Origin of the sequence: Streptomyces sp. ISL-98, assembly GCF_018614055.1 — a bacterium.
GTDB classification, from domain to species: Bacteria; Actinomycetota; Actinomycetes; order Streptomycetales; family Streptomycetaceae; genus Streptomyces; species Streptomyces spiramyceticus.
The window spans coordinates 1-55,257 of the sequence record NZ_JAGGPB010000014.1; the positions used below are offsets into that span (position 1 = coordinate 1).

The 55,257-nt window shown below is 67.3% G+C and carries 60 protein-coding genes and 1 tRNA gene (1 of these 61 only partly in view); 7 read left to right on the plus strand and 54 right to left on the minus strand.

Annotation, left to right across the window (positions count from 1 at the left end):
• From J7I98_RS10570 to glmS, 3 genes are all read right to left on the minus strand, one after another.
• On the minus strand, positions 1-1,469 hold a 1,469-nt coding region (locus J7I98_RS10570), incomplete at its 3' end, for an NAD(P)H-hydrate dehydratase (protein ID WP_214920389.1).
• Between the two features lie 7 nt (positions 1,470-1,476).
• Positions 1,477-1,845: a holo-ACP synthase gene (locus tag J7I98_RS10575; RefSeq protein ID WP_214920390.1), complete on the minus strand. Its 369-nt coding sequence runs from the start codon at positions 1,843-1,845 to the stop codon at positions 1,477-1,479.
• Positions 1,842-3,689 (minus strand): glutamine--fructose-6-phosphate transaminase (isomerizing), encoded by a 1,848-nt coding sequence (gene glmS, locus J7I98_RS10580; protein ID WP_214920391.1) that lies wholly within the window; start codon positions 3,687-3,689, stop codon positions 1,842-1,844. The genes J7I98_RS10575 and glmS overlap by 4 nt, the downstream gene beginning before the upstream one ends.
• Before the next feature lie 78 nt (positions 3,690-3,767).
• Here glmS and coaA point away from each other — a divergent pair, with 78 nt between their 5' ends.
• Positions 3,768-4,757 (plus strand): type I pantothenate kinase, encoded by a 990-nt coding sequence (gene coaA, locus J7I98_RS10585; protein ID WP_214920392.1) that lies wholly within the window; start codon positions 3,768-3,770, stop codon positions 4,755-4,757.
• A gap of 11 nt (positions 4,758-4,768) precedes the next feature.
• Positions 4,769-5,713 (plus strand): DUF389 domain-containing protein, encoded by a 945-nt coding sequence (locus J7I98_RS10590; protein ID WP_214920393.1) that lies wholly within the window; start codon positions 4,769-4,771, stop codon positions 5,711-5,713.
• A 6-nt stretch (positions 5,714-5,719) separates the two neighbouring features.
• On the opposite strand, the gene glmM is transcribed toward J7I98_RS10590, so the two are convergent.
• The 4 genes from glmM to J7I98_RS10610 all read right to left on the minus strand — a co-directional run bounded on the left by glmM (position 5,720) and on the right by J7I98_RS10610 (position 10,342).
• Complete coding sequence (gene glmM / locus J7I98_RS10595) at positions 5,720-7,078, minus strand: phosphoglucosamine mutase (protein WP_214920394.1); 1,359 nt, start codon at positions 7,076-7,078, stop codon at positions 5,720-5,722.
• A gap of 142 nt (positions 7,079-7,220) precedes the next feature.
• Positions 7,221-7,748, minus strand: coding sequence for a 30S ribosomal protein S9 (gene rpsI / locus J7I98_RS10600; RefSeq protein ID WP_214920395.1), 528 nt, complete (start codon positions 7,746-7,748; stop codon positions 7,221-7,223).
• A 42-nt stretch (positions 7,749-7,790) separates the two neighbouring features.
• On the minus strand, positions 7,791-8,234 hold the full coding sequence (gene rplM / locus J7I98_RS10605; RefSeq protein WP_214920396.1) for a 50S ribosomal protein L13: 444 nt from the start codon (positions 8,232-8,234) through the stop codon (positions 7,791-7,793).
• Between the two features lie 479 nt (positions 8,235-8,713).
• Positions 8,714-10,342: an ABC-F family ATP-binding cassette domain-containing protein gene (locus tag J7I98_RS10610; RefSeq protein WP_214920397.1), complete on the minus strand. Its 1,629-nt coding sequence runs from the start codon at positions 10,340-10,342 to the stop codon at positions 8,714-8,716.
• A gap of 47 nt (positions 10,343-10,389) precedes the next feature.
• Here J7I98_RS10610 and J7I98_RS10615 point away from each other — a divergent pair, with 47 nt between their 5' ends.
• Complete coding sequence (locus tag J7I98_RS10615) at positions 10,390-11,292, plus strand: hypothetical protein (protein ID WP_214920398.1); 903 nt, start codon at positions 10,390-10,392, stop codon at positions 11,290-11,292.
• Here the strand turns inward: J7I98_RS10615 and truA are convergent.
• From truA to rpsJ, 31 genes are all read right to left on the minus strand, one after another.
• Positions 11,266-12,153 carry a tRNA pseudouridine(38-40) synthase TruA gene (gene truA, locus J7I98_RS10620; protein WP_214920399.1) on the minus strand — a complete coding sequence of 296 codons (888 nt, stop codon included), beginning with the start codon at positions 12,151-12,153 and terminating at the stop codon, positions 11,266-11,268. The genes J7I98_RS10615 and truA overlap by 27 nt on opposite strands.
• A 93-nt stretch (positions 12,154-12,246) precedes the next feature.
• Entirely contained in the window at positions 12,247-12,750 is a 504-nt protein-coding gene (rplQ, locus tag J7I98_RS10625) for a 50S ribosomal protein L17 (RefSeq protein WP_214920400.1), read from the minus strand.
• 78 nt (positions 12,751-12,828) lie between these two features.
• Complete coding sequence (locus J7I98_RS10630) at positions 12,829-13,851, minus strand: DNA-directed RNA polymerase subunit alpha (protein ID WP_003956430.1); 1,023 nt, start codon at positions 13,849-13,851, stop codon at positions 12,829-12,831.
• A 163-nt stretch (positions 13,852-14,014) separates the two neighbouring features.
• On the minus strand, positions 14,015-14,419 hold the full coding sequence (rpsK, locus tag J7I98_RS10635) for a 30S ribosomal protein S11 (protein ID WP_003948617.1): 405 nt from the start codon (positions 14,417-14,419) through the stop codon (positions 14,015-14,017).
• Between the two features lie 66 nt (positions 14,420-14,485).
• Positions 14,486-14,866 carry a 30S ribosomal protein S13 gene (gene rpsM, locus J7I98_RS10640; protein ID WP_214920401.1) on the minus strand — a complete coding sequence of 127 codons (381 nt, stop codon included), beginning with the start codon at positions 14,864-14,866 and terminating at the stop codon, positions 14,486-14,488.
• A gap of 192 nt (positions 14,867-15,058) precedes the next feature.
• Positions 15,059-15,172 carry a 50S ribosomal protein L36 gene (gene rpmJ, locus J7I98_RS10645; RefSeq protein ID WP_009740505.1) on the minus strand — a complete coding sequence of 38 codons (114 nt, stop codon included), beginning with the start codon at positions 15,170-15,172 and terminating at the stop codon, positions 15,059-15,061.
• Positions 15,173-15,233: 61 nt separating this feature from the next.
• The gene (infA, locus tag J7I98_RS10650; RefSeq protein WP_003956442.1) at positions 15,234-15,455 is read right to left on the minus strand and encodes a translation initiation factor IF-1; all 222 of its coding nucleotides are present in this window, start codon (positions 15,453-15,455) and stop codon (positions 15,234-15,236) included.
• Between the two features lie 253 nt (positions 15,456-15,708).
• Entirely contained in the window at positions 15,709-16,545 is an 837-nt protein-coding gene (map, locus tag J7I98_RS10655) for a type I methionyl aminopeptidase (RefSeq protein ID WP_214920402.1), read from the minus strand.
• 97 nt (positions 16,546-16,642) lie between these two features.
• Positions 16,643-17,305 carry an adenylate kinase gene (locus J7I98_RS10660; protein WP_214920403.1) on the minus strand — a complete coding sequence of 221 codons (663 nt, stop codon included), beginning with the start codon at positions 17,303-17,305 and terminating at the stop codon, positions 16,643-16,645.
• Complete coding sequence (gene secY, locus J7I98_RS10665) at positions 17,305-18,621, minus strand: preprotein translocase subunit SecY (protein ID WP_214920404.1); 1,317 nt, start codon at positions 18,619-18,621, stop codon at positions 17,305-17,307. The genes J7I98_RS10660 and secY overlap by 1 nt, the downstream gene beginning before the upstream one ends.
• A gap of 213 nt (positions 18,622-18,834) precedes the next feature.
• Entirely contained in the window at positions 18,835-19,290 is a 456-nt protein-coding gene (gene rplO, locus J7I98_RS10670) for a 50S ribosomal protein L15 (RefSeq protein WP_069927442.1), read from the minus strand.
• A 1-nt stretch (position 19,291) separates the two neighbouring features.
• Entirely contained in the window at positions 19,292-19,474 is a 183-nt protein-coding gene (gene rpmD / locus J7I98_RS10675) for a 50S ribosomal protein L30 (RefSeq protein ID WP_214920405.1), read from the minus strand.
• The gene (rpsE, locus tag J7I98_RS10680; protein ID WP_014047793.1) at positions 19,474-20,076 is read right to left on the minus strand and encodes a 30S ribosomal protein S5; all 603 of its coding nucleotides are present in this window, start codon (positions 20,074-20,076) and stop codon (positions 19,474-19,476) included. Before rpsE ends, rpmD begins: the two co-directional genes overlap by 1 nt.
• 46 nt (positions 20,077-20,122) lie before the next feature.
• Entirely contained in the window at positions 20,123-20,506 is a 384-nt protein-coding gene (rplR, locus tag J7I98_RS10685) for a 50S ribosomal protein L18 (RefSeq protein ID WP_028812363.1), read from the minus strand.
• Positions 20,507-20,509: 3 nt separating this feature from the next.
• Positions 20,510-21,049 carry a 50S ribosomal protein L6 gene (gene rplF / locus J7I98_RS10690; protein ID WP_214920406.1) on the minus strand — a complete coding sequence of 180 codons (540 nt, stop codon included), beginning with the start codon at positions 21,047-21,049 and terminating at the stop codon, positions 20,510-20,512.
• 21 nt (positions 21,050-21,070) lie between these two features.
• Positions 21,071-21,469 carry a 30S ribosomal protein S8 gene (gene rpsH, locus J7I98_RS10695; RefSeq protein ID WP_028812365.1) on the minus strand — a complete coding sequence of 133 codons (399 nt, stop codon included), beginning with the start codon at positions 21,467-21,469 and terminating at the stop codon, positions 21,071-21,073.
• Between the two features lie 222 nt (positions 21,470-21,691).
• Positions 21,692-21,877 (minus strand): type Z 30S ribosomal protein S14, encoded by a 186-nt coding sequence (locus tag J7I98_RS10700; protein ID WP_004571834.1) that lies wholly within the window; start codon positions 21,875-21,877, stop codon positions 21,692-21,694.
• A gap of 2 nt (positions 21,878-21,879) precedes the next feature.
• Positions 21,880-22,437 (minus strand): 50S ribosomal protein L5, encoded by a 558-nt coding sequence (gene rplE, locus J7I98_RS10705; protein WP_214920407.1) that lies wholly within the window; start codon positions 22,435-22,437, stop codon positions 21,880-21,882.
• The gene (gene rplX / locus J7I98_RS10710) at positions 22,437-22,760 is read right to left on the minus strand and encodes a 50S ribosomal protein L24 (protein ID WP_214920408.1); all 324 of its coding nucleotides are present in this window, start codon (positions 22,758-22,760) and stop codon (positions 22,437-22,439) included. Before rplX ends, rplE begins: the two co-directional genes overlap by 1 nt.
• A 2-nt stretch (positions 22,761-22,762) precedes the next feature.
• Positions 22,763-23,131 carry a 50S ribosomal protein L14 gene (gene rplN / locus J7I98_RS10715; RefSeq protein ID WP_003966950.1) on the minus strand — a complete coding sequence of 123 codons (369 nt, stop codon included), beginning with the start codon at positions 23,129-23,131 and terminating at the stop codon, positions 22,763-22,765.
• Positions 23,132-23,225: 94 nt separating this feature from the next.
• Positions 23,226-23,510 (minus strand): 30S ribosomal protein S17, encoded by a 285-nt coding sequence (gene rpsQ / locus J7I98_RS10720; protein WP_214920409.1) that lies wholly within the window; start codon positions 23,508-23,510, stop codon positions 23,226-23,228.
• Complete coding sequence (gene rpmC / locus J7I98_RS10725; RefSeq protein ID WP_028812369.1) at positions 23,510-23,734, minus strand: 50S ribosomal protein L29; 225 nt, start codon at positions 23,732-23,734, stop codon at positions 23,510-23,512. The genes rpsQ and rpmC overlap by 1 nt, the downstream gene beginning before the upstream one ends.
• Positions 23,734-24,153 carry a 50S ribosomal protein L16 gene (rplP, locus tag J7I98_RS10730; RefSeq protein ID WP_119286204.1) on the minus strand — a complete coding sequence of 140 codons (420 nt, stop codon included), beginning with the start codon at positions 24,151-24,153 and terminating at the stop codon, positions 23,734-23,736. The genes rpmC and rplP overlap by 1 nt, the downstream gene beginning before the upstream one ends.
• A 5-nt stretch (positions 24,154-24,158) precedes the next feature.
• Positions 24,159-25,004: a 30S ribosomal protein S3 gene (rpsC, locus tag J7I98_RS10735; protein WP_214920410.1), complete on the minus strand. Its 846-nt coding sequence runs from the start codon at positions 25,002-25,004 to the stop codon at positions 24,159-24,161.
• Positions 25,004-25,351: a 50S ribosomal protein L22 gene (gene rplV, locus J7I98_RS10740; protein WP_069927445.1), complete on the minus strand. Its 348-nt coding sequence runs from the start codon at positions 25,349-25,351 to the stop codon at positions 25,004-25,006. The genes rpsC and rplV overlap by 1 nt, the downstream gene beginning before the upstream one ends.
• A 41-nt stretch (positions 25,352-25,392) precedes the next feature.
• Complete coding sequence (gene rpsS / locus J7I98_RS10745) at positions 25,393-25,674, minus strand: 30S ribosomal protein S19 (RefSeq protein ID WP_138894198.1); 282 nt, start codon at positions 25,672-25,674, stop codon at positions 25,393-25,395.
• Between the two features lie 12 nt (positions 25,675-25,686).
• Positions 25,687-26,523: a 50S ribosomal protein L2 gene (gene rplB / locus J7I98_RS10750; protein ID WP_214920411.1), complete on the minus strand. Its 837-nt coding sequence runs from the start codon at positions 26,521-26,523 to the stop codon at positions 25,687-25,689.
• 40 nt (positions 26,524-26,563) lie between these two features.
• Positions 26,564-26,887 (minus strand): 50S ribosomal protein L23, encoded by a 324-nt coding sequence (gene rplW / locus J7I98_RS10755; protein WP_214920412.1) that lies wholly within the window; start codon positions 26,885-26,887, stop codon positions 26,564-26,566.
• Positions 26,887-27,540 carry a 50S ribosomal protein L4 gene (gene rplD / locus J7I98_RS10760; RefSeq protein ID WP_214920413.1) on the minus strand — a complete coding sequence of 218 codons (654 nt, stop codon included), beginning with the start codon at positions 27,538-27,540 and terminating at the stop codon, positions 26,887-26,889. The genes rplW and rplD overlap by 1 nt, the downstream gene beginning before the upstream one ends.
• Before the next feature lie 7 nt (positions 27,541-27,547).
• Positions 27,548-28,192 (minus strand): 50S ribosomal protein L3, encoded by a 645-nt coding sequence (rplC, locus tag J7I98_RS10765; protein ID WP_028812377.1) that lies wholly within the window; start codon positions 28,190-28,192, stop codon positions 27,548-27,550.
• Between the two features lie 11 nt (positions 28,193-28,203).
• Positions 28,204-28,512: a 30S ribosomal protein S10 gene (gene rpsJ, locus J7I98_RS10770; protein WP_003948644.1), complete on the minus strand. Its 309-nt coding sequence runs from the start codon at positions 28,510-28,512 to the stop codon at positions 28,204-28,206.
• Between the two features lie 697 nt (positions 28,513-29,209).
• Between rpsJ and J7I98_RS10775 the strand changes: the two genes are divergently transcribed.
• Positions 29,210-31,198: a PIG-L family deacetylase gene (locus J7I98_RS10775; RefSeq protein ID WP_308377727.1), complete on the plus strand. Its 1,989-nt coding sequence runs from the start codon at positions 29,210-29,212 to the stop codon at positions 31,196-31,198.
• A 114-nt stretch (positions 31,199-31,312) separates the two neighbouring features.
• On the opposite strand, the gene tuf is transcribed toward J7I98_RS10775, so the two are convergent.
• From tuf to J7I98_RS10840, 13 genes are all read right to left on the minus strand, one after another.
• A complete protein-coding gene (tuf, locus tag J7I98_RS10780) occupies positions 31,313-32,506 on the minus strand; it encodes an elongation factor Tu (RefSeq protein ID WP_069927451.1) in 1,194 nt (397 codons plus the stop codon).
• Positions 32,507-32,651: 145 nt separating this feature from the next.
• The gene (fusA, locus tag J7I98_RS10785) at positions 32,652-34,781 is read right to left on the minus strand and encodes an elongation factor G (protein WP_214920415.1); all 2,130 of its coding nucleotides are present in this window, start codon (positions 34,779-34,781) and stop codon (positions 32,652-32,654) included.
• Between the two features lie 38 nt (positions 34,782-34,819).
• A complete protein-coding gene (rpsG, locus tag J7I98_RS10790; RefSeq protein WP_028812383.1) occupies positions 34,820-35,290 on the minus strand; it encodes a 30S ribosomal protein S7 in 471 nt (156 codons plus the stop codon).
• A gap of 2 nt (positions 35,291-35,292) precedes the next feature.
• Positions 35,293-35,664, minus strand: a complete 372-nt coding sequence (rpsL, locus tag J7I98_RS10795; protein ID WP_003948652.1) for a 30S ribosomal protein S12 — start codon at positions 35,662-35,664, stop codon at positions 35,293-35,295.
• A 413-nt stretch (positions 35,665-36,077) separates the two neighbouring features.
• Entirely contained in the window at positions 36,078-39,977 is a 3,900-nt protein-coding gene (locus J7I98_RS10800; RefSeq protein WP_214920416.1) for a DNA-directed RNA polymerase subunit beta', read from the minus strand.
• Between the two features lie 97 nt (positions 39,978-40,074).
• Complete coding sequence (gene rpoB, locus J7I98_RS10805) at positions 40,075-43,557, minus strand: DNA-directed RNA polymerase subunit beta (RefSeq protein WP_214920417.1); 3,483 nt, start codon at positions 43,555-43,557, stop codon at positions 40,075-40,077.
• 552 nt (positions 43,558-44,109) lie between these two features.
• Positions 44,110-44,493 (minus strand): 50S ribosomal protein L7/L12, encoded by a 384-nt coding sequence (rplL, locus tag J7I98_RS10810; RefSeq protein WP_214920418.1) that lies wholly within the window; start codon positions 44,491-44,493, stop codon positions 44,110-44,112.
• Between the two features lie 83 nt (positions 44,494-44,576).
• Positions 44,577-45,137, minus strand: a complete 561-nt coding sequence (rplJ, locus tag J7I98_RS10815; RefSeq protein WP_214920419.1) for a 50S ribosomal protein L10 — start codon at positions 45,135-45,137, stop codon at positions 44,577-44,579.
• Between the two features lie 324 nt (positions 45,138-45,461).
• The gene (gene rplA / locus J7I98_RS10820) at positions 45,462-46,184 is read right to left on the minus strand and encodes a 50S ribosomal protein L1 (RefSeq protein WP_214920420.1); all 723 of its coding nucleotides are present in this window, start codon (positions 46,182-46,184) and stop codon (positions 45,462-45,464) included.
• 78 nt (positions 46,185-46,262) lie between these two features.
• Positions 46,263-46,697 carry a 50S ribosomal protein L11 gene (gene rplK, locus J7I98_RS10825; RefSeq protein ID WP_214920421.1) on the minus strand — a complete coding sequence of 145 codons (435 nt, stop codon included), beginning with the start codon at positions 46,695-46,697 and terminating at the stop codon, positions 46,263-46,265.
• Positions 46,698-46,864: 167 nt separating this feature from the next.
• Entirely contained in the window at positions 46,865-47,788 is a 924-nt protein-coding gene (gene nusG / locus J7I98_RS10830) for a transcription termination/antitermination protein NusG (protein ID WP_214920422.1), read from the minus strand.
• Positions 47,789-47,861: 73 nt separating this feature from the next.
• Entirely contained in the window at positions 47,862-48,149 is a 288-nt protein-coding gene (secE, locus tag J7I98_RS10835; protein WP_214920423.1) for a preprotein translocase subunit SecE, read from the minus strand.
• Positions 48,150-48,255: 106 nt separating this feature from the next.
• Positions 48,256-48,328, minus strand: a tRNA-Trp gene (locus J7I98_RS10840).
• A gap of 204 nt (positions 48,329-48,532) precedes the next feature.
• Between J7I98_RS10840 and J7I98_RS10845 the strand changes: the two genes are divergently transcribed.
• The 3 genes from J7I98_RS10845 (at position 48,533) to J7I98_RS10855 (ending at position 52,067) form a co-directional block, all read left to right on the plus strand.
• Positions 48,533-49,759, plus strand: coding sequence for a pyridoxal phosphate-dependent aminotransferase (locus tag J7I98_RS10845; protein WP_214920424.1), 1,227 nt, complete (start codon positions 48,533-48,535; stop codon positions 49,757-49,759).
• Positions 49,760-49,877: 118 nt separating this feature from the next.
• Positions 49,878-50,897, plus strand: coding sequence for an adenosine deaminase (locus tag J7I98_RS10850; RefSeq protein ID WP_214920425.1), 1,020 nt, complete (start codon positions 49,878-49,880; stop codon positions 50,895-50,897).
• 537 nt (positions 50,898-51,434) lie between these two features.
• A complete protein-coding gene (locus tag J7I98_RS10855) occupies positions 51,435-52,067 on the plus strand; it encodes an NAD(P)-dependent oxidoreductase (RefSeq protein WP_214920426.1) in 633 nt (210 codons plus the stop codon).
• Positions 52,068-52,089: 22 nt separating this feature from the next.
• Here J7I98_RS10855 and J7I98_RS10860 read toward each other — a convergent pair whose 3' ends face one another.
• From J7I98_RS10860 to J7I98_RS10870, 3 genes are all read right to left on the minus strand, one after another.
• The gene (locus J7I98_RS10860) at positions 52,090-53,145 is read right to left on the minus strand and encodes a UDP-N-acetylmuramate dehydrogenase (RefSeq protein WP_214920427.1); all 1,056 of its coding nucleotides are present in this window, start codon (positions 53,143-53,145) and stop codon (positions 52,090-52,092) included.
• A gap of 123 nt (positions 53,146-53,268) precedes the next feature.
• Positions 53,269-54,705 (minus strand): MFS transporter, encoded by a 1,437-nt coding sequence (locus tag J7I98_RS10865; protein WP_214920428.1) that lies wholly within the window; start codon positions 54,703-54,705, stop codon positions 53,269-53,271.
• A gap of 87 nt (positions 54,706-54,792) precedes the next feature.
• Positions 54,793-55,257 carry the 3' portion of a TetR/AcrR family transcriptional regulator gene (locus J7I98_RS10870; RefSeq protein ID WP_214920429.1) on the minus strand. Its footprint extends 96 nt past the window's final position, so only the last 465 of its 561 coding nucleotides appear in the window; its start codon lies off the right edge, out of view; it ends in the stop codon at positions 54,793-54,795.

The following is a 55,257-nucleotide window of genomic DNA, read 5'->3' on the forward strand; positions in this document are numbered from 1 at the left end:
CCCCGCACGGACCCCCCCGGCAAGCCCCCCGTAACCCCCCGCCAAGCCTCCCGCACCCCCTCCGCCACATCCTGCGCACCGATCGGCCCGCCCCCCGAAGCGCCCCGCCCAGCCAGCCCATGCAGATACGCCGCCACCGACCCCGCGTCCACTGCCCCCAGCCCCGCCGCCAGCAACGCCCCCGCCAGCCCCGACAGCACGTCGCCACTCCCCGCCGTCGCCAGCCAAGGCGTCCCCGTCGGATTCACCCGCACCGGACGCCCCGCCGACGCCGGCGCCACCAGCGTCGTAGACCCCTTCAGCAGCACAGCCGCCCCGTACAGCGCCGCCAGCTCCCGCACCGCCACCAGCCGCCCCGCCTCCACCTCCTCGCGCCCCACCCCCAGCAGCGCCGCAGCCTCCCCCGCATGCGGCGTCAGCAGCGTCGGCGCGCTGCGCGCCCGCACCAGCGCCGGGTCCAGCGGCCGGAGCGCGTCCGCGTCCACCAGCACCGGAACGTCGGACGCCAGCACGTCCCCCAGTGCCTCTTCCGCACCGTCCCCCAGCCCGGGCCCGACGACCCACGCCTGAACCCGCCCGGCCTTGGAAGGCGGCCACGCGTGCACCAACGCCTCCGGGAATCGCGCGATGACCGCATCCGCAGTGGCCCCCGGCCCGACGTACCGCACGGCCCCCGCCCCACCCCGCAGCGCCCCCGCCACCGCGAGCACCGCCGCCCCGGGATACCGCATCGACCCCGCCACGACCCCGACGACACCGCGCCGGTACTTGTCGCTCTCCGCAACCGGCGCCGGCAGCAGCGCCGCCACGTCCGCGTGCTGCAACGCCTCCAGATCAGCCTCCACCGGCAGGTCGAGCCCAAGGTCGACGAGCCGCACCACACCCGCGTACTCCCGCGCGGGGTCGACCAGCAGCCCCGGCTTGTACGTCCCGAAGGTGACCGTCACATCGGCCCGCACGCACTCCCCCCGCACCTCCCCACTGTCCGCCTCGACCCCGCTGGGCAGATCCACAGCAACAACAACCGCCCCGGAGTCCCGCGCAGCCCGCACAGCCCGAGCCACCCGCACCGCTTCCCCCCGCAGCCCGCCCCGCCCGCCGATCCCGGTAATGCCGTCGACGACCAGATCGGCGCCCGCGACGGCGGCGTACGGATCCCCCGGCACCCGCCCCCCGGCAGCCCGCAGCGCCGCGAGCCCGCCCGCGTGGGCCCGGTCGGGGCTGAGCAGCACCGCCGCCACCCCCGCACCGCGCCGCGCGAGCCGCGCACCCGCGTACAGCGCGTCGCCCCCGTTGTCCCCGATCCCCACGAGCAGGACAACCCGGGAGCCGTACACCCGCCTCAGCAGCCCCGCGCACACCGAGGCAAGCCCGGCCGCAGCCCGCTGCATGAGCGCACCTTCGGGAAGCCGCGCCATGAGCTCGCGCTCGGCGTTCCGCACGGTCTCCACGCCGTAAGCACTACGCATCAGAAACTCACCCTTCGGCAATGACCACAGCGGAAGCGATCCCCGCGTCGTGACTGAGCGAGACATGCCACGACCGCACCCCGAGCGCCTCGGCCCGTGCCAGTACCGTCCCGCTCACCCGCAGCCGCGGCTGCCCGCTGTCCTCGACGTACACCTCCGCGTCCGTCCAGTGCAGCCCGGCCGGCGCACCCAGCGCCTTCGCCAGGGCTTCCTTCGCCGCGAACCGGGCGGCGAGCGAGGCGACCCCGCGCCGCTCCCCGCTCGGCAGGTTCAACTCGCTCGCCAGGAAGAGCCGCTCAGCCATCTGCGGCGTACGCTCCAGCGAAGCCTTGAACCGCTCGATCTCCGCAACGTCGATCCCCACCCCGATGATCATTCGACGGTCACAGACTTCGCGAGATTCCGCGGCTGGTCGACCTCGTTGCCACGCGCCGTGGCCAGCTCGCACGCGAAGACCTGCAACGGCACGGTCGCGACCAGCGGCTGAAGCAGCGTGGGCGTGGCCGGAATCCGGATCAGGTGATCCGCGTACGGAGCCACCGCCTCGTCGCCCTCCTCCGCGATCACGATCGTCCGGGCGCCCCGGGCCCGGATCTCCTGGATGTTGGACACGATCTTGCCATGCAGAACGGACCGCCCCCGGGGCGAAGGCACCACCACGACCACCGGCAGGTCTTGCTCGATCAGCGCGATCGGCCCGTGCTTGAGCTCACCCGCTGCGAAGCCCTCCGCGTGCATGTACGCGAGCTCCTTCAGCTTCAACGCCCCCTCCAGCGCCACGGGGTACCCCACATGCCGCCCCAGGAACAGCACGGTGTCCTTGTCCGCCAGCGACCGCGCCAGCGCCCGCACCGGCTCCATGGTCTCCAGGACGCGATCCACCGCCCCCGAAATCTTGGAGAGCTCCCGTACGACGTCCTGGACCTCGTCCCCCCACTTGGTCCCCCGTACCTGTCCCAGATACAGAGCGACCAGATAACAGGCGACCAACTGCGTCAAGAACGCCTTCGTGGAGGCGACAGCGACTTCCGGCCCGGCATGCGTATAAAGCACCGCATCCGATTCCCGGGGAATGGTCGACCCATTCGTATTGCACACGGCAAGAACCTTCGCGCCCTGCTCCCGCGCGTGCCGCACAGCCATCAGGGTGTCCATGGTCTCGCCGGACTGCGAGATCGCGATCACGAGCGTCTGCGCGTCGAGAATCGGATCCCGGTAGCGGAATTCACTCGCGAGTTCCGTCTCGCAGGGGATCCGCGTCCAGTGCTCGATGGCGTACTTCGCGATCATCCCCGCATGGAATGCGGTCCCGCAGGCCACCACCACGATCTTGTCGACCTCCCGCAGCACGGAGGCCGGAATCCGCACTTCGTCCAGGGTCAGCGACCCGCCCGAGTCGATCCGCCCCAGCAGCGTGTCGGCGACCGCCTTCGGCTGCTCGGCGATCTCCTTGAGCATGAAGTAGTCGTAGCCGCCCTTCTCGGCAGCGGACGCGTCCCAGTCCACGTGGTACTCCCGTACCGCCGCAGGCGCACCGTCGAAGCCGGTGACGGTCACGGACTCCCGCCGCAGCTCGACGACCTGGTCCTGGCCCAGCTCGATCGCGGACCGCGTATGGGCGATGAACGCGGCGACATCGGAGGCGAGGAAGGCCTCGCCGTCCCCCACGCCCACGACCAGCGGTGAGTTCCGTCGGGCGCCCACCACGACATCCGGCTCGTCCGCGTGTACGGCGACCAGCGTGAACGCTCCTTCGAGCCGTCGGCACACCTGCCGCATCGCCTCCGCCAGGTCCACACACGACGAGAACGACTCGGCGAGCAGGTGGGCCACGACCTCGGTGTCGGTCTCGGACGCCAGGTCGTGCCCCCGCTCGGCGAGCTCGGCCCGCAGCTCCGCGAAGTTCTCGATGATCCCGTTGTGTACGACCGCCACCCGCCCCGCGTTGTCCAGATGCGGATGCGCATTGGCATCGGTGGGCGCCCCGTGCGTGGCCCACCGGGTGTGCCCGATGCCCGTGGACCCGTCCGGCAGCGGCCGCCCCACCAGCTCCTTCTCCAGATTGACGAGCTTCCCGGCCTTCTTCGCCGCGGCCAGCCCACCGTCCGCGAGCACGGCAACACCTGACGAGTCGTAACCCCGGTATTCGAGCCGTTTCAGCCCCGCGAAGACAACATCAAGCGCCGGCTGCCCGCCGACGTAACCCACGATTCCGCACATGTCGGCAGCCTACGGCCGGGGCCCCCACGTGACCGAGCACACCACCCACGACCGGCCCGTACCACCGACAATGGCCCTGTGATCACTTCGCCGCCACGAAGCACCCAGCGCCGGACAGACGCTTCGCCCTACCTCGATCTCACCCGGGCGGAGTGGAGCGCGCTGCGCGAGAAGACCCCGCTGCCCCTCACGGCGGCGGAGCTCGACCGGCTCCGGGGCCTCGGCGACGTGATCGACCTGGACGAGGTACGGGACGTCTACCTCCCCCTCTCCCGCCTGCTCAATCTCTACGTGCAGGCGACCTCGGGCCTGCGCGGCGCCCTCAACACCTTCCTCGGCGACGCGGGCAACGGCCACGGCGCACAGCGCGGTACCCCCTTCGTCATAGGAGTGGCGGGCAGCGTCGCCGTAGGAAAGTCGACCGTCGCCCGCCTCCTGCGGGCGATGCTGGCCCGCTGGCCCGAGCACCCCCGCGTCGAGCTCGTCACCACCGACGGGTTCCTCTACCCCATGGAGGAGCTCAAGCGGCGCGGCCTGCTGTCGCGCAAGGGCTTCCCCGAGTCGTACGACCGGCGGGCCCTGACCCGTTTCGTCGCCGACATCAAGGCGGGCAAGGACGAGGTCACCGCCCCCGTCTACTCCCACCTGATCTACGACATCGTGCCCGGCGAGCGCCTCACGGTCCGCCGCCCCGACATCCTGATCGTCGAGGGCCTGAACGTCCTGCAGCCCGCGCTCCCCGGCAAGGACGGCCGTACACGCGTCGGTCTCGCCGACTACTTCGACTTCAGTGTGTACGTCGACGCGCGCGCCGAGGACATCGAGACCTGGTACCTCAACCGCTTCCGCAAGCTGCGCGACACGGCGTTCCAGGACCCCTCCTCGTACTTCAGGAAGTACACCCAGGTCTCGGAGGAAGAGGCCATGGACTACGCCCGTACGATGTGGCGCACCATCAACAAGCCCAATCTGCTGGAGAACGTGGCCCCGACACGCGGGCGTGCCACGCTGGTGCTGCGCAAGGGCCCCGACCACAAGGTCCAGCGCCTGTCCCTCCGCAAGCTCTGAGGAGTGCGTCCGTGCTTCATCTGCGACTGATCGTCCCTGCCGACCGCACCGACGAGGTCGTACGCACGATGGAGAAGACGGTCGGCACGACGCACCTCGCCGTCGTCCCCGGCGCGGCCCGCAACCCGGCGGGCGATCTCGTCATGTGCGACGTGGCGCGCGAGGCGGGCGACACGCTCATCAACAGCCTGCGCAAGCTCGGCATCCACGAAACCGGCTCGATCTCCGTGGAGAACATCGACCTGTCGCTGTCGCAGCGAGCCGACAAGGCCGAGGCGGAAGCGCCGGGCGAGGGTGCGGACGCGGTGCTGTGGGAGCACCTGGCGGACGCGACCCACGAGGAGTCGACGCTTTCCGTCACCTACCTGGCGTTCCTGTCGCTGGCGACGATGATCGCGGCCTGCGGTGTGGTGCTCGACAACGCGATCCTGATCGTGGGCGCGATGGCGGTGGGCCCGGAGTTCGGCCCGCTGGCCGGCTTCTGCACGGCGCTGGTCCAGCGCGCTCCGCGACTGGCCTGGCGGTCGTTCCTCGCGCTGATCGCGGGCTTCGCGGCGGCGATGGTGGTGACGGTCGCGTTCAGCTTCTTCATGGACGCAACAGGCCTGTTCACGCAGGAAAAACTGGACGCCGACCGCCCCAACACGGGTTTCGTCTACGCCCCGGACTGGTTCTCGTTCGTCGTGGCCGTACTGGCGGGCGCGGCCGGAATGCTCTCGCTGACCTCGGCCAAGTCCGGCGCTCTGGTCGGCGTGGCCATCTCGGTGACGACGGTCCCGGCCGCGGCGAATGCGGCGGTGGCGCTCAGCTACGGCGAGGTGGGCCAGACGTGGGGCTCGTCGAAGCAGCTCCTGCTGAACCTGCTCGGCATCGTCATCGCCGGCACGCTCACGCTGCTGGCCCAGAAGTACTTCTGGGCCAGGCAGCGCGAGCGCACCTCGCGCACGAACCCGTAACGCGTACTACCCGAGAGCGGACTTCACGGCGTCGGCCAGCCGTCCGGCAACCGCCTTCGCCTGGTCGATGTCCGCGGCCTCGACCATCACCCGGACGAGCGGCTCGGTGCCGGAGGGCCGGAGCAGCACCCGCCCGGTCGCGCCCAGTTCACGCTCGGCGTCGGCGACCGCGACGGCCAGCTCGGCGGAGGTGGTGACGCGGGACTTGTCGACGTCGGGCACGTTGATGAGGATCTGCGGCAGCCGTTTCATGACCCCCGCGAGGTCCGCGAGCGTACGCCCGGTGGCGGCCACCCGCGCGGCCAGCATCAGCCCGGTCAGGGTCCCGTCGCCGGTCGTGGCGTGGTCCAGCACGATCACGTGCCCGGACTGCTCGCCACCGAGCGCGTACCCCTCGGCCTTCATCGACTCCAGTACGTACCGGTCGCCGACGGCGGTCTGTACGAGCTCGATGCCCTCGCGCTCCATCGCCAGCTTGAAGCCGAGGTTCGACATGACGGTGCCGACGACAGTGTTCTTGCGCAGCTGGCCGGCTTCGCGCATGGCCAGTGCGAGAACGGCAAGGATCTGGTCCCCGTCGACCTCACGCCCTTCGGCGTCGACAGCGAGGCACCGGTCGGCATCGCCGTCATGCGCGATGCCCAGATCGGCGCCGTGCTCGACGACGGCGGCCTGGAGCAGCTCCAGGTGCGTGGAGCCGCACCCGTCGTTGATGTTCAGCCCGTCGGGTTCGGCGCCGATGGTGACGATCTCGGCGCCGGCCCGGGTGAAGGCCTCGGGCGAGACGCGGGATGCGGCGCCGTGCGCCTCGTCGAGAACGACTTTCACCCCGTCGAGCCGGTTGGGCAGCACACCGATCAAGTGCGCGATGTACTGATCGAAGCCCTCGTTGTACTCGCTGACGCGCCCCACACCGGCGCCGGTCGGCCGCGCCCACGGCTCACCGGTGCTGTGCTGCTCGTACACCGCCTCGATGCGGATCTCCAGCTCGTCGGCGAGCTTGTGCCCACCGCGCGCGAAGAACTTGACACCGTTGTCCGGCATCGCGTTGTGGCTCGCCGAGAGCATCACGCCGAGGTCGGCGCCGAGCGCACCGGTCAGGTACGCGACCGCGGGGGTGGGCAGCACGCCCACCTTCAGCACATCCACGCCCGCGCTTGCGAGACCCGCCACGACGGCGGCCTCCAGAAACTCTCCCGACGCACGCGGGTCTCGCCCGACCACGGCGGTCGGCCGATGCCCCTCAAAGGTCCCCGCTTCGGCGAGCACATGCGCCGCCGCGACCGAGAGGCCGAGCGCGAGCTCGGCCGTCAGGTCCGCGTTGGCGACACCGCGCACACCGTCAGTGCCGAAGAGTCGTCCCACTGGTGTCCTCCGAAAATGCTCCGAAAATGCAAGCTCTTGATCGGCCTTACGCCGTTTATACGCCGGGCATGCCGATAAACGAACGCCCCGGCAGCACAGAATGTGCCGCCGGGGCGAACGTTGAAGCAGCCGAGCAGGCGGATTAGCGCTTGCTGTACTGCGGTGCCTTACGGGCCTTCTTGAGACCGGCCTTCTTGCGCTCGACCGCACGGTCGTCGCGGCTCAGGAAGCCGGCCTTCTTCAGCGTGGCGCGGTTGTTGTCCACGTCCGCCTCGTTCAGCGCACGGGCAACGCCCAGACGCAGCGCACCGGCCTGGCCGGAAACGCCGCCACCGGCGATACGCGCGATGACGTCGTAGCGGCCGTCGAGCTCGAGCACCTTGAAGGGCTCGTTGACTTCCTGCTGGTGAACCTTGTTCGGGAAGTAGTCCTCGAGCGTACGCCCGTTGATCTTCCACTTGCCGGTGCCCGGAACGATCCGGACGCGGGCGATGGCGTTCTTGCGACGACCCAGGCCGGCAGCCGGCTGCGGGTCGCCGAAGCGGCCCGCGAGCGACTCGGAGGTGTACTCGCCCTCGACGGGCACCTCGGACTCGAAGGTCGTCACCGCGTCGAAGGTCTCTTCGACGTCGGTACCCTCGACGGGCGTCTCTACAGTGGTCTCGGCCACGATGCTCCTCAGATTTCTTTACGTCTTAGGGGGTGGCCGGAACTACTGCGCGACCTGGGTGATCTCGTACGGCACCGGCTGCTGAGCAGCGTGCGGGTGCTCGGGACCTGCGTAGACCTTGAGCTTCGAGAGCACCTGACGGCCCAGGGTGTTCTTGGGGATCATGCCCCTGATGGCCTTCTCGATGGCCTTCTCGGGGTTCTTCGCGAGCAGCTCGTCGTAACGAACGGAACGCAGACCACCCGGGTAGCCGGAGTGGCGGTACGCCATCTTCTGGGTCTTCTTGTTGCCGGAGAGGTGAACCTTCTCGGCATTGACGATGATGACGAAGTCGCCCATGTCCATGTGCGGGGCGTAGATCGCCTTGTGCTTGCCCCGCAGGAGGGTGGCGGCAGTCGTCGCCAGACGGCCCAGGACGATGTCCTGCGCGTCAATGATGTGCCACTGGCGCGTGACATCGCCGGGCTTGGGGCTGTACGTACGCACGGTCGTAGCCTTCGCTTCTTCAGTGAGTGGGTCCTGACAAGGCCACCCGGACGATCAACCCAGCCCTGGCGGCATTCGGGGACGCAACCCGTCTGCCAGCCGCTGGTCATCGGCCCGGTGGACCGGCGTAAGGGCCCCTCGCGTGAGAACGACCAAGCCAATACGCATAACAAACTGGAAGCTTACCGCCCTCCCCCACACGGGTCAAAACGGCGCCAGCCGCAAAGCCCCTCGCCGAGTCGGCATCCGGGACACAGCCCCACCTACCGCGCCCGCTCCACCCTCCCCCAAGCTCTTAAGGAGCAGGGGGGGACCCCCACCTCGTCCCACACCGGCTCCCACGACACCCCTCTCCACGCCGCACTCGCACCGCTCGGCCCCCGGGGGCCTCCCGGGCTTCGCCCGGCTGCGCCGGACTCCGTCCGCCGACCCCGGCCACCCTCGCAGCCCCCACACCACCCGACCGACACTCCCGCGCCTCACCGCGCCCGCTCCACCCGCCGCTCGTCCCACACCGGCTCCGACGTCTCCCGCACCACGCCGTCCGCCCCGAAGACCAGATACCGGTCGAAGGACTTCGCGAACCACCGGTCGTGCGTGACGGCCAGCACCGTCCCCTCGTACGCCTCCAGCCCCTCCTGCAGCGCCTCCGCCGACTCCAGGTCAAGGTTGTCCGTCGGCTCGTCGAGCAGCAGCGCGGTCGTCCCCTCAAGCTCCAGCATCAGGATCTGGAAGCGTGCCTGCTGCCCGCCCGAGAGCTTCTCGAAGGGCTGGTCCCCCTGCCGCTCCAGCTCGTACCGCCGCAGGACGGACATCGCCCCGCCCCGGTCCTTCGCATGCCGCGTCCACAGAATGTCGACGAGCGTCCGCCCCAGCAGCTCCGGATGCGCGTGCGTCTGGGCGAAGTGACCGGCCACGACCCGCGCGCCCAGCTTCCACGTCCCCGTGTGTGCCACCGACTCCCCCGCCAGCAGCCGCAGGAAGTGCGACTTCCCGGACCCGTTCGACCCGAGTACGGCGACCCGCTCCCCGTAATAGATCTCCAGGTCGAAGGGCTTCATCAGCCCCTCCAGCTCGAGCCCCTCGCAGACCACCGCCCGGACCCCCGTCCGCCCACCCCGCAGCCGCATCTTGATCTCCTGCTCGCGCGGCGGCTCCGGCGGCGGCCCGGCGTCCTCGAACTTCTTGAAGCGGGTCTGCATCGCCCGGTACCGGGACGCCATGTCGGGGCTGATCGCCGCCTGCTGCCGAAGCCGCAGCACCAGCGCCTTCAGCCGCGCGTGCTCTTCCTCCCAGCGCCGCAGCAGCTCCTCGAACCGCGCGAACCGCTCCCGCCGGGCCTCGTGATACGTACCGAACCCGCCACCATGCACCCACACATCGGACCCGGCCGGACTGGGCTCAACGCTCACGATCTTCTCGGCGGCCCGGGCCAGCAGCTCCCGGTCGTGGCTCACGAACAAGACCGTCTTACGGGTCTCCTTCAGCCGCGCCTCCAGCCACCGCTTGCCCGGCACATCCAGATAGTTGTCCGGCTCATCGAGCAGCAGCACCTCGTCGGGCCCCCGCAGCAGCGCCTCCAGCACCAGCCGCTTCTGCTCACCCCCGCTGAGCGTCCGCACCTCACGCCACTGCGCCTTCTCGTACGGCACCCCGAGCCCGGCCATGGTGCACATGTCCCAGAGCGTCTCGGCCTCGTACCCCCGCACCTCCGCCCAGTCACTCAGCGCCTGCGCGTACGCCATCTGCGCGGCCTCGTCGTCCCGCGTCAGGATCGCGTTCTCGGCGGCGTCCACCGCCGCGGCCGCCTCGCGGATCCGCGGCTGCGCGACCGAGACCAGCAGGTCCCGTACGGTCCGCTCGTCCCGCACCGACCCCACGAACTGCGGCATCACGCCGAGCCCGCCGCTGACTGTCACGGTCCCGCCGTGCGGCTGGAGCTCCCCCGCGATCAGCCGCAGCAGCGTCGTCTTCCCGGCGCCGTTCGCGCCGACCAGCGCGACGACGGACCCCTCACCCACCCGGAACGAGGCGTCACCGAGCAGCACCCGCCCGTCCGGCAAGTAGTACTCCACATGCGCAGCCTCAAGATGTCCCATGCTCCGCATTCTGACCGCCCACCGCGCCATAGCCCAACCGGATTAGGATGCCCCCCATGAGCTTTGGGCAAGGGGGACCCTCCTGGGGCGGCCCCGGGGGACAGCAGGGCCCTCAGGATCCGTACGGATCGCATACATCGAACACACCAGACGCAGGGGACACACCGGACTGGGCAGCACTCGCCGACGCATCTGCCGCCCGCGCCCGCCGCAAGAGGTGGATGTACATCGGCGGCGGCGTCCTGGCGACCGCCGCCGTGGGCGCGATCGTGGCCACGGCGGTCGTCTCCGCCGGCAACGGCAACACCGGCCCGGGCAATACGGCGAGCCAGCTCCCCACTCCCGAGAACCTGCCCGCGGAGACCGGCGGCCCTGGCCCCTCGTTCTCCTCGCAGGCACCGCCGCCCCCGCCGGACCCCAAGGAGTTCATCTCCAGCGCCAAGAAGGACAAGGCGCCGCTGAGCGCCGACACCCTCTTCCCCGGCAAGAAGCTGACGATGGGCGGCCGCGCCTACGCCAAGGGCGCGACGAGCCGCACCACCAGCTGCTCCGCGGCCACCCAGGGCGCCCTCGGCTCCGTACTCGCCAACAACGGCTGCGACCAGGTCATCCGCGCCACGTACTCCAAGGGCGGCGTAGCGGTCACCGTCGGCGTCGCGGTCTTCGACACCGCCGCGCAGGCGGAGAAGGCGAAGGAGCAGGCGAGCGGCGGCCTCGCCTCCCTCCCCGGGGCCGGCGTCCCCACCTTCTGCCGGGCCGGCGCGATCTGCCGCAAGACCGCCAACGCGTACGGCCGCTACGCCTACTTCACCGTCGGCGGCTTCACCAACGGCAAGAACGTCACCCAGGCCGACCAGGACGTCTTCAAGACCGGTGACGACCTCGCCGAGTTCACGTTCCGTCAGATCCACCAGCGCGGAAAGACCCAGGCGTCAGCAGCAGCCGCCGCCGGACAGTGACGACCCCGGCAGTGCCCCGGGCAGCGTCCGCCTGTTGCGGGCCGTGCGAGCACGCGCGGCCAGCAACTCGTCGGCCGGGTAGCCGACTTCCTCAAGCGTGAGGCCGTGCGGGCGTACGACATGGACGGACGAGTCCCGTACGCCCGCGGCCAGCACCTTCGCCGGCCAGTCCGTGTCCCGGTGCCCGTCACCGACGAACAGCATCGCGCCGACGAGCGAGCGCACCATGTTGTGGCAGAAGGCATCGGCCCGCACGGTAGCGGTGATGACACCGTCCGCCCCGCGCTCCCAGCTCAGCTGCTGCAGCGTACGAATGGTCGTCGCACCCTCGCGCTTCCTGCAGTACGCCGCGAAGTCGTGCTCCCCGACCAGCTTCTCCGCCGCCCGGTTCATCGCATCGACGTCCAGCTCCCAGTCGTGCCACAGGACATGCCCGCGCAGCAGCGGATCGACGCCCCCGGGGTTGTCCGTGACCCGGTAGGCGTACCGCCGCCAGACCGCCGCGAACCGCGCGTTGAAGCCCGCCGGCGCCTCCGCGACCTTCCACACCCGCACATCGTGCGGCAGCCGCCCGGCGAGCCGTCGCAGCAGCTTGTCCCGGTGCTCGGCCCACACGTCCTCCGGCAGGTCGACGTGCGCGACCTGGCCGCGCGCGTGGACGCCCGAGTCCGTACGCCCGGCGACCGTCAGCTCATAGGTGCACGTGGACCGCGTCACCGTCCGCAGCGCGGACTCCAGCTCGCCCTGGACCGTACGCCGTTCGGTCTGCTTCGCCCAGCCGGAGAAGTCCTTCCCGTCGTACGAAAGATCCAGTCGCACCCGTACGAACCCGGGCGCCGCACCCTCAATGTCCTCGCTCACCCGTAAATCCTCTCAAAGCAGCAAGCTGCACAGCAGAACGGGCCCGCACCGCCCCGAAGGGTGATGCGGGCCCGCCCAGTGGTCTCAGAACGCTCAGGCGTCCTTGGACTCAGCCTCGGCCTCGGCCGGAGCGGCGTCCTCGACGGTCTCGGCCGCAGCCTCGTCCTTCTTGAGGGCGTCTTCCTTGACCGCGCGCTTCGTCGCAGCCTCGGCCTCACCGGTGGCGGCCTGCGCCACGGTCAGGGCCTCGACCAGCTCGATGACCGCCATCGGGGCGTTGTCGCCACGACGGTTGCCGATCTTGGTGATACGGGTGTAACCACCGGGGCGGTTCTCGTACCGCGGGGCGATCTCGGTGAACAGCGTGTGCACGATGCTCTTGTCCGTGATCGTCTGCAGCACCAGGCGACGGTTGTGGATGTCGCCCTTCTTCGCCTTGGTGATCAGTCGCTCGGCGACCGGACGCAGGCGGCGGGCCTTGGCCTCGGTCGTGGTGATGCGGCCGTGCTCGAACAGCGACTTCGCAAGGTTCGCGAGGAGCAGACGCTCGTGCGCGGCGCTGCCGCCCAGACGGGCACCCTTGGCGGGCTTCGGCATGTGTTTCTCCTTGGGTCTGCACCGGCCGTATCAGGTACCGGTGTCAGTTACCGACGAGCTAGTGCCCGCCGGAAGTTTTCAGTACTGCTCGGTCTCCACGAAGCCCGCGTCCGCGTCGTCGTCGGCGCCGAAGGCGTCGGCGGCAGCGGTCGGGTCGAATCCGGGCGGGCTGTCCTTGAGGGCCAGGCCCATGCCGGCCAGCTTCGCCTTGACCTCGTCGATCGACTTCGCACCGAAGTTGCGGATGTCGAGCAGGTCGGCCTCGGAGCGCGCCACGAGCTCACCCACGGAGTGGATGCCCTCGCGCTTGAGGCAGTTGTACGAACGAACGGTGAGCTCGAGCTCCTCGATCGGCAGCGCCAGGTCGGCGGCAAGGGCGGCGTCCGTGGGGGACGGGCCCATGTCGATGCCCTCGGCGTCGATGTTGAGCTCGCGCGCCAGACCGAACAGCTCGACCAGGGTCTTACCGGCGGACGCCATGGCGTCACGCGGGCGCATGGCCTGCTTGGTCTCGACGTCGACGATCAGCTTGTCGAAGTCGGTGCGCTGCTCGACACGGGTCGCCTCGACCTTGTACGTGACCTTGAGCACCGGCGAGTAGATGGAGTCGACCGGAATACGGCCGATCTCCTGGCCCACCTGCTTGTTCTGGACGGCGGAGACGTAGCCGCGACCGCGCTCGACGGTCAGCTCCATCTCCAGCTTGCCCTTGCCGTTGAGCGTGGCGAGAACGAGGTCCGGGTTGTGGACCTCGACACCGGCCGGCGGGGCGATGTCAGCAGCGGTGACCAGGCCGGGACCCTGCTTGCGCAGGTACATCACGACCGGCTCGTCGTGCTCCGAGGAGACGACCAGCTGCTTGATGTTGAGGATGAGGTCGGTGACGTCCTCCTTGACGCCCGGCACGGTGGTGAACTCGTGCAGGACCCCGTCGATCCGGATGCTGGTGACAGCGGCACCGGGGATCGAGGAGAGGAGCGTACGACGCAGGGAGTTGCCGAGGGTGTAACCGAAGCCCGGCTCGAGGGGCTCGATCACGAACCGCGAGCGGTACTCGTCGACGACCTCTTCGGTCAGCGACGGACGCTGAGCGATAAGCATGAGAAATGCCTCCAGTCTTGGCACCCACTATTTGATGCCAACTACTACAAGGGTACGGGCGGTACGGCCCGAAAGGGCCGTACCGCCCGAGTACAACGCGCACGGAGAGAAGGTCGGTCTTCACTCCGTGCGCACTGCAACAACCAGAGCCGGACGCAGAGCGTCAGACGCGGCGACGCTTGGGAGGGCGGCAGCCGTTGTGCGGGGTGGGGGTGACGTCCTGGATCGAGCCGACCTCGAGGCCAGTGGCCTGGAGGGAGCGGATCGCGGTCTCACGGCCGGAGCCGGGACCCTTGACGAAGACGTCGACCTTGCGCATGCCGTGCTCCTGCGCGCGGCGGGCGGCCGACTCGGCGGCCATCTGCGCGGCGAAGGGGGTGGACTTGCGCGAGCCCTTGAAGCCGACGTGGCCGGCGGAGGCCCAGGAGATCACGTTGCCCGTGGGGTCGGTGATCGAAACGATCGTGTTGTTGAACGTGCTCTTGATGTGGGCGTGCCCATGAGCGACGTTCTTCTTTTCCTTGCGGCGCACCTTCTTGGCAGCGCCCTGACGACCCTTGGGGGGCATCTATATCTCCTACGGGAGGTGGTCGGTCCTACAGCGCAAGACCGCTGATAAGCGTCCGGCTGAGGACTACTTCTTGCCCGGCTTCTTCTTGCCGGCGATCGCGCGACGCGGGCCCTTGCGGGTGCGGGCGTTCGTGCTGGTGCGCTGACCGTGGACCGGCAGGCCGCGACGGTGACGCAGACCCTGGTAGCAGCCGATCTCTACCTTGCGGCGGATGTCGGCCTGCACCTCGCGACGGAGGTCACCCTCGGTCTTGAGGTTGGCGTCCACGTACTCACGCAGCTTGACCAGGTCTTCTTCGGCCAGGTCACGAACGCGGGTGTCCGGGTTGACGCCGGTCTCTGCCAGCGCCTTCTTCGACTGGGTACGCCCGATGCCGAAGACGTAGGTGAGGGCGACCTCAACGCGCTTTTCGCGCGGGAGGTCAACGCCGGAAAGGCGTGCCATTCATGGCTCCTGTTGATTCGGAGGTCTTCCGCAGAACCGTTCCCGGCCGCCGACCCCTCCCCTGAAAGAGAAGCGGTACGTTCCGGGTCCCCGGCCTCCGCCGGAGGTGTCAGCACCCTGAGGGTGTCTGGGTTCTGCGTATGTACGGAATTACTTGCGTCGCGCGATCTGCGAGATGCAGGGGGTCGTGCGTCAGCCCTGGCGCTGCTTGTGGCGCAGGTTTTCGCAGATGACCATGACCCGACCGTGACGGCGGATCACCTTGCACTTGTCGCAGATCTTCTTGACGCTCGGCTTGACCTTCATGGGATGTCAGGTTCTCCGGGTCAGTGCCACGACCCCGTGGAACACGGGGCGCGGGCAAGATCTACTTGTACCGGTAGACGATCCGGCCACGCGTCAGGTCGTACGGAGAGAGCTCCACCACGACCCGGTCATCCGGGAGGATGCGGATGTAGTGCATACGCATCTTGCCGCTGATGTGCGCTAGGACCTTGTGACCGTTCTGAAGTTCCACCTTGAACATTGCGTTCGGGAGGGACTCGATCACGGTGCCCTCGATTTCGATGGCACCTTGCTTCTTGGCCACGCTTCGCCCTTCGAATCGGCTACCTTGATCGACTCTCGCCTCCGTATGGAGACATACGGGTACACGCGAGCCGACGAGTCAGTCTACGTCAGGCCCCCGGAAAACACGAATCCGGCAAGTTTGCCCAACACTAAAGATCCTTACTCGGTTCAGCCCAGCGGAGCCGCTTCTCAACGCCGCCTCGCGGGCTCGGCGCCCGGGGGCGCCTCACAAGCTTCGACCGGCTGCGGCGGCCTCCGACCGCCGACCCGGCTCAGCCCAGCGGGTCGGGCGCCGCCGTGACCCCGTACTCCGCCAGCTTCGCCTTGCCACCGTCCACCGCGGTCAGCACCAGCGGACCCTCCTCCGTAAGCGCCACCGAGTGCTCCCAGTGCGAGGACCAGGTCCCGTCCGTCGTGACGACGGTCCAGTTGTCCTCCAGCACATCGGTGTGCGGCGTACCGAGGCTCACCATCGGCTCGATCGCCAGGCAGAAGCCGGGCACCAGCTTGGGGCCCTTGCCGCGCTTGCGCGTGACGTAGTTCAGCAGGTGCGGGTCCATGTGCATCTCGGAGCCGATGCCGTGGCCGCCGTAGTCCTCGATGATCCCGTACTTACCCGTGGCGGGACGCGGCTGGCGCCGGATGTACGACTCGATCGCCTTGGAGATGTCGACGAGGCGGTTCCCCTGCTTCATCGCGGCGAGCCCGGCCCACATCGACTCCTCCGTCACCCGGGAGAGCTCGACCAGCTCGGGCGCATGGCCCGTACCCACGAACGCGGTGTACGCCGCGTCGCCGTGCCAGCCGTCGACGATCGCGCCGGCGTCGATGGAGATGATGTCGCCGTCCTTGAGGACGGTCTTCTCGTCGGGGATGCCATGCACGACGACCTCGTTGACCGAAGTGCAGATGGTGGCGGGGAAGCCGCCGTACCCGAGGAAGTTCGACTTCGCGCCGTGCTCCGCGAGCACCTTGCGGGACACCTCGTCCAGGTCCTTCGTGGTGGCGCCGGGAACGGCCGCCTCACGGGTGGCCGCATGGACGGCGGCGACGACCAGCCCCGCCTCGCGCATCTTCGCGATCTGCTCCGGGGTCTTGATCTCCACCATGTGTGCGCCTTCCGCATTCGCTGTTACTGCCTGCTCAACAGTACGGCCGCGGCGCCTCTCGGACACCGCGGCCGCAACCGTTGTACTGCTTGCTCGATCAGCCCTCGTCGGAGGACTTCTTCAGGGCTTCCATCGCACGCTTGGTCACTTCGTCGACCTTGCCGAGCGCGGAGATGGTGACCACCAGGCCCTGGGCCTTGTAGTGGTCGATGATCGGCTCGGTCTCGCTGTGGTAGACCTCGAGGCGACGGCGCACCGTTTCCTCACTGTCGTCACCACGCTGGTAGAGCTCGCCGCCGCAGACGTCGCAGACGCCCTCTTCCTTGGCGGGGCTGTACACCACGTGGAAGACGTGGCTGGAGTCGTTGCGGCAGATGCGGCGACCCGCGATCCGCTTCACGACCTCGTCCTCGGGGACTTCCAGGTCCAGTACGGCGTCCAGCTTCTGGCCCTCGGCCTTCAGCGACTCGTCCAGGGCCTCGGCCTGCGAGACGTTCCGCGGGAAGCCGTCCAGGAGGAAGCCGCCCTGGGCGTCGGGCTTTGCCATACGGTCCTTGGCCATCCCGATGGTGACCTCGTCCGGAACCAGGTTGCCGGCGTCCATGAACGCCTTCGCCTGCTTGCCGAGGTCCGTGCCCTGACTGATGTTGGCGCGGAAGAGGTCGCCCGTGGAGATGTGCGGGATCGACAGGTTCTTGGCAAGGAACGCAGCCTGCGTTCCCTTGCCGGCACCGGGCGGCCCGACGAGGACGATTCGCATCAGCGGAGGAACCCTTCGTAATTGCGCTGCTGGAGCTGGCTCTCGATCTGCTTCACAGTCTCCAGGCCCACACCCACGATGATGAGGATGCTTGTCCCGCCGAAGGGGAAGTCCTGGTTCGCTCCGAAGCCCGCCAACGCCATCGTCGGTACGAGAGCAATCAGACCCAGATACAGCGATCCCGGCCACGTGATCCGATTGAGCACATAGCTGAGGTACTCAGCAGTAGGTCGACCAGCCCGGATACCCGGGACGAAGCCACCATACTTCTTCATGTTGTCGGCGACTTCCTCGGGGTTGAACGAGATCGCCACATAGAAGAAGGCAAAGAACACGATCAGCAGGAAGTAAGTGGCGATGTAGATGGGTTTGCCGTCCACAAAGTGCTGCTGAATCCAGGTCGCCCACGCGGAATCTCCGCCACCGCCGCCGAACTGCACGATCAGCATGGGGATGTAGAGAAGCGACGACGCGAAGATGACAGGAATCACACCGGCCTGGTTGACCTTCAGCGGGATGTACGTCGACGTACCGCCGTAGGACTTCCGCCCGATCATGCGCTTCGCGTATTGCACCGGAATCCTGCGCTGCGCCTGCTCGACAAAGACCACGAGGGCGACCATCGCAAAGCCGACCAGGATCACCACGCCGAACTCGATCCAGCCGTTGGCCAGATCACCCTGCTTCTTGATGGCCCACAGGGCGCCCGGGAAGCCGGCCGCGATCGAGATGAACATCAGGATCGACATGCCGTTGCCGACGCCGCGGTCGGTGACGAGCTCACCGAGCCACATGACCATCGCGGTACCCGTGGTCATGGTGATCACCATGACGACAGTGACGAAGATCGACTTGTCGGGCACGATGTCGGCCGCGGCCGGACACCCGCTGAACAGCGCGCCGTTGCGGGCGGTGGCGACCAGGCCGGTGCCCTGCAGGATGGCGAGCGCGACCGTCAAGTACCGCGTGTACTGGGTGATTTTCGCCGTGCCGGACTGACCCTCCTTCTTGAGGGCCTCCAGACGGGGAATCACCACGGTCAGCAGCTGGAGAATGATGCTCGCCGTGATGTACGGCATGATGCCGAGCGCGAAGATCGTGATCTGCAGCAGCGCGCCACCACTGAACAGATTCGCCAGACCAAGGAGGTTGTTGCCCGACTGAGCCTGGTCCACGCAGAGCTGCACGCTCTTGTAACTGACGCCGGGGACAGGGATGTGGGCCCCGAGCCGGTACAGCACAATGATGCCGAGCGTAAAGAGCAGCTTCTTGCGCAGGTCGGGCGTCTTGAACGCCCGGGCGAACGCGGTGAGCACGGTGCCTCCTGCGACCCCCGCGCTACTGCGTCAGAGGTGACGGTCTTGAGGATCGACGAATACGAATCAGTCAAAAGCCGCACGGACATACCGCGCGGAAGTTAACGGTGCACGCCACCATACCGGCGACCATGCCCCCCTAGGAACGACCAACCGGGGATGCCCCTTTTGAGAGGCATCCCCGGTCGATGTTCAAGCCATCGGACTCGTCTCTCAGACGAGCTCGGTGACGGTGCCGCCGGCGGCGGCGATCTTCTCCTTGGCGGAGGCGGAAACGGCGTCAACCGTCACCGTCAGCGCCACGGAGACCTCGCCGGCGCCAAGCACCTTGACGAGCTGGTTCTTACGAACCGCACCCTTGGCGACCAGATCGGCCACCGTGACCTCTCCACCCTGCGGGTAGAGGTCGGCGAGCTTGTCCAGGTTCACGACCTGGTACTCGGTGCGGAACGGGTTCTTGAAGCCCTTGAGCTTCGGCAAACGCATGTGGAGGGGCATCTGCCCGCCCTCGAAGCGCTGCGGAACCTGGTAGCGGGCCTTGGTGCCCTTGGTACCACGACCTGCGGTCTTACCCTTGGATGCCTCACCACGACCGACACGGGTCTTGGCGGTCTTGGCACCCGGGGCGGGCCGGAGGTTGTGGACCTTCAGCGGGTTGTTTTCCGCCATGTCAGTCGACCTCCTCAACCGTCACGAGGTGGCGGACGGTCTGCACCATGCCGCGGAACTCGGGACGGTCCTCCTTGACAACCACGTCGTGCAGGCGCTTGAGCCCGAGCGAACGAAGGGTGTCGCGGTGGTTCTGCTTGCTGCCGATGTACGACTTCGTCTGCGTGATCTTGAGGCGGGCCATTACGCACCCGCTCCCGCACGAGCACGAAGCAGAGCCGCGGGGGCGACGTCCTCGAGGGGCAGACCACGGCGAGCCGCGATCTCCTCGGGACGCTGCAGGCCCTGGAGGGCCGCCACGGTCGCGTGCACGATGTTGATCGGGTTCGACGAACCGAGCGACTTCGACAGGATGTCGTGAACGCCGGCGCACTCGAGTACGGCACGCACCGGGCCACCGGCGATAACGCCGGTACCGGGGGAAGCCGGCTTGAGCAGGACAACGCCTGCAGCCTTCTCGCCCTGGATCGGGTGCGGGATGGTGCCCTGGATACGCGGAACCTTGAAGAAGCTCTTCTTGGCCTCTTCAACGCCCTTGGCGATGGCCGCGGGAACTTCCTTGGCCTTGCCGTATCCGACACCTACGGTGCCGTCACCGTCGCCCACCACGACCAGCGCGGTGAAGCTGAAGCGGCGACCACCCTTGACAACCTTGGCAACGCGGTTGATCGCGACAACGCGCTCAACGTAAGCGGTCTTCTCGGCGGCAGCGCCACCGTCGCGACCCTTCCGGTCCCGCCGCTCGCCGCCACCGGCACCGCTTCCGCGGCGCTGGGGTCCAGCCATTGGATTTACCTCTCTCTGTTACGTCCGTTAGTCCCGGAACCGGGGCTTAGAACTTCAGCCCGGCTTCGCGGGCGGCGTCAGCCAGAGCGGCAATGCGCCCGGCGTACCTGTTGCCACCACGGTCGAACACGACGGCCTCGACGCCGGCAGCCTTGGCACGCTCGGCGACAAGCGCGCCGACCTGCTGGGCCTGGGCGCTCTTGTCGGCCTCGCCACCGCGGATCGAGGCGTCCAGGGTCGACGCCGACGCGAGCGTGTGGCCCGCGATGTCGTCGATGACCTGCGCAACGATGTTGCGGTTGGAGCGCGTCACGACCAGGCGAGGACGCTCCGGCGTACCGGAGACGTGCTTGCGGACGCGGATGTGACGACGCTTGATGGCAGCGCGCTTGTACGCGTCACCCTTGGCGATCTTTACACCGTATGCCATGGCTTACTTACCCGCCTTTCCGACCTTGCGGCGGATAACCTCGCCCGCGTACTTGACGCCCTTGGCCTTGTACGGGTCCGGCTTACGCAGCTTGCGGATGTTCGCGGCGACTTCGCCGACCTTCTGCTTGTCGATGCCCTCGACGCTGAGCTTCGTGGGCGACTCGACCTTGAAGGAGATGCCCTCGGGGGCTTCTACGACGATCGGGTGGCTGTAGCCCAGGGCGAACTCCAGGTTGGAGCCCTTCGCCTGGACGCGGTAACCGACACCGCTGATCTCGAGCGCCTTGCTGTATCCCTGGGTCACACCGGTGATCATGTTCGCCACCAGCGTGCGGGACAGGCCGTGAAGGGCCTTGTTCTGACGCTCGTCGTTCGGGCGCAGCACCGCAAGGGTGCCGTCCTCGCCCTTGGTGACCTCGATGGGCGCCGCAACAGTGTGCGAGAGGGAACCCTTGGGGCCCTTCACCGCGACCGTACGGCCATCGATGGTGACGTCCACACCGGCGGGAACCTGGATGGGGAGCTTGCCGATTCGCGACATTAGCTTTTCCTCCGTTCCCGACTACCAGACGTAGGCGAGGACTTCCCCACCTACGCCCTTCTTGCCTGCCTGCTGGCCGGTCAGGAGACCGTGGGACGTGGAGATGATCGCCACGCCCAGGCCGCCGAGGACCTTCGGCAGGTTGGTGGACTTCGCGTAAACGCGCAGACCCGGCTTCGAGATCCGCTTGATGCCCGCAATGGAGCGCTCACGGTTCGGGCCGAACTTCAGCTCCAGGACGAGGGACTTGCCGACTTCGGCGTCCTCGACCTTCCAGCCGGTGATGAAGCCCTCCTGCTGGAGGATCTCCGCGATGTGCGACTTGATCTTGCTGTGCGGCATAGCCACGGTGTCGTGGTACGCCGAGTTCGCGTTACGCAGACGAGTCAGCATGTCCGCGATCGGATCAGTCATGGTCATGAATTGGCCTTCGGCCTCTCTCGCCGGGGTTTCCTGTATGCGCCATCCCTCTCCCCACTCAGTGGCGGGACGGGTGCGGTGCGGGGACCTACGGCGTAGTAAGTCGGTCAGGGCGGCAGGCGCCCAACCCGTCAAGCCTACGGCATTCGGGGGTGGGCTCCTGCCGACCAGATACTTACCGAGAGCTTCAGGTAATCCGTACGCCCAAAGGGCAGTACTGGACTACCAGGAGCTCTTGGTCACGCCCGGCAGCTCGCCACGGTGAGCCATCTCACGAAGGCACACGCGGCACAGGCCGAACTTGCGGTAGACGGAGTGCGGCCGGCCGCAGCGCTGGCAACGCGTGTACGCGCGCACAGCGAACTTCGGCTTGCGGGCCGCCTTAGCGATCAGGGCCTTCTTCGCCACGGTCAGTTCTCCTTGAACGGGAAGCCGAGGTGACGAAGGAGGGCACGACCCTCGTCGTCGTTGGTCGCCGTGGTAACCACGGTGATGTCCATGCCCCGGACCCGGTCGATCTTGTCCTGGTCGATCTCGTGGAACATGACCTGCTCCGTGAGACCGAAGGTGTAGTTGCCACGGCCGTCGAACTGCTTCGGCGACAGACCACGGAAGTCACGGATACGCGGCAGCGCGAGCGACAGCGTACGGTCCAGGAACTCCCACATGCGGTCACCGCGGAGGGTGACGTGGCAGCCGATCGGCTGACCCTCGCGCAGCTTGAACTGCGCGATGGACTTCCGGGCCTTGGTGACGGCCGGCTTCTGGCCAGTGATCGTGGTGAGGTCGCGAATCGCGCCGTCGATCAGCTTGGAGTCGCGGGCGGCGTCGCCCACACCCATGTTGACCACGATCTTGACGAGGCCGGGGATCTGCATGACGTTCTCGTACGAGAACTCCTCACGCAGCTTGCCCTGGATCTCCTCGCGGTAGCGCAGCTTGAGGCGCGGTGCGGTGGTGGTAGTCATCAGATGTCCTCACCAGTCCGCTTGGCAACGCGGATCTTGTTGCCCTCGTCGTCAAAGCGGTAGCCGACGCGGGTAACGACCTTCTTGCCGTCCTTCTCCACAACCAGCTGAACGTTGCTGACGTGGACCGGAGCCTCGGTCGTCACAATGCCACCGGTCTGCGAACCGCGAGCGGTCTGGCCGGCCTTGGTGTGCTTCTTGACCCGGTTGACACCCTCGACGAGGACGCGGTTCTCAGTAGGGATGGCCAGAATGACCTTGCCCTGCTTGCCCTTGTCCTTACCGGTGATGACCTGAACCAGGTCGCCCTTCTTGATCTTCATGCTTACAGCACCTCCGGCGCGAGCGAGATGATCTTCATGAACTTCTTCTCGCGCAGCTCACGGCCCACCGGGCCGAAGATACGGGTGCCGCGAGGGTCGCCGTCGTTCTTGAGAATGACAGCGGCGTTCTCGTCGAAGCGGATGTACGAGCCGTCCTGACGACGACGCTCCTTGACGGTGCGAACGATGACAGCCTTGACGACGTCACCCTTCTTCACGTTGCCGCCGGGGATCGCGTCCTTGACGGTGGCGACGATGACGTCGCCGATGCCCGCGTAGCGGCGACCCGAGCCACCGAGAACACGAATGGTGAGAATTTCCTTCGCACCCGTGTTGTCGGCGACACGCAGTCGCGACTCCTGCTGGATCACGTCTATCTCCTGATCGTCTGCCGGTTCCCGGCAGGGGCACCTGAGTGCCCCTGCCGAGCCTGGCGGAACTGTCCTGAGGGAAACCCCTCAGGGATTACTTGGCCTTCTCGAGGATCTCGACGATGCGCCAGCGCTTGCTTGCCGACAGCGGACGCGTCTCCATGATGAGGACGCGGTCGCCGACGCCGGCAGCGTTCTGCTCGTCGTGCGCCTTGAGCTTGTTCGTACGGCGGATGACCTTGCCGTACAGCGCGTGCTTGACGCGGTCCTCGACAGCGACGACGACGGTCTTGTCCATCTTGTCGCTGACGACCAGACCCTCACGGGTCTTGCGGAATCCGCGGTCAGTGTTCGTCTCAGTCACGTTCTTCTCGCTCATCAGGCGCTCTCCACCGTCTCGATGCCCAGCTCGCGCTCACGCATCAGGGTGTAGATCCGGGCGATGTCCTTACGGACGGACTTGAGCCGGCCGTGGTTCTCGAGCTGTCCGGTCGCCGCCTGGAAGCGGAGATTGAACAGTTCTTCCTTGGCCTCACGGAGCTTGGCGACGAGATCCTCGTCGTTCAGCTCGCGCAGCTCGGTCGCCTTGGTACCGGCCGCCATCACGACTCACCTGCCTCGCGCCGAACAATCCGGCACTTCATCGGAAGCTTGTGAGCAGCGCGGGTGAGCGCCTCACGAGCAATCTTCTCGTTCGGGTAGGACAGCTCGAACATCACCCGACCGGGCTTGACGTTCGCGATCCACCACTCGGGGGAACCCTTACCGGAACCCATGCGGGTCTCGGCAGGCTTCTTGGTGAGCGGACGGTCCGGGTAGATGTTGATCCAGACCTTGCCGCCACGCTTGATGTGGCGGGTCATCGCGATACGAGCAGCCTCGATCTGGCGGTTCGTCACGTACGCCGGGGTCAGCGCCTGGATGCCGTACTCGCCGAATGCGACCTCAGTGCCACCCTTCGCCATACCACTGCGCTTGGGGTGGTGCTGCTTGCGGTGCTTGACCCTACGAGGGATCAGCATTTCGGTCAGGCCTCCGTTCCGGTGCTCTCAGCCGGAGCAGCGGCGGCGGGAGCGTCGGCCTTGGGGGCCTCCGCTGCCGGCGCGGACTGCTGCGGCTTGCGGCCGCGGCCGCCACGCTCGCCACCACGACCACCACGGCCACCGGCCGGACGGTCGCCCGCGCCGCCACCACGGGCCGGGCGGTTACCCGCACGGGCCGCAGCGTTCTCGGCGCGAACCTCGGCGATGTTCTTGACGTCGCCCTTGTAGATCCAGACCTTCACGCCGATACGGCCGAAGGTGGTCTTGGCCTCGAAGAAGCCGTAGTCCACGTTCGCGCGCAGCGTGTGCAGCGGCACACGACCCTCGCGGTAGAACTCGGACCGGGACATCTCGGCGCCGCCGAGACGGCCACCACACTGGATCTTGATGCCCTTGGCGCCGGCCTTCATCGTGCCCTGCATGCTCTTACGCATGGCGCGACGGAAGGAGACGCGGGAGGAGAGCTGCTCGGCAACGGCCTGGGCAACCAGCTGAGCGTCCATCTCGGGGTTCTTGACCTCGAGGATGTTCAGCTGGACCTGCTTGCCCGTGAGCTTCTCGAGGTCGCCGCGGATGCGGTCGGCCTCGGCGCCACGGCGGCCGATGACGATGCCCGGACGAGCGGTGTGGATGTCCACACGCACGCGGTCACGGGTGCGCTCGATCTCAACCTTCGAGATGCCGGCGCGCTCCATGCCGGACGTCATCATCCTGCGGATGGCGACGTCTTCCTTGACGTAGTCCTTGTACAGCTTGTCGGCGTACCAGCGGGACTTGAAGTCCGTGGTGATGCCGAGCCGGAACCCGTGCGGGTTTACCTTCTGGCCCATTACCGGGAACCTTCCTTGCTGCTGACGACCACGGTGATGTGGCTGGTCCGCTTGCGGATCCGGTAGGCACGGCCCTGGGCACGCGGACGGAACCGCTTCAGGGTCGGGCCCTCGTCGACGTACGCCTCGCTGATGACCAGCGAGGAGGCGTCCGTGTGGTCGTAGTTGTGCGCAGCGTTGGCAATGGCACTGTCAAGCACCTTGCCGACCGGCACGCTCGCGGCCTGCGCGGCGAAACGCAGGACCGCCTGAGCCTCCGTGGCATCCATGCCACGGATAAGGTCCACCACGCGGCGGGCCTTCATGGGCGTGACGCGGATGTACCGCGCCTGGGCCCTGGCTTCCATGGTTGTCCCTTCGGTGTCGTTCATAGTCATCGCACCCCGCCTTAGCGGCGCTTCGACTTGCGGTCGTCCTTGACGTGGCCGCGGAAGGTGCGGGTCGGCGCAAACTCGCCGAGCTTGTGGCCGACCATCGACTCGGTGACGAACACCGGGACGTGAATCTTGCCGTTGTGCACCGCGATGGTGTGACCCAGCATGCTGGGAATGATCATCGAGCGCCGGGACCAGGTCTTGATGACGTTCTTGGTGCCAGCTTCGTTCTGTACGTCCACCTTCTTTACGAGGTGTCCGTCGACGAAGGGCCCCTTCTTGAGACTGCGCGGCATCTAAACCCGCTCCTAGCGCTTCTTGTTCGACTTGCGGCGGCGGACGATGTACTTGCTCGATGCCTTCTTCGGCGAGCGAGTACGACCTTCCTTCTGACCCCACGGGCTGACCGGGTGACGACCACCGGAAGTCTTGCCCTCACCACCACCGTGCGGGTGGTCAACGGGGTTCATCGCGACACCGCGAACGGTCGGGCGTACGCCCTTCCAGCGCATACGGCCGGCCTTGCCCCAGTTGATGTTCGACTGCTCGGCGTTGCCGACCTCGCCAATCGTGGCGCGGCAGCGGGCGTCGACCAGGCGAATTTCACCGGACGGCATACGAAGGTGGGCCATCGTGCCCTCCTTCGCCAGCAGCTGCACGGAGGCACCCGCGGAACGGGCGAACTTCGCGCCGCCGCCGGGCCGCAGCTCGATGGCGTGGATGGTCGTACCCACCGGGATGTTGCGCAGCGCCAGGTTGTTGCCGGGCTTGATGTCGGCCGCGGGGCCGTTCTCAATCCGGTCACCCTGCGTGAGGCCACGCGGCGCGATGATGTAGCGCTTCTCGCCGTCTGCGTAGTGCAGCAGCGCGATGCGCGCGGTGCGGTTGGGGTCGTACTCGATGTGCGCGACCTTGGCCGGCACGCCGTCCTTGTCGTGACGACGGAAGTCGATCACTCGGTAGGCGCGCTTGTGTCCGCCACCCTGGTGGCGAACGGTGATCCGACCGGCGTTGTTACGGCCGCCCTTGCTGTGCAGGGGGCGGACCAGCGACTTCTCCGGCGTGGACCGCGTGATCTCGACAAAGTCGGCGACGGAGGAGCCACGGCGGCCCGGCGTCGTCGGCTTGTACTTGCGGATTCCCATTTCTCAGTCCTCGTCCGATTCCGGACGATCCAGACCGCCCTTAGGCGGTCGGACCGCCGAAGATGTCGATACGGTCGCCCTCGGCGAGGGTCACGATGGCGCGCTTGGTGTCAGCGCGCTTGCCGAAGCCGGTCTTGGTGCGCTTGCGCTTGCCCTGCCGGTTGATCGTGTTGACCCCGGTGACCTTGACCCCGAAGACCGCCTGGACGGCCTGCTTGATCTGGGTCTTGTTGGAGCCGGGCGCGACGATGAACGTGTACTTGTTCTCGTCGAGCAGCGCGTAGCTCTTCTCGGAAACAACCGGCTTGACGAGGACGTCACGCGGGTCCGTGAAGGTCTTGCTGGTTACGGTCGCCTCAGTCATCAGACGTCGCTCCCTTCGGTCTCATCGGCCTTGGTGGGGCCAGACACGAAAGACTCGAAAGCGGCCTTGGTGAAGACCACGTCGTCGGAGACGAGCACGTCGTACGTGTTCAGCTGGCCCGGCTCCAGGAGGTGCACCTGGGGCAGGTTGCGGGCGGACAGCCACGCGGCCTCGTCCGAACGCTCGGCGACCAGGAGCACGTGCTTGCGCTCGCTGACCTTGCCCAGCAGGTTCTTCGCGGCCTTGGTGGAAACCGCACCCTCGACCACGTCGGAGACGACGTGGATGCGAGCGTTGCGGGCCCGGTCGGTGAGGGCGCCACGCAGAGCGGCGGCCTTCATCTTCTTGGGCGTGCGCTGCGAGTAGTCACGCGGCTGCGGGCCGTGGACGACGCCACCGCCGGCGAACTGCGGGGCGCGGGTCGAACCCTGACGGGCGCGGCCGGTGCCCTTCTGGCGGTACGGCTTCTTGCCGCCACCACGGACTTCGCCGCGACGCTTGGTCTTGTGCGTGCCCTGACGGGCAGCAGCCAGCTGTGCGACAACGACCTGGTGGATCAGCGGAATGCTGACCTTGGCATCGAAGATCTCCGCGGGGAGCTCGACGGTACCGGCCTTGTCGCCTGCCGGCGTAAGGATGTCAATGGTGCTCATCGGTTCCTCAAACCCCCTTGGCCGCGGTACGGACCAGGACGAGGCCACCGTTGGGGCCGGGGACGGCGCCCTTGATGAGCAGCAGACCCTTCTCGGCGTCAACGGCGTGGACGGTCAGGTTCTGGGTGGTGACCCGCTCGTTGCCCATACGACCCGCCATGCGCATGCCCTTGAAAACACGGCCGGGGGTGGCACAGCCACCGATGGAACCGGGCTTGCGGTGCACGCGGTGGGCACCGTGGGAAGCCTTGCCACCGGCGAAGTTGTGACGCTTCATGACACCGGCGAAGCCCTTGCCCTTGCTCTTGCCCGTGACGTCAACCTTGACGCCGGACTCGAACACCTCGGCAGTGATCTCCTGGCCGAGCGTGTACTCGCTGGCGTCGGAGGTACGGAGCTCCACCAGGTGGCGGCGCGGGGTCACGTCGGCCTTGGCGAAGTGACCCTTGAGGGGCTTGTTCACCTTGCGAGGGTCGATCTCGCCGAAGGCGATCTGGACCGACTCGTAGCCGTCGGAGTCATTCGTGCGGACCTGGGTCACGACATTCGGCCCGGCCTTGACGACGGTCACCGGGACAACCCGGTTGTTCTCGTCCCAGACCTGGGTCATGCCGAGCTTCTCGCCCAGGATTCCCTTAATCTGCTTAGCCATCTCCGCGCCCCTCAGAGCTTGATCTCGATGTCAACGCCGGCCGGAAGGTCCAGGCGCATCAGCGAGTCAACGGTCTTGGGCGTGGGGTCGAGGATGTCGATGAGGCGCTTGTGCGTGCGCATCTCGAAGTGCTCGCGAGAATCCTTGTACTTGTGCGGCGACTTGATGACGCAGTACACGTTCTTCTCTGTGGGCAGCGGCACCGGGCCTGCGACCGACGCACCAGTGCGAGTCACCGTCTCGACGATCTTCTTCGCCGAAGAGTCGATGACCTCGTGGTCGTAGGCCTTGAGCCGGATGCGGATCTTCTGTCCCGCCATGGCTACCTAGTAGTCCTGTCTCTCGTAACGCTCTGGGACCCGGTACGTTCGCGTCCTGCTCCGACCCACGCGGTCGGGCGTGTCGCATCCCCTCTACGTAGAAATCCCTAAGGATTTCCCAACCAAGGGGGTGCGGGCCAAAACCGCAAGTCGGGGGCAGAACACCCACCGGGTGCCTGGTCGGCGCCCCGCTGACACTTCCCGGAAGATTCCCGTACGTCCGCTCCAGCGCTGCCCAGAAGGCAGTTGGGGCGACGAGTACTGTGGGACTCGCTTCCGGTCCTCCCGGCGGGAGGCGCGCAGCATCGGCACTCAACCGAGCAACCCCGACAGTCTGCCATACGGGGCATAGCTCGCGCCAATCGGGCGGAAGAGATTACCCGGTAGGTGTCGCAGGTCAAACCCGGGTTGGGCCCCAGGCCCGCGATCCGCCGGACACCGCACCCCCGCGGATCTTCGTACGAGTGCTATGACCAGGGCTGAATGCAGCCGCCACGCTGCGTAGAGGCAACCCCGGGCACCGAATCCCCGTCCACCTTCACAGAGCGCAGCGCGAAGCACCGCCCGCTGCGGGGGAAGTGGACGGGGAGCAGCACGCGTGACCAGTACCGCCGAACAAGGGCCTGCCCCTGCCTGCCCTCAGGGCGCCACCGCGTCCGGGCCCACCAGGCGCACCCTCGTCGCCTCCGCCGCCGCCGTGACGGCCGGCCTCGCCGTGAGCTCCTGCTCGGTCCCCGCCCCGCGCCGCAAGGGCCCCGCGCCCGACCCGCTGCCTGGCAAGCAGATGTCCGAGCCCCGGCACGCGCTGCTGATGCAGATACTCGCCCACCCGGACGACGACCTGTACTTCATGAACCCGGACACCCAGCGCACGCTGGACGCCGGCGTCCCGCTGGTCTGTGTGTACGTCACCGCGGGCGAGGCCAACGGCGTCAACCGGATCCCCGGCGCGGGGCCCCAGGCCGCCGACAGGACGGCGTACTCCTCCGCCCGCCATCAGGGACTGCGCCAGGCGTACGCCACTCTCCTCGGACTGCCCCGGTTCACCGAGTGGGACAAGTCCGTCACCACGCTGCGCGGGGACCGCAGGGCCGAGCTGAACACGCTCGCCCACGGTGACCGGCGGGTCGAGCTGATCTTCCTCAATCTGGCCATGCACACCTCGTGGGGGCGGATGGGACTGCCCAGCCTGTGGGAGGCGAGGGGGCTGTCGCTGCGTACCGTCGTGGCCGACAACTCGCCGCTGCAGAAGGCCGGTTCGTACACGTACGACGGGCTCGTCGACGTACTCGCGGGGCTGATGGCCGAGTACCGGCCCACCGTCGTGCAGACCCTCGATCCCGACCCGGACATCCAGCACAGCGACGAGGCCACCCGGCGCCGCGACAGCGAGCAGCCCGGTTACTCCGACCACGCCGACCACACGGCCGTCGGCTGTTTCGCCTGGGCTGCGATGATCCGCCGGGTCGCCGAGGCCACCGAGAACCGCGGTGACGTGCCCGGCTTCGTCGCCACGTCGTACCGCGGCTACTACAACCGCCACTGGCCCAAGAATCTGCCGCAGGACGTGCTCAGGGAGAAGGCCTCTCACCTCGTCCCGTACGGCGGCGCACCCGACTGGGAGTGCGGGAACGCGGCGGGCTGCGGCGACTACAACGTCGGCGGCGACCGCCCGCTCACCAACCGGAAGGGCTGGGTCCGCTCCACCCACTACCGCTACCCCGGCGCGCGCCCGGTCGTCGCCACCGGGGCCGACGGGCGTCTGACGGCGTACGGCGTGCTGGGCCTGCGGGTCGCACGCTGGCGCGAGACGGCGCGCGGCAGCGGTGTGTGGGGCGCACCGGACGACCTGGGCGGCGGGCCGCTCGCGCCGGCGCTCGGCTCGGCGACTCTGGGGGACGGGAGGCAGCTCATATTCGGGCTGCGTTTCGCCGCGCTCGGCGGTCATGGCGCGGCCAACGCGCGCGAGATCGTACTGCTCGAACAGCGCACGCCTGACGGGGAGTTCAGCGCCTGGACCGGCCTCGGCAACCCGGAGAAGCGCCCGGACCGCGGGCGCCGCATCGGCTCGCCCGTCGCCGTGGCGGCTCCTGACGGCCGGGTCCATCTGTTCGTACGCAACGCGGACAAGGGCATCAGCACGCGGGTCAGGGACACAGCGGGGCGCTGGGCCGGCTGGCGCGATCTGGGCGGCGGCGAGATACAGGACGGCCTGGCCACCGCGGTGGACGGCCACGGCCGCGTCCACGTCTTCGCCGCGGGCCACGACAGCGTCCACCACTGGACGCAGGACGCACCCGGCAAGCCGGTGGGACCGCGCCCGGCGACCGGCCTGCCCGCGCCGGGCGACTCCCCCACGGCCCTCGCGGCGCCGGACGGCGGCATCGACCTCGTGTACCGGGGCCCCGCGACCGCGCGGCTGACGACGGCACGGGTGGGCGGCGCGAGCCCGGTACGGCTGCGCTTCAACGGTTACGGGGCGGTGGGCGCCGTAACGGCCCCGAAGGGCCCGGTCCTGGTGGGCCGCGACCGCAAGGGCCACGTCCAGCTCCTGACGGACGGCCGCCTGATACGCCGTAAGGGAGCGCCGGCATCCCTTGAGGTCCCCACGCTGCACCTCGGCCCCGAGGGCCCGGCAGTGGTGGGCCTCGGTCCGGACGCCACGCCGTGGCTCTGGAAGCCGTAGCCGCGTAGCCGCAACCACTACCGGCAACAACAGAAGGGCCCCGGCTCCGCCGCGAACGGCGGGGCCGGGGCCCTTCTTGGTGCTCTGCTGGAGCAACCAGGTCAAGCCACCAAATTACTTGGTGATCTTGGTGACCTGGCCGGCGCCCACGGTCCGGCCACCCTCACGGATGGCGAACTTCAGGCCCTCCTCCATGGCGACCGGCTGAATCAGCGCGACCGTCATGATGGTGTTGTCGCCCGGCATGACCATCTCGGTGCCCTCGGGGAGGGTAACGACGCCGGTCACGTCCGTGGTACGGAAGTAGAACTGCGGGCGGTAGTTGTTGAAGAAGGGGGTGTGACGGCCACCCTCGTCCTTCGACAGGATGTAGGCCTGGGCCTCAAACTCGGTGTGCGGCGTAACCGAACCGGGCTTGATGATGACCTGGCCGCGCTCGACGTCCTCGCGCTTGATGCCACGGAGGAGCAGACCGACGTTCTCGCCCGCCTGGCCCTCGTCGAGCAGCTTGCGGAACATCTCGATGCCGGTGACCGTGGTGGTGGTCTTCTCTTCCTTGATACCGACGATGTCGACGGTCTCGTTGACCTTGAGAACACCACGCTCGATACGACCGGTGACGACCGTGCCACGACCGGTGATCGTGAAGACGTCCTCGATCGGCATCAGGAACGGCTTGTCGACGTCGCGCTCGGGCTGCGGGATCGACTCGTCGACGGCCTTCATCAGGTCGAGGACAGTCTGGCCCCACTCCTTGTCGCCCTCGAGCGCCTTGAGCGCCGAGACCTTGACGACCGGGAGGTCGTCGCCCGGGAACTCGTACTCGGAGAGGAGCTCACGGACCTCGAGCTCGACGAGCTCCAGGATCTCCTCGTCGTCCACCATGTCGGCCTTGTTCAGGGCGACAACGATGTACGGCACGCCGACCTGGCGGGCCAGGAGCACGTGCTCCTTGGTCTGCGGCATCGGGCCGTCGGTGGCGGCAACCACGAGGATGGCGCCGTCCATCTGCGCCGCACCCGTGATCATGTTCTTGATGTAGTCCGCGTGACCGGGGCAGTCGACGTGCGCGTAGTGACGCGACTCCGTCTGGTACTCGACGTGCGCGATCGAGATCGTGATACCGCGCTGACGCTCCTCAGGAGCCTTGTCGATCTGGTCGAAGGCCGAGGCCTCGTTCAGGTCGGGGTACGCGTCGTGCAGCACCTTGGTAATCGCCGCGGTCAGCGTCGTCTTACCGTGGTCAATGTGACCGATGGTGCCGATGTTGACGTGCGGCTTAGTCCGCTCGAACTTCGCCTTCGCCACTGGGTCCTCCTGGAGTGGTTCTGTACGCCTTGCTTCATCGGCGCCAGGTGATCTTTGCTGGGATGCCAACCGCCGGGTTTTCCACACGGGGTCGCGGGGAAAACCCCGGCGGTCGGGTCAAGCCTAAAGCGTCAACTCGGGGGAGTTACTCGCCCTTGGCCTTCGCGATGATCTCCTCGGCGACGTTCCGCGGAACCTCGGCGTAGGAGTCGAACTGCATCGAGTAGCTTGCGCGACCCGAGGTCTTGCTGCGGAGGTCTCCGACGTAGCCGAACATCTCCGAGAGGGGCACGAGGCCCTTCACGACGCGAGCGCCGCTGCGCTCCTCCATGGCCTGAATCTGGCCACGGCGGGAGTTGAGGTCGCCGATGACATCGCCCATGTAGTCCTCGGGCGTGGTGACCTCGACGGCCATCATCGGCTCGAGGAGCACGGGAGAGGCCTTGCGGGCACCCTCCTTGAACGCCTGCGAACCGGCGATCTTGAAGGCGAGCTCGGAGGAGTCGACCTCGTGGTAACCACCGTCGAGAAGGGTGACGCGAACGCCGACCATCTCGTAACCGGCCAGGATGCCGAACTGCATGGCTTCCTGCGCGCCCGCGTCCACCGACGGGATGTACTCCCGGGGGATGCGGCCACCGGTGACCTTGTTGACGAACTCGTACGAGGCGTCGCCACCCTCGATGGGCTCAAGGGCGATCTGCACCTTCGCGAACTGGCCAGTACCACCAGTCTGCTTCTTGTGCGTGTAGTCGATACGCTCGACGGTCTTGCGGATCGTCTCGCGGTACGCGACCTGGGGCTTGCCGACGTTCGCCTCGACGCGGAACTCGCGCTTCATGCGGTCGACCAGCACCTCGAGGTGAAGCTCGCCCATACCACCGATGATGGTCTGGCCGGTCTCCTCGTCCGAGTGCACCTGGAAGGAGGGGTCCTCCTCCGCGAGCCGCTGGATGGCAACACCCAGCCGCTCCTGGTCACCCTTGGACTTGGGCTCGATCGCGACCTGAATGACCGGCGCCGGGAAGTCCATGGACTCCAGGATCACCGGGTTCTTCTCGTCGCACAGCGTCTCACCGGTGGTGGTCTGCTTCAGACCCATGACGGCGACGATGTCACCGGCACCCACCGAGGGGATCTCCTCACGCTTGTTCGCGTGCATGCGGTAGATCTTGCCGATGCGCTCCTTCTTGCCCTTGACCGAGTTCAGCACCGCGGTGCCGGCCTCGAGGCGACCGGAGTAGATCCGGACGAAGGTGAGCTTGCCCAGGTGCGGGTCGCTCGCGATCTTGAAGGCAAGGCCGGAGAACGGCTCCTCGTCCGACGGCTGACGCTTGACGACCGTCTCCGGGTCCTTGACGTCGTGGCCCTCAATGGCCTCGACGTCCAGGGGAGACGGCAGGTAGCGAACAACGGCGTCGAGCAGGGGCTGGACGCCCTTGTTCTTGAACGCGGTACCGCAGAACACCGGGGAGACGGTGACGGAGTCGGCGCTGCCCTTGGAGGCCAGAGTGATACGACGGATGGCGGCGTACAGCTGGTCCTCGGTCGGCTCCTGGCCGTCGAGGTACAGCTCCATCATCTCGTCGTCGTGCTCGGAAACAGCCTCGAGGAGCTTGCCGCGCCACTCGTCGGCAGCCTCGACGTGCGTCGCCGGGATGTCGACGATGTCGTACGCCTCGCCCTTGGCCGCCTCGGCGGACCAGACGAAGGCCTTCATCGTCACGAGGTCGACAACACCCTGGAAGTCGGCCTCGGCGCCAATCGGGAGCTGCATGACCAGCGGAACCGCACCGAGGCGGTCGACGATCATGTCGACGCAGCGGTGGAACTCGGCGCCGGTGCGGTCGAGCTTGTTGACGAAGCAGATACGCGGCACGCCGTAGCGGTCCGCCTGACGCCAGACAGTCTCGGACTGCGGCTCGACGCCCGCCACACCGTCGAACACGGTGACGGCGCCGTCGAGGACGCGGAGCGAACGCTCCACCTCGACGGTGAAGTCGACGTGACCCGGGGTGTCGATGATGTTGATCGTGTGATCAACATCGTTGAGCGGCCAGTGGCAGGTCGTCGCGGCAGACGTGATCGTGATGCCGCGCTCCTGCTCCTGCTCCATCCAGTCCATCGTGGCAGCGCCGTCGTGGACTTCACCGATCTTGTAAGACACACCGGTGTAGAAGAGGATCCGCTCGGTGGTGGTCGTCTTGCCCGCGTCGATGTGGGCCATGATCCCGATGTTGCGGACCTTGGCCAGGTCAAGCGAAGTGGTGGCCATAAGGCTCAATCTTCTCTCGGTCTCGAAGTGGGTAACGACTACCAGCGGTAGTGCGCGAAGGCCTTGTTGGACTCGGCCATCTTGTGGGTGTCCTCACGCTTCTTGACGGCAGCGCCAAGACCGTTCGAGGCGTCGAGCAGCTCGTTCATGAGGCGCTCGGTCATGGTCTTCTCGCGGCGGGCGCGGGAGTAACCCACGACCCAGCGCAGCGCGAGGGTGGCCGCACGACCGGGCTTGACCTCGATCGGCACCTGGTAGGTGGCGCCACCGACACGGCGGGACTTGACCTCGAGCGAGGGCTTGACGTTCTCAAGCGCGCGCTTCAGCGTGATGACCGGGTCGTTGCCGGTCTTCTCGCGGAGGCCTTCCATGGCGCCGTACACGATCCGCTCGGCGGTGGAACGCTTGCCGTCGAGAAGGATCTTGTTGATCAACGACGTCACAAGAGGAGAGCTGTAGACCGGGTCAATGATGACCGGGCGCTTCGGGGCGGGGCCCTTACGAGGCATTCTTACTTCTCCTTCTTGGCGCCGTAGCGGCTGCGGGCCTGCTTACGGTTCTTGACACCCTGGGTGTCGAGCGAGCCGCGGATGATCTTGTAGCGAACACCCGGCAGGTCCTTCACACGGCCACCACGCACGAGCACGATCGAGTGCTCCTGCAGGTTGTGTCCCTCACCCGGGATGTAAGCGGTGACTTCGATCCCGCTGGTCAGACGCACACGCGCGACCTTACGCAGGGCCGAGTTCGGCTTCTTCGGGGTGGTCGTGAACACACGCGTGCAGACGCCGCGACGCTGAGGGGAACCCTCAAGTGCGGGCGTCTTGTTCTTCTCGACCTTGTCCTGCCGGCCCTTACGGACCAGCTGCTGGATCGTAGGCACTACTTCTCCGGTTTCTGTGTGCCGATCACTGTGAAACTAACCTGGAACACCTCCGACCCACGCGGTCGGGTGTGTCGAACACTGCAAGCCCCCGTCGAAACGGAGAAGAGACAGATTGCGGTGTGTTTGTCCTGGCTCTCCGCGCGGACATAGGCACGCACGGGAGCCCAGGCACACCCCAGGCACAAGGTCTGAGCGTACCTACCTCATGGACTTCGGTCAAAACAAATGCCGTGCACCCCAACACGCCGGACTTCCTGAAGGGATCCAGCGGCCCCCGCAACGCCATTCCGGCCACTGAGACGGATGCCGGCCCGGCAAACGCCGCATGGCCCCTCCGGGGGTCCGCACGGGCCCGTAACGCCGAAGGGCGGCCACCCCTTTCGGGATGACCGCCCTGTCAGGCGTTTCGCCTACTGGTTGTACGGACCGTAGTCGTAGTCCTCCAGCGGGACGGCCTGGCCGGAGCCGGTACCGAACGGCGAGTAGTCGATGTCGTCGTAGCCGACGGCCGAGTACATCGCGGCCTTGGCTTCCTCGGTCGGCTCGACCCGGATGTTGCGGTAGCGGGCGAGGCCCGTACCGGCCGGGATGAGCTTACCGATGATGACGTTCTCCTTGAGGCCGATCAGGGAGTCGGACTTGGCGTTGATCGCCGCGTCCGTCAGAACCCTGGTCGTCTCCTGGAAGGACGCCGCCGACAGCCACGACTCGGTCGCCAGCGAGGCCTTGGTGATACCCATCAGCTGCGGACGGCCGGAGGCCGGGTGGCCGCCTTCCGTGACCACACGACGGTTCTCGCCCTCGAAGCGGCCGCGCTCGACGAGCTCGCCCGGAAGCAGCTCGGCGTCGCCCGACTCGATGATCGTCACGCGGCGGAGCATCTGCCGGATGATGATCTCGATGTGCTTGTCGTGGATCGACACGCCCTGGCTGTTGTAGACCTTCTGGACTTCGCCGACCAGGTGGACCTGGACCGCGCGCTGACCAAGGATTCGCAGCACGTCGTGCGGGTTGGTTGCACCCACGGTGAGCTTCTGGCCCACCTCGACGTGGTCGCCCTCGCCCACCAGCAGACGGGCACGCTTCGAGATCGGGAACGCCGTCTCGTCGCTGCCGTCGTCGGGGGTGACGACGAGCTTCTTGGTCTTCTCGGTCTCCTCGATACGGATGCGGCCTGCCGCCTCCGAGATCGGGGCGACGCCCTTGGGCGTACGAGCCTCGAAGAGCTCGACGACACGGGGCAGACCCTGGGTGATGTCGTCACCGGCCACACCACCGGTGTGGAAGGTACGCATCGTCAGCTGGGTACCGGGCTCACCGATGGACTGGGCGGCGATGATGCCGACCGCCTCACCGATGTCGACCAGCTTGCCGGTGGCGAGCGAGCGTCCGTAGCAGAAGGCACAGGTGCCGACCGCGGACTCACAGGTCAGGACCGAGCGGGTCTTGACCTCCTCGACACCGTGCATGACCAGCTGGTCGATGAGCACGTCACCGAGGTCGACATTGGCCGGCGCGATGACCTTGCCGTCGATGACGACGTCCTCGGCGAGCATGCGTGCGTACACGCTGGTCTCGACATCGTCCGTCTTGCGGAGGATGCCGTCGGCGCCCTTCTCCGCGATCTTCAGCTTGAGGCCGCGGTCGGTGCCACAGTCCTCCTCGCGGATGATCACGTCCTGCGAGACGTCCACCAGACGACGGGTCAGGTAACCCGAGTCGGCGGTACGCAGGGCGGTGTCGGCCAGACCCTTACGGGCACCGTGGGTGGAGATGAAGTACTCCAGCACGGACAGACCCTCACGGAACGACGCCTTAATCGGGCGAGGAATCGTCTCGTTCTTGGCGTTCGACACCAGACCACGCATACCGGCGATCTGACGCATCTGCATCATGTTTCCTCGGGCACCCGAGTCAACCATCATGAAGATGGGGTTCGTCTTGGGGAAGTTCGCGTTCATCGCCTCGGCAACCTCATTGGTCGCCTTGGTCCAGATCGCGATGAGCTCCTGAGTGCGCTCTTCCTTGGTGATGAGACCGCGCTCGTACTGCTTCTGGACCTTCTCGTCCTGCGCCTCGTAGCCCTTGACGATGGCCTTCTTGGCCTCGGGCACGACGACGTCGGAGATGGCCACGGTGACGCCCGAACGGGTCGCCCAGTGGAAGCCGGCCGCCTTCAGGTTGTCGAGCGTCGCCGCCACGATGACCTTGGGGTAGCGCTCCGCCAGGTCGTTGACGATCTCGGAGAGCTGCTTCTTGCCCACCGAGTAGTCGACGAACGGGTAGTCCTCGGGCAGCAGCTCGTTGAAGAGCGCGCGGCCCAGGGTCGTACGCAGACGGAAGCTGTCGCCCTGCTGGAACTCCTGCTCACCCTCCTCAGCAACCGGCGGCACCCAGCCACGCGGCGGGATGGTGCCCACCGGGAAGCGGATGTCGACCTTCGCCTGGAGCGAGAGCTCACGGTTGTCGAACGCCATGGTCGCCTCGGCGGTCGAGCCGAAGCTACGGCCCTCACCGATGACCTTGCGCTCTTCCTCGTCGGTCGTGAGGAAGAACAGGCCCAGCACCATGTCCTGGGTCGGCATGGTGACGGGACGACCGTCTGCCGGCTTCAGGATGTTGTTCGAGGACAGCATCAGGATGCGGGCCTCGGCCTGCGCCTCCGCGGAGAGCGGCAGGTGCACGGCCATCTGGTCACCGTCGAAGTCCGCGTTGAACGCGGTACAGACGAGCGGGTGGATCTGGATGGCCTTGCCCTCGACCAGCTGCGGCTCGAAGGCCTGGATGCCGAGGCGGTGCAGCGTCGGCGCACGGTTCAGCAGAACCGGGTGCTCGGCGATGACCTCTTCCAGGACGTCGTACACGACCGTGCGGCCGCGCTCGACCATGCGCTTCGCCGACTTGATGTTCTGCGCGTGGTTCAGATCCACCAGGCGCTTCATCACGAACGGCTTGAAGAGCTCCAGCGCCATGGCCTTGGGCAGACCGCACTGGTGCAGCTTCAGCTGCGGGCCGACGACGATCACGGAACGTGCGGAGTAGTCCACACGCTTACCGAGAAGGTTCTGACGGAAGCGGCCCTGCTTGCCCTTGAGCATGTCGCTCAGGGACTTCAGCGGGCGGTTACCGGGACCGGTGACCGGGCGACCGCGGCGGCCGTTGTCGAACAGCGCGTCGACGGCCTCCTGCAGCATCCGCTTCTCGTTGTTCACGATGATCTCGGGGGCACCGAGGTCAAGGAGACGCTTGAGGCGGTTGTTGCGGTTGATCACGCGGCGGTACAGGTCGTTCAGGTCGGAGGTCGCGAAGCGGCCACCGTCCAGCTGCACCATCGGACGCAGGTCCGGCGGGATGACCGGCACGCAGTCGAGCACCATGCCCTTGGGGCTGTTGCTGGTCTGCAGGAACGCGGAGACGACCTTGAGGCGCTTGAGCGCACGGGTCTTCTTCTGGCCCTTGCCGGTACGGATGATCTCGCGAAGCTTCTCGGCCTCTTCGTTGAGATCGAAGGACTCCAGGCGCTTCTGCAACGCAGCAGCACCCATCGAGCCGTCGAAGTACGTACCGAAGCGGTCGCGCAGCTCGCGGTAGAGCAGCTCGTCGCCCTCGAGGTCCTGGACCTTGAGGTTCTTGAAGCGGTTCCACACCTCGTCGAGACGGTCGATCTCGCGCTGCGCACGGTCGCGCAGCTGCTTCATCTCACGCTCGGCGCCTTCGCGCACCTTGCGGCGTACGTCGGCCTTGGCGCCCTCGGCCTCGAGCTCGGCCAGGTCGGTCTCGAGCTTCTTGGCGCGGGCTTCGAGGTCGGAGTCGCGACGGTTCTCGACCTGCTGACGCTCGACGGAGACGTGCGCCTCCAGCGAGGGCAGGTCGCGCGTCCGGCGCTCCTCGTCCACGAAGGTGATCATGTACGCGGCGAAGTAGATGACCTTTTCGAGGTCCTTCGGCGCGAGGTCAAGCAGGTATCCAAGGCGCGAGGGGACGCCCTTGAAGTACCAGATGTGAGTGACGGGCGCGGCCAGCTCAATGTGGCCCATCCGCTCACGACGCACCTTGGCGCGAGTGACCTCGACGCCGCAGCGCTCGCAGATGATGCCCTTGAAGCGGACACGCTTGTACTTGCCGCAGTAGCACTCCCAGTCCCTGGTCGGACCGAAGATCTTCTCGCAGAAGAGTCCGTCCTTTTCGGGCTTGAGCGTGCGGTAGTTGATGGTCTCCGGCTTCTTCACTTCGCCGTGCGACCAGGTCCGGATGTCGTCCGCGGTGGCGAGGCCGATCCGCAGCTCGTCGAAGAAGTTGACGTCGAGCACTTGTCGTCAATCCCTCTTTCGGGGTCGAGTCTCAATCAATGGTCTGAACGGGTCCGGGGAGGGCCGGGAGTCCGGTGAAGGACTCCCGGCCTGCCCGTCAGACCTCTTCGACGCTGCTCGGCTCGCGCCGGGACAGGTCGATACCGAGCTCCTCCGCTGCGCGGAAGACGTCCTCGTCCGTGTCGCGCATTTCGATGGACATACCGTCCGAGGACAGCACCTCCACGTTGAGGCAGAGCGACTGCATTTCCTTGATGAGCACCTTGAAGGACTCAGGAATGCCGGGCTCAGGGATGTTCTCGCCCTTGACGATGGCCTCGTAGACCTTCACGCGGCCGGTCACGTCGTCGGACTTGATGGTCAGCAGCTCCTGGAGGGCGTAAGCGGCGCCATAAGCCTCGAGCGCCCACACCTCCATTTCACCGAATCGCTGGCCACCGAACTGAGCCTTACCACCCAGCGGCTGCTGAGTGATCATGGAGTACGGGCCGGTCGAACGAGCGTGGAGCTTGTCGTCGACCAGGTGGTGGAGCTTGAGGATGTACATGTACCCGACCGAGATCGGGTCCGGGAACGGCTCACCCGAGCGCCCGTCGAACAGGTTGGCCTTGCCGGAAGGCTGGACCATCCGGTTGCCGTCGCGGTTCGGGATCGTGGACTCGAAGAGACCGGAGATCTCGTCCTCGCGCGCACCGTCGAAGACCGGCGTGGCGACGTTCGTGCCGGCGGCGACCTCGTCGGCGCCGATGACCTTGAGCCGCTCCATCCACTCCTCGCTGCCCTCGACCTTCCAGCCCTGACTGGCGAGCCAGCCCAGGTGGATTTCGAGGACCTGTCCCGGGTTCATTCGGGACGGGACACCCAGCGGGTTGAGGATGATGTCGACCGGGGTGCCGTCCTCCATGAACGGCATGTCCTCGATCGGCAGGATCTTCGAGATGACGCCCTTGTTGCCGTGACGGCCGGCGAGCTTGTCACCATCGGTGATCTTGCGCTTCTGCGCGACGTACACGCGAACCAGCTGGTTCACGCCCGGCGGCAGCTCGTCGCCCTCTTCGCGGTCGAAGACGCGGACGCCGATGATCTTGCCGACCTCGCCGTGCGGCACCTTCAGCGAAGTGTCACGGACCTCGCGCGCCTTCTCACCGAAGATCGCGCGCAGCAGACGCTCTTCCGGCGTCAGCTCGGTCTCACCCTTGGGCGTGACCTTGCCGACGAGGATGTCACCGGCGACGACCTCGGCACCGATACGGATGATGCCGCGCTCATCGAGGTCCGCGAGGACCTCTTCGGAGACGTTCGGGATGTCCCGGGTGATCTCCTCCGGGCCGAGCTTGGTGTCACGGGCGTCGACCTCGTGCTCCTCGATGTGGATCGAGGAGAGGACGTCGTCCTGCACCAGACGCTGGCTGAGGATGATCGCGTCTTCGTAGTTGTGACCCTCCCACGGCATGAACGCCACGAGCAGGTTCTTGCCGAGCGCCATCTCACCCTGCTGGGTGGCGGGCCCGTCGGCGAGGACCTGGCCCTCGACGACCCGGGCGCCCTCGTCCACGACAACCTTCTGGTTGACCGAGGTGCCCTGGTTGGAGCGGGAGAACTTGGCGATGCGGTACGTGGTGTACGTACCGTCGTCGTTGGCAACGGTGACGTAGTCCGCGGAAACCTCCTGGACCACGCCCTCCTTCTCCGCCTTGATGACGTCACCGGCGTCGACCGCACAGCGGTATTCCATGCCGGTGCCGACGAGCGGCGCCTCGGACGTGATCAGCGGCACGGCCTGACGCATCATGTTCGCGCCCATGAGCGCGCGGTTTGCGTCGTCGTGCTCGAGGAACGGGATCATCGCGGTCGCGACCGACACCATCTGGCGCGGCGAAACGTCCATGTAGTCGACGTCGTCGCCCGGGATGTAGTCGATCTCGCCGCCACGACGGCGGACCAGGACGCGGGACTCCTCGAAGCGCATGTCCTCGGAGAGCGTCGCGTTGGCCTGCGCGATGACGAAGCGGTCCTCTTCGTCGGCCGTCAGGTAGTCGACGTCGTCGGTGACGACACCGTCGACGACCTTGCGGTACGGCGTCTCGACGAAGCCGAACGCGTTGACGCGGCCGTACGAGGCGAGCGAACCGATCAGACCGATGTTCGGGCCTTCAGGGGTCTCAATCGGGCACATGCGGCCGTAGTGAGACGGGTGCACGTCACGGACCTCGAAGCCGGCCCGCTCACGGGAGAGACCACCCGGGCCAAGAGCCGACAGGCGGCGCTTGTGGGTGAGACCCGACAGCGGGTTGTTCTGGTCCATGAACTGCGACAGCTGGCTGGTGCCGAAGAACTCCTTGATGGAGGCGACGACCGGCCGGATGTTGATCAGCGTCTGGGGCGTGATCGCCTCGACGTCCTGAGTCGTCATGCGCTCACGCACGACGCGCTCCATACGAGCCAGACCCGTACGGACCTGGTTCTGGATGAGCTCGCCGACGTTACGCAGACGACGGTTGCCGAAGTGGTCGATGTCGTCGGTCTCGACGACGATGTTCCGGCCCGACTCGCCGACCGTCTCGACCTCGCCGGCGTGCAGCCGGACCAGGTACTTGATGGTGGCGATGATGTCCTTGCTGGTGAGGACACCCGCGTTCAGCGGCTCGTCCGCGCCGAGCTTCTTGTTCACCTTGTAGCGGCCGACCTTCGCGAGGTCGTAGCGCTTCGGGTTGAAGTAGAGGTTCTCGAGCAGCGTCTGAGCAGCCTCGCGCGTGGGCGGCTCGCCCGGGCGCAGCTTGCGGTAGATGTCGAGCAGCGCGTCGTCCTGGCCCTGGGTGTGGTCCTTCTCCAGGGTGGCGCGCATCGATTCGTACTCGCCGAACTCCTCGAGGATCTGCTCGGTGGTCCAACCGAGAGCCTTGAGCAGGACGGTGACGGACTGCTTGCGCTTGCGGTCGATGCGGACACCGACCATGTCGCGCTTGTCGATCTCCATCTCCAGCCAGGCACCCCGGGAAGGGATGATCTTGGCGGAGAAGATGTCCTTGTCGGACGTCTTGTCGATGGAGGAGTCGAAGTAGACACCCGGCGAGCGGACCAGCTGCGACACAACGACACGCTCGGTGCCGTTGATGACGAAGGTGCCCTTGTTGGTCATGAGCGGGAAATCGCCCATGAAGACCGTCTGGGACTTGATCTCGCCGGTCTCGTTGTTCGTGAATTCTGCGGTGACGAAGAGCGGGGCAGCGAACGTGAAGTCGCGCTCCTTGCACTCGTCGATCGAGTTCTTCGGGGGCTCGAAACGGTGGTCGCGGAACGTCAGCGACATCGACCCTGAGAAGTCCTCGATCGGCGAGATCTCCTCGAAGATCTCTTCCAGACCGGACTTGGTGGGGACGTCCTGTCCACTCTCGAGAGCAGCCTCGACGCGACCCTTCCACGCGGCATTACCGAGCAGCCAGTCAAAGCTCTCGGTCTGCAGCGCGAGGAGGTTCGGAACCTCGAGGGGCTCCTTGATCTTTGCAAAGGAGATGCGCAGCGGGGCGGTGCTGGCGCCGTTGTTCGTATTGGAGGTCGAGGCGTTGCGCGAGGCGGCCAAGAGGGGGTCCTTCCGAGGGCTCGGACTCACTACGCGCGTACCGGTCCCAAGCTGGTCACAGAGACAGAAATCCCAAGGTCATGGAAGTTCTCTCATCGATGCTCAAGCGTGGGCATGCCCCTGGTGACGGGCAGGAGGCAGCTAACAGGCAGCGCAAAGGGTCAGTGTAGCCACTTGGCCCACTGATGTCCAGAGCGGGATTTTTGAGACCCTCGCTGTACTCAACTCCTGCGGCAAGCCACGCGCTGTATGCGCATATCAGTACTGCCCTCTACGTCGCCGATCCATGCCTCGGATCCGGATCGGTATGACGACGCGTCCTGAGAATTGCGCGCCTCGTGCGGTTCGTCAAGGCCCCCTCGCCCTCCGCCGAGATCGTCACTGGCCACGGCGCCGCAGAGGCACCTGGACACCCCGGGGCGTACGGCGAAGATCACGATACTCGTCAGGGCGCCAAGAGCAAGGCAGGCGTCCCGGGAACGCCTGAAGGCGACCACCCGGATGGGTGATCGCCTTCAGAACGAGAACAGCTGAGTCAGAGACTCAACGGAGTCACTTGACCTCGACGCCCGCGCCGGCGGCCTTGAGGGACTCGGCAGCCTTCTCGGCGGCCTCCTTGGTGACCTTCTCGAGGACCGGCTTCGGAGTGCCGTCGACGAGGTCCTTGGCCTCCTTCAGACCCAGCGAGGTCAGCTCACGCACGACCTTGATGACCTGGATCTTCTTCTCGCCGGCACCCGTGAGGATGACGTCGAACTCGTCCTGCTCCTCGACGGCCTCGGCGGCGGCAGCAGCGCCACCGGCGGCGGCAACGGCGACCGGGGCGGCAGCCTTGACGTCGAACTTCTCCTCGAAGGCCTTGACGAACTCGGAGAGCTCGATGAGGGTCAGGGTCTCGAACTGCTCGAGCAGCTCGTCCTGGGACAGCTTCGCCATGATGGCGTCCTTCCACTAATTCGGCAGGTGCCGGGTGTACATGAAGGCGGGCGTACGCGCCCGCTGCGACCAGGGGCGGAGAGTTACTCCGCCACCTCGGCCTCGGCGGGAGCCGGCGTACCGGCACCGCCCTGCTCGACCTTGGCGCGAAGCGCGTCCGCAGTGCGGGCGAACTCCGTCAGCGGAGCCTGGAAAGTCGCCGCGGCCTTGGCCATCGACGCCTTGATTCCACCGGCCACCTTGGCGAGCAGAACCTCGCGGGACTCGAGGTCCGCAAGCTTCTTGATCTCATCGGCGGACAGCGCCTTACCGTCAAGGACACCGCCCTTGATGATGAGGTTGGGGTTTTCCTTGGCGAAGTCACGAAGACCCTTCGCCGACTCCACCGGGTCACCGGTGATGAAGGCAACCGCCGTCGGCCCTGCGAACAGGTCGTCCAGCGTGTTGATCCCGGCCTCGTTGGCCGCGATCTTGGTCAGCGTGTTCTTCACCACGGCGTACTGGGCGTTCTCACCGAGCGAACGACGCAGCGTCTTGAGCTGCGTCACGGTGAGACCCCGGTACTCGGTCAGCACGGCGGCGTTCGAGCTACGGAACTGGTCCGCAAGCTCGGCTACCGCGGCAGCCTTGTCGGGCCTTGCCATAGAGCGTCGGCCTCCTTCCGGGTGATGAGGACCGCTCAGAAGGGGCTGGGCAAAACGAAACGCCCCGGCGCAGGCGCACGGGGCGTAGCTCGACCGGAACGAGTCCGGGAGCTTTCCACGGTCACCTGCGCAGGTCGTCCGCACCTAGCGGATCCTTCGGCCACCGAACCTTCTTGCGAAGGCCCAGCAACGACCAGCGGTCTTTGGCTTCTGGGAGAGACTACGTGAACCTGCACGGTTTAAGCAAATCGGGCCCTGCGCCTCCAAAAGGAAGGCACAGAGCCCGATTCAGTCACTCAGTCTGAGCCGTCAGGCTCGACCCGGTCAGACAGCTGCCGGGTCCTCCTCGACGAGGAGGTTACGGGTGCGGTTGGCGTCCAGCGGGATGCCGGGGCCCATCGTCGTGGCCAGGGAGGCCTTCTTGATGTAGCGGCCCTTCGCCGCGGACGGCTTGAGGCGGAGGATCTCCTCCAGCGCCGCGGCGTAGTTCTCGACCAGCTTCGTCTCGTCGAAGGAGACCTTGCCGATGATGAAGTGCAGGTTCGAGTGCTTGTCGACGCGGAACTCGATCTTGCCGCCCTTGATGTCCGTGACAGCCTTCGCCACGTCCGGGGTGACCGTTCCGGTCTTCGGGTTCGGCATCAGACCACGCGGACCGAGCACGCGGCCGAGGCGGCCGACCTTGCCCATGAGGTCCGGGGTGGCGACGACGGCGTCGAAGTCCAGACGGCCCTTCGCAACCTCGTCGATGAGCTCGTCGGAGCCGACAATGTCGGCGCCGGCGGCCTCCGCGGCCGCAGCACGGTCACCGGTCGCGAAGACCAGGACCCGGGCGGTCTTGCCGGTGCCGTGCGGCAGGTTCACGGTGCCGCGGACCATCTGGTCGGCCTTGCGCGGGTCGACACCCAGACGCATGGCGACCTCGACGGTGCCGTCGAACTTCGTGGAAGAGGTGTCCTTGGCGATACGGACGGCCTCGAGCGGGGCGTACAGGCGCTCCCGGTCGATCTTGGCATCCGCGCTGCGGAAGTTCTTGCTGCGCTTCACTACTGCTCCTGATGTGTGGAGATGGAGTCGTGGTGCGGACCAGCGCTTGGCCCTACCACTGAGGTGCTACGGGGACTGTCAGCCCTCGACCGTGATGCCCATGGAACGGGCGGTGCCGGCGATGATCTTGTCCGCGGCGTCCAGGTCGTTGGCGTTCAGGTCGGGCAGCTTGACCGTCGAGATCTCGCGCACCTGAGCGGCGGTGAGCTTCGCGACCTTGGTCTTGTGCGGCTCGCCCGAGCCCTTGTCCACACCAGCGGCCTTGAGGATCAGCTTGGCGGCCGGCGGAGTCTTGGTGATGAAGGTGAAGGAACGGTCTTCGTAGACCGTGATCTCCACCGGCACGACCATGCCACGCTGCGACTCGGTCGCGGCGTTGTAGGCCTTGCAGAACTCCATGATGTTGACGCCGTGCTGACCCAGTGCGGGGCCGACCGGCGGAGCCGGGTTGGCCGCGCCGGCCTGGATCTGGAGCTTGATAAGCCCCGTGACCTTCTTCTTCTTGGGAGGCATTGCTCTCTCCGGGTCCTAGTGAGAGTTTTCAGCCATCCGTCCGTTGATCCGGACGGAGGCATACCGCACAACGATAACGGGTATCACCGTGCAGCTAAAAACCGAGCAGGTCAGACCGGCTGCGAGAGCCGGTCTGACCTGTTCGGAAGCGGGTGTTCCAGAGAGGGTCAGTTCTTCTGGATCTGGTCGAAGCTGAGCTCGACCGGGGTCTCGCGGCCGAAGATCTCGACGAGGCCCTTGACCTTCTTGGAGTCGGCGTTGATCTCGTTGATCGTCGCCTGGAGGGTCGCGAAGGGGCCGTCGGTGACGGTGACCGAGTCGCCCACCTCGAAGTCCAGCACCTGGACCTCGACCTTGCGGGACGGAGCCGGCTTGCCCTCGGCCTCTGCGGCCTCGCGTGCGGCCTTCTCCTCGGCCTCCGGGGCGAGCATCTTGACGATCTCGTCCAGGGTCAGCGGGTACGGGTCGTACGCGTTGCCGACGAAGCCGGTGACGCCGGGGGTGTTGCGGACAACGCCCCAGGACTCGTTGGTGAGGTCCATGCGGACCAGGACGTAACCGGGAAGCTTGTTCTGGCGGACGTTCTTGCGCTCGCCGTTCTTGATCTGGACGATCTCTTCCTCGGGCACTTCGGCCTGGTAGATGAACTCCTCGACGTTCAGCGAAACGGCGCGCTGCTCCAGGTTCGCCTTCACGCGCTTCTCGTACCCGGCGTACGTGTGGATGACGTACCACTCGCCGGGCAGGGTGCGGAGCTCCTCGCGGAGGGCGGCGACCGGGTCGACCGGCTCGGCGGGGGCCTCTTCGGCCTCTTCCTCGGCGGCCTCGGCTTCAGCGGCGGCGGCTTCCTCGTCGGAGGCCTCACCCTCTGCTTCGGCGCCCACTGCTTCGGCGGCGTCGTCCTCGGTGGCGGTCGCGTCGACCGTCTCGTCCTCGACGTGCATGGCGGCCTCTTCGGCTGCCTCGCCCGCAGCGGCGTCAGCAGCTTCCGCCTGGTCCTCGTCGGCCGCCTCGACGATGTCGAGCTGGTCCTCAGCGGACTCCAGGCTTTCGCTCGGCTCGACGGCGTCGTTCAGGTTCGGGTCAGACACGGTGGCTGCTTCTTCCTGGATACATATGGGTGGAACGGCGAAAGGGGCGCCGGGAGAGACGCCCTACGCGGGATCAGCCGAAGACATACTTGACGGCTCGGGCGAAGCCCGTGTCGATCACGGTCACAATGCCGATCATGACGACGACGAAGACAATCACCACAGTGGTGTACGTCGTCAGCTGGCTGCGCGTGGGCCAGACGACCTTGCGCAGCTCTGCGACGATCTGGCGGTAGAAGAGCGCGAGACGGCCCAGGGGGCCCTTCTTGCCGCGCTTGCCGCCTTTACGAGACTTCTTCTTGGACTCCGGCGTCTCGTCCTGGGCATCAGGCATGTCGATGGAGCCCACGGCGTCCGTCACGCTTCTCACCTGATTCCGGGTCGTGGCCGTGCCGCGCCCGGTCGAGCCGCACGGCAGTGCATAGAAGTACGTACATGCGCACACATCCTGGCGAAGGTGTGTGTAGCAGGGCCGGAGGGACTTGAACCCCCAACCGCTGGTTTTGGAGACCAGTGCTCTACCAATTGAGCTACGACCCTTTGTGGTTCCCCCAACCTACCGCATACGACCGAGTGCACGGAGTACGCACGGTGAAGCCGCTGTTGAGGGCCAACGACGAGTGAGTGTACGTGGTCACAGGCCCGGCGTCGAACAGATAGCTCCTGACCACTCCCTGTGCGCGTCCTGTCCGCTCCTCGACATCTGTGTGCTGTGCGCGTTTTCGGTCTGGGACGATGGGCCGCATGAGCGCTGCAACTCCTCCGACCGAGCGCCGGGTTTCTGCCCGAATCGGCGCTATCTCCGAGTCCGCAACCCTTGCCGTGGATGCCAAGGCCAAGGCCCTCAAGGCCGCAGGCCGTCCGGTCATCGGCTTCGGTGCGGGTGAGCCCGACTTCCCTACACCCGGCTACATCGTCGAGGCCGCGATCGAGGCCTGCTCCAACCCGAAGTACCACCGCTACACACCGGCCGGCGGGCTCCCCGAGCTCAAGGCCGCGATCGCCGCGAAGACGCTGCGTGACTCGGGTTACGAGGTGGACGCCTCGCAGATCCTGGTCACCAACGGCGGCAAGCAGGCCATCTACGAAGCCTTCGCCGCGATCCTGGATCCGGGCGACGAGGTCATCGTGCCGGCGCCGTACTGGACGACGTACCCCGAGTCGATCCGTCTCGCGGGCGGCGTGCCGGTCGAGGTCGTCGCCGACGAGACCACCGGTTACCGGGTCTCCGTCGAGCAGCTGGAGGCGGCCCGTACGGAGAAGACCAAGGTCGTCCTCTTCGTTTCGCCGTCCAACCCGACGGGCGCCGTCTACAGCGAGGCCGACGCCGAGGCGATCGGCCGCTGGGCCGTCGAGCACGGCCTGTGGGTGCTGACCGACGAGATCTACGAGCACCTGGTCTATGGCGACGCGAAGTTCACCTCGCTGCCGACGCTCGTGCCCGAGATGCGCGACAAGTGCATCGTCGTCAACGGCGTCGCCAAGACGTACGCGATGACCGGCTGGCGGGTCGGGTGGATCATCGGCCCGAAGGACGTCGTAAAGGCCGCGACCAACCTCCAGTCGCACGCCACGTCCAACGTGTCGAACGTGGCGCAGATCGCCGCGCTGGCCGCCGTGTCCGGGAACCTGGACGCCGTCGCCGAGATGCGTACCGCCTTCGACCGGCGCCGCCAGACCATCGTGCGGATGCTGAGCGAGATCGACGGCGTGGTCTGCCCGACGCCGGAGGGCGCGTTCTACGCGTACCCGTCGGTGAAGGGGCTCCTCGGCAAGGAGATCCGCGGCAAGCGCCCGGCCACCTCCGTCGAGCTGGCCGCGCTGATCCTGGACGAGGTCGAGGTGGCGGTCGTGCCGGGCGAGGCCTTCGGTACGCCTGGCTACCTGCGGCTTTCGTACGCGCTCGGCGACGAGGACCTGGTCGAGGGTGTCTCGCGGATTCAGAAGCTGCTGGCGGAGGCCCGCGACTGAGTCGGCTGTGCGTTGACGGGCCCCCGGCTGCTGCCGGGGGCCCGTTTCTGCGTTCGGCCAGCTACTCGTTCGAGCAAACACGCTTCCGGGCGGGCCGTGCGTACGGCAGGATCTTGGGATGTTGAGTGTTCGCGATGTCCGACTGCTTCCGAAGGCCCATCTGCACCTGCATTTCACCGGGTCGATGCGGCACACGACCCTGCTTGAGCTGGCCGACAAGTACGGCGTGCACCTGCCCGAGGCGCTGAGCAGCGGGGAGCCGCCGAAGCTGCGGGCGACCGACGAGCGCGGCTGGTTCCGCTTTCAGCGGCTGTACGACGCCGCGCGATCGTGTCTGCGGGAGCCGGAGGACATCCGGCGGCTGGTGCGCGAGGCGGCCGAGGAGGACGTACGGGACGGGTCCGGATGGCTGGAGATCCAGGTCGATCCGACGTCGTACGCCCCGATGCTGGGCGGGCTGATTCCAGCCCTGGAGATCATCCTGGACGCCGTGGACAGTGCGTCGCGGGAGACCGGGCTCGGGATGCGGGTGCTGGTCGCGGCGAACAGGATGAAGCACCCTCTGGACGCGCGGACGCTGGCGCGGCTTGCGGTGCGTTACGCGGACCGGGGCATCGTCGGCTTCGGGCTGTCCAATGACGAGCGCAGGGGCATGGCCAGGGATTTCGACCGGGCCTTCGCGATCGCCCGGGAGGGCGGGCTGCTTGCCGCGCCGCACGGCGGGGAGCTGACCGGCCCCTCGTCCGTACGGGACTGCCTGGACGATCTGCATGCGACGCGGATCGGGCACGGCGTACGGGCTGCCGAGGACCCGCGGCTGCTGCGGAAGCTGGCCGAAAAGGGTGTGACGTGCGAGGTGTGTCCGGCCTCGAATGTGGCACTGGGTGTGTACGAGAAGCCCGAGGACGTGCCGCTGCGGAAGCTGTACGACGCCGGGGTGCCGATGGCGCTGGGCGCGGACGACCCGCTGCTCTTCGGGTCGCGGCTGGCGGCGCAGTACGAGCTGGCGCGGCGGCATCACGCGTTCACGGACGCCGAGCTGGCGGAGCTGGCGCGGCAGTCGGTGCGGGGGTCGGCCGCGCCCGGCGACGTACAGGCAAAGATGCTCGCCGGCATCGACAACTGGCTGGCCGCCTAGCTGATTCCGGCCAGTGCGGGCGAGAGCCGCGGCGAACTCGTCGACGGACTGCGGCGGCTTCTTGCCCACCACGGCGTCGTAGGCGAAGGCGCGCTGTGCGCAGGCGCCGAGGAGCAGTGACGCGGCCGCGAAGGGGCGGCCCCGGGGTTGATGCGCCCGGCTTCGCGCTGGGTACGGAGGTACGCGTCGAGGCCCTCGCTGGGCATGTGGGGCCTGTCCCCTTTTCCCGCATCGAGTCGTCGTGGCGGCGCTTGAGCCGGGTCTCGGCGTTAGAGCGAGGCGGCGATCGGGGGGGCTCTCGGCGTAGAAGTGGGCGGCCTGGCGAGCGGTCTCGGTGAGATTCTCCTCGACAGACCACTCCCCCGGACGGGCGACGAGGCGGTGGAGGAGCGAGCCAGGCCGATGGTGCGCATCAGCGCGTGGGAGGCGTCGAGGATCCGCTCGCTGGCCGGCTTCAGCGGTCCGGCTTCAGCGGTGTGTGCTCCATCCAGACTTGACGAGTGAGTAAGTACTTACCCACCCAGGGAGGGGCAGGCTATGAAGCTCACGGTTTTCGGAGCGACCGGCGGCATAGGGCAGGAGATCGTCAAGCAAGCGCTGGCGGCGGGGCACAAGGTCACGGCGGTGGTCCGGGATCCGGCGCGGTTCACGGTGACGGGGCGCGGCCTGGAGGTCTTCGCGGCCCAGGTGACCGACGCGGAGGCGCTGCGGCCGGCGGTGGCGGGCCGTGACGCGGTGCTCTCCGGTCTCGGGGCGCGCACCCGCAAGGACGCGGGCATCGCCGCGACGCTCACCCGGCCGGTGCTGCGGGCGATGGAGGCGGAGGGGACGCGGCGGCTGCTGGTGGTGAGCGCGGGCCCGCTGGCCCCGGTCCCCTGGCGTCAGCCGCTCGTCGACCGGCTGATCCTGTCCGTGATCAACGCGGTCCTGAAGGACGTGTACGCCGACCTCCGGGTCATGGAGGACGACCTGGCGCGCTCGGCGACCGACTGGACGTCCGTACGGCCGCCGAAACTGCTGAACAAGCCGGTGACGGGTACGTACCGGACGGTGATCGGCGGCAATCCGCTCAGCGGCAGGACCATCGCGCGTGCGGATGTGGCGCACGCGATGCTGAAGATGATCGACGACCCGGCGACGGTGGGGCAGGGCGTGGGCGTGGCGTACTAGCGCACCGCACCTGAGGGCTGCACTAAAGACTGACGCCGACCGTAACCGGCTCGTTCACCAGCGTCACCCCGAACGCCTCCCGCACCCCGCCGACAACCTCGCGCGCCAGCGCCAGCAGGTCCTCGGTGGTCGCTTCCCCGCGGTTGGTGAGGGCAAGCGTGTGCTTGGTGGAGATACGGGCAGGTCCCACGCCGTATCCCTTCGTGAAGCCCGCCTTGTCGATCAGCCAGGCCGCGGAGGTCTTGGTACGGCCGTCCCCCGCCGGAAACGCGGGCGGCGCAACATCCGCACCGAGCCGCACCTGCACCCTGGCCAGGAAGGCGGCGTACTCCTCGCCCGTCAGGATCGGGTTGGTGAAGAAGGAGCCCGCCGACCACGTGTCGTGGTCGGCGGGGTCCAGGACCATCCCCTTGCCCGCGCGCAGCTTCAGCACGGTCTCCCGGGCGAGCGCGGCGGGCACGCGGTCGCCGGCTTCGACGCCCAAGCTCCGTGCGGTCTCCGGGTACTTGATCGGCGCGGACATCCCGCCCGCATCCTCCAGCGCGAAGCGCACACGCAGGACGACGAAGCGGTCCGGGTCCTGTTTGAAGCGGCTGTGGCGGTACGAGAACTCGCACTCGGCGGCCGGGATCGTCACGGTCTCGTTCGCGCGGCGGTCGTAGGCGACGACCTCGGTGATGACGCTGGAGACTTCCTGGCCGTACGCGCCGACGTTCTGAATCGGGGTCGCCCCGGCCGAGCCGGGGATTCCCGCGAGGCACTCGATGCCCGCGAGGCCGGCCTCGACGGTGTGGGCGACGGCGTCCGTCCAGACCTCGCCTGCGGCCAGCTCCAGGTTCACGCCGTCGAGGCGGAAGCCGGTGGTGGCGATGCGCAGGGCGGTGCCGTCGAAGCCCTTGTCGCCGATGACCAGATTGCTGCCGCCGCCGATGATCAGGAGCGGCGTACCGCTCTCGTCGGCCTCACGGACGGTGGCGATCACCTCGTCGTCGGTGGTGGCCGTGACGAGACGGGTCGCGGGGCCGCCGAGCCGGAAGGTGGTCAGGGGGGCGAGGGGGGCATCGTGGAGTTCCTGCACGGGGACAAGCGTACGGGGCGCCTCTGACAGCCAGGGGCGCCCCGTGCTCAGGCCCGTACCCGGGCGCCGGGCCCACACCCGAGCCACTTGCCCAGGCCCGTACCTGGGCCGTGCACCGGCCCGTCAGTGGACGAGCACCTTCTCGCCCTCCGCCGGGGCAGGGGCCGCCGCCTCACGCCGGGACGGGATCAGCAGGGCCACCACCGCCGCGACGCCCACGACACCGGCGCCGATCCACAGCGCGGGGATGGTGCCGTCGGTGAAGGTGTCGGCGGATTCGTAACCGCCCCGGGCAGCGAAGACCGCGCCCAGGACCGCGACGCCGAGGGCTCCGCCGACCTCGCGCAGGGCATTGTTCGCGCCGGAGGCGATGCCCTGCTCACCGGGCCGGACGCTGGACATGACCAGGCTGGCGGCAGGGGCGAAGTAGAGGGCCATGCCGATGCCGCCGAGGATCAGCGCGGGAAGCTGGGCGGCGTACGACACATCGGGGCCCAGCACCAGGGCGAAGAGCCCGAGACCGACGGCCTGGAGGGCAAGTCCGGTGGCGACGACCGGGCGGCCGCCTATGCGGTCGGAGAGATAACCGGCGATGGGCGCCACGATCAGCGGCATACCGGTCCAGGGGAGCATCCGCAGGCCGGCCTCGGTGGGCGAATATCCGAGGACGCTCTGCAGGAACTGGCTGAGCAGGAAGATCGAGCCGAACATCCCCAGGAACATCAGGAGGCTCGCGATGTTGATCCCGAAGAAGGCGCGGTTACGGAAGAGCCGCATGGGGAGCATGGGGTTTTTGTTGTTGAAGCCGTGATGGACGAAGCCGCCGATGAGCGCGCTGCCGAGGATCAGCCCAGTGAGGATCGGAGCGCTGCTCCAGCCGTCCGCCTGCCCGTTGACCAGGGCGTACACGATCCCGAAGAGGCCGCCGCTGACCAGGAGCGTGCCGGGAATATCGAGCCGGGCGTCCGGGGCGTACGACTCGGAGAGGCGGAGCCGGGCGAGCGGCAGCAACACCAGGCCTATCGGGACGTTCAGCCAGAAGATCCACTGCCAGGAGATGTGCTCGGTGAGGCTGCCGCCGATGAGCGGGCCACTGGCGACGGCGAGCCCGGTCACGGCGCTGAAGATGCCGAGCGCCATACCGCGGCGTGCGGCGGGTACGGCCGCGGTGAGCAGGGTGAGCGTGAGCGGCATCATGATCGCGGCGCCGACGCCCTGGACTGCGCGGGCGGCGACCAGGGCGTCGATGCCGGGGGCGAGGGCGGCCGCCGCCGATGCGCCGGTGAAAACGGTGAGGCCGACGAGGAAGAGCCTGCGGCGGCCGAACCGGTCGCCGAGGGCCGCGCCCAGCATGAGCAGGACGGCGAAGGTGAGGGTGTACGCGCTGACTGTCCATTCGAGGTCTTCCAGCGCGCCGCCGAGGTCCTTGCGGATGGAGGGGAGGGCGGTGGTGACGACGAGGTTGTCGAGCGCCGCCATGAAACCGGCGACGCTGGTGATGACGAGGGCCCAGGTGGCTCCTCGGCGGCCTGTTGTTGGGTTTTCTGCTTGCTCTTCCATGACTCCCCCTGCTGAGGTTAGTTATTGATGACTAACTTTCCTGGACAGAAAACTCGACGCGAAAACGGCAGCTCACCCCACTCCCGACTACTCCACAGTCGGAACCGTAGACATGTCGAAGCCCGACCACACTCGGTGACTCGGCGCGAAGCCCAGCGACGCAAGGACGTTGATCAGCATCCCGTAGGACATGAAATAGGTGGTCTCCTTGGTGTCCGCACCAAGAGTCAGGTGCGTGTAGTCCCACAGCTCCGCCCATTCGGCACGGATCGGCTCGCCGAACTCGTGGTCCCCGGCCGCCTCTGCCGACGCGACGGCGACGTACGTCTGCATGTGCATCAGCAGCCGGTCGGGGTCGTCGGCGAGGAGCTTCTTGTACGCCGCCGCCATGGCCATGTGCGCATCCTCGGCCGGAACAGCGCCCGCCGCGCCAGCCAGCGCCTCCCGGGTTTCCCGCAGGCCACGGAGGGCCGCAGCGAGGAAGAGCTCCTGCTTGTTCTTGAAGAGGCGGAAGAGATACGGCTGCGAGACGCCCACGCGCTTGGCGATCGC

Excerpts from the sequence above, each read along its gene's own strand:
- J7I98_RS10575 (WP_214920390.1), bottom strand. The coding sequence starts at position 1,845 with ATGATCATCGGGGTGGGGATCGACGTTGCGGAGATCGAGCGGTTCAAG.
- glmS (WP_214920391.1), bottom strand. The coding sequence starts at position 3,689 with ATGTGCGGAATCGTGGGTTACGTCGGCGGGCAGCCGGCGCTTGATGTT.
- J7I98_RS10610 (WP_214920397.1), bottom strand. The coding sequence starts at position 10,342 with ATGCGGAGCATGGGACATCTTGAGGCTGCGCATGTGGAGTACTACTTG.
- J7I98_RS10615 (WP_214920398.1), top strand. The coding sequence starts at position 10,390 with ATGAGCTTTGGGCAAGGGGGACCCTCCTGGGGCGGCCCCGGGGGACAG.
- rplQ (WP_214920400.1), bottom strand. The coding sequence starts at position 12,750 with ATGCCGAAGCCCGCCAAGGGTGCCCGTCTGGGCGGCAGCGCCGCGCAC.
- J7I98_RS10630 (WP_003956430.1), bottom strand. The coding sequence starts at position 13,851 with ATGCTTATCGCTCAGCGTCCGTCGCTGACCGAAGAGGTCGTCGACGAG.
- rpsK (WP_003948617.1), bottom strand. The coding sequence starts at position 14,419 with ATGCCCCCCAAGGGTCGTCAGGGCGCTGCCAAGAAGGTGCGCCGCAAG.
- rpsM (WP_214920401.1), bottom strand. The coding sequence starts at position 14,866 with ATGGCACGCCTTTCCGGCGTTGACCTCCCGCGCGAAAAGCGCGTTGAG.
- rpmJ (WP_009740505.1), bottom strand. The coding sequence starts at position 15,172 with ATGAAGGTCAAGCCGAGCGTCAAGAAGATCTGCGACAAGTGCAAGGTG.
- map (WP_214920402.1), bottom strand. The coding sequence starts at position 16,545 with ATGGTGGAGATCAAGACCCCGGAGCAGATCGCGAAGATGCGCGAGGCG.
- J7I98_RS10660 (WP_214920403.1), bottom strand. The coding sequence starts at position 17,305 with ATGCGAATCGTCCTCGTCGGGCCGCCCGGTGCCGGCAAGGGAACGCAG.
- rplO (WP_069927442.1), bottom strand. The coding sequence starts at position 19,290 with ATGGCGGAAAACAACCCGCTGAAGGTCCACAACCTCCGGCCCGCCCCG.
- rpmD (WP_214920405.1), bottom strand. The coding sequence starts at position 19,474 with ATGGCCCGCCTCAAGATCACGCAGACGAAGTCGTACATCGGCAGCAAG.
- rpsE (WP_014047793.1), bottom strand. The coding sequence starts at position 20,076 with ATGGCTGGACCCCAGCGCCGCGGAAGCGGTGCCGGTGGCGGCGAGCGG.
- rplR (WP_028812363.1), bottom strand. The coding sequence starts at position 20,506 with ATGGCATACGGTGTAAAGATCGCCAAGGGTGACGCGTACAAGCGCGCT.
- rplF (WP_214920406.1), bottom strand. The coding sequence starts at position 21,049 with ATGTCGCGAATCGGCAAGCTCCCCATCCAGGTTCCCGCCGGTGTGGAC.
- rpsH (WP_028812365.1), bottom strand. The coding sequence starts at position 21,469 with ATGACCATGACTGATCCGATCGCGGACATGCTGACTCGTCTGCGTAAC.
- rplE (WP_214920407.1), bottom strand. The coding sequence starts at position 22,437 with ATGACTACCACCACCGCACCGCGCCTCAAGCTGCGCTACCGCGAGGAG.
- rplX (WP_214920408.1), bottom strand. The coding sequence starts at position 22,760 with ATGAAGATCAAGAAGGGCGACCTGGTTCAGGTCATCACCGGTAAGGAC.
- rpsQ (WP_214920409.1), bottom strand. The coding sequence starts at position 23,510 with ATGAGCGAGAAGAACGTGACTGAGACGAACACTGACCGCGGATTCCGC.
- rpmC (WP_028812369.1), bottom strand. The coding sequence starts at position 23,734 with ATGGCGGCCGGTACCAAGGCGACCGAGCTGCGCGAGCTGAACGACGAG.
- rplP (WP_119286204.1), bottom strand. The coding sequence starts at position 24,153 with ATGCTGATCCCTCGTAGGGTCAAGCACCGCAAGCAGCACCACCCCAAG.
- rpsC (WP_214920410.1), bottom strand. The coding sequence starts at position 25,004 with ATGGGCCAGAAGGTAAACCCGCACGGGTTCCGGCTCGGCATCACCACG.
- rplV (WP_069927445.1), bottom strand. The coding sequence starts at position 25,351 with ATGGAAGCCAGGGCCCAGGCGCGGTACATCCGCGTCACGCCCATGAAG.
- rpsS (WP_138894198.1), bottom strand. The coding sequence starts at position 25,674 with ATGCCGCGCAGTCTCAAGAAGGGGCCCTTCGTCGACGGACACCTCGTA.
- rplB (WP_214920411.1), bottom strand. The coding sequence starts at position 26,523 with ATGGGAATCCGCAAGTACAAGCCGACGACGCCGGGCCGCCGTGGCTCC.
- rplW (WP_214920412.1), bottom strand. The coding sequence starts at position 26,887 with ATGACTGAGGCGACCGTAACCAGCAAGACCTTCACGGACCCGCGTGAC.
- rplD (WP_214920413.1), bottom strand. The coding sequence starts at position 27,540 with ATGAGCACCATTGACATCCTTACGCCGGCAGGCGACAAGGCCGGTACC.
- rplC (WP_028812377.1), bottom strand. The coding sequence starts at position 28,192 with ATGGCTAAGCAGATTAAGGGAATCCTGGGCGAGAAGCTCGGCATGACC.
- rpsJ (WP_003948644.1), bottom strand. The coding sequence starts at position 28,512 with ATGGCGGGACAGAAGATCCGCATCCGGCTCAAGGCCTACGACCACGAG.
- fusA (WP_214920415.1), bottom strand. The coding sequence starts at position 34,781 with ATGGCCACCACTTCGCTTGACCTGGCCAAGGTCCGCAACATCGGGATC.
- rpsG (WP_028812383.1), bottom strand. The coding sequence starts at position 35,290 with ATGCCTCGTAAGGGCCCCGCCCCGAAGCGCCCGGTCATCATTGACCCG.
- rplL (WP_214920418.1), bottom strand. The coding sequence starts at position 44,493 with ATGGCGAAGCTGTCCCAGGACGAGCTGCTCGAGCAGTTCGAGACCCTG.
- rplJ (WP_214920419.1), bottom strand. The coding sequence starts at position 45,137 with ATGGCAAGGCCCGACAAGGCTGCCGCGGTAGCCGAGCTTGCGGACCAG.
- rplK (WP_214920421.1), bottom strand. The coding sequence starts at position 46,697 with ATGCCTCCCAAGAAGAAGAAGGTCACGGGGCTTATCAAGCTCCAGATC.
- J7I98_RS10845 (WP_214920424.1), top strand. The coding sequence starts at position 48,533 with ATGAGCGCTGCAACTCCTCCGACCGAGCGCCGGGTTTCTGCCCGAATC.
- J7I98_RS10850 (WP_214920425.1), top strand. The coding sequence starts at position 49,878 with ATGTTGAGTGTTCGCGATGTCCGACTGCTTCCGAAGGCCCATCTGCAC.
- J7I98_RS10855 (WP_214920426.1), top strand. The coding sequence starts at position 51,435 with ATGAAGCTCACGGTTTTCGGAGCGACCGGCGGCATAGGGCAGGAGATC.
- J7I98_RS10865 (WP_214920428.1), bottom strand. The coding sequence starts at position 54,705 with ATGGAAGAGCAAGCAGAAAACCCAACAACAGGCCGCCGAGGAGCCACC.